A 57,671-nucleotide genomic window follows, 5' to 3' on the forward strand; every position below is an offset into this window, starting at 1 on the left:
ACCACGCCCACAAAACGGCGCTCACAACGACCGGTTCGTCGGTCAGTCACACCCGGATGCCCCTCGCTCGTGAACCCGAGTCGCTGAACCCGGAAAACGTGGGTTGTTCAACAGTGTCCTAGCTGGCCAGCGCCAGGTCCTCGGTCGGGTCCGCCCGCAGCTGCTGATCCAACTTGCGCTTGATGCGCTGGAGGGCGTTGTCGATCGACTTGACATGACGGCCCAGACGCAGGCCGATCTCTTGGTACGAGGTGCCCTCGACGTAGAGACGGAGGACCTCGACCTCGAAGCCTGACAGGGCGCCGGCGACGGTGGCCCGCATGGCGCCGAGCTGCTCGCGGGAGATCACCTCGTCGGCCGGGTCGGCGATGCGGTGATCGTCGAGGAGGTCCTCCACGGTGCGCTCCGCGGCGTCGTCCCCGCCGCGCGCCGCGCTGATCGACACGTAGCGGTTGAGCGGCTGGTGCTTCTGGCGGGTGGCCGCCTTTATGGCGCTGATCACCTGCCGGGTCACGCACAGCTCGGCGAACGCCCGGAACGACACCTGGCGATCAGCCTGGAAGTCGCGGGCCGCCTTGTACAGCCCGATCAGACCCTCCTGCTCGATGTCGTCGGCGTCGGCGCCAACCAGGAAGTAGGTCCTCGCCTTGGCCCGGGCGAAGCGGCGGTAGCGGAGGAGGAGCTCCTCGAGGGCGACCTCGTCACCTCCCTGCCAGCGAGCGACGAGCTCCTCGTCGGTCTGGTCGGTGAGCGGCTGGTAGATCGAGCGGATTGCCATGGTGACACCTCTGGGTGGTGCGATGGAGGGCTGCGACGGAGGGTGCGGGTCCGTCCGCTGTGAGGTTGAACGACTGGTCACAACGGACTAGTTACTTGTAGCTAGAGCCGCTGTCCTGTGTCAACTGTCACCACGTTGGCTGACGCGCTGTCACCGCTGGCAAACCGCTCAAAACCGGTCAAAGCTGATGACTGTCGGGTAACTTGGCCCGTGCGGGCCAGCAGATCGTCGGTGCGGGCCACCAACGGCCCGCATGGCCCGGCCCCTAGGAGGGACCGGCCGCCGGGTCTGCTGGCTCAGCCGCGAGACACGCACATGGGACTAGTCATCCCGGGGTGGCCGGGGCTGGCGGGCGCAGAGCCGGCTGAGGGGGTCGGCGTCGGGGTTGTCAGGCCGAAGCGGCGGCCCGGCGGCGGGCCACCTCGAAGCACGCCAGGGCGGCGGTCGCCGAAACGTTCAGCGAGTCGAGTGGGCCGAGCATCGGGACCCGAGCCACCACCTCGCAGCGTTCCCTCGCCAGCCGGGACAAGCCCCGGCCCTCCGCTCCGAGGACGATGGCGACCGCCTCGCTGGCGACCGGCAGCTCCCAGAGACTGGTTGGCCCGTCCGCGTCGAGGCCCACCGTCCACACGCCGGCCTCCGACAGCGTCCGGAGCGCGGCGGGGATCCCGGTCACCAACGCGACGGGCAGGTACTCAGCGGCACCGGCGGCCGCCTTCAACGCCGAGGGGGTCAAGCGGGCGGAGCGGTGCCGGCCGAGCACAACACCGGTGGCGCCGGCGCTGAGGGCGCTGCGCATGACCGCGCCGAGGTTGTGGGGATCGGTGACCTCGTCGAGCACTACCAGCATCGCCGCCGCTTCGCCCGGCGGTTGGATCAACTCGTCAAGGTCCACAGCAACGAGCGGATCGGCGTTTGCGACGACGCCCTGCGGCGCGTCGGTGGCCGCCAGAGCGTCGATCCGGCCCCGGCCGACGGCGTGCACCGGGATGGCCCGGGCCCGGGCCAGCTCCGCTAAGGCGCCGAGCGGACCGTCGTCGCTCTCCGCGACCAGCACCTGGTGGACCCGCCGGCGGCCAGCGAGCAGCAACTCCCGGACCGCCTGGCGCCCCTCGACCTGATCCCCGCCGAGACCGTCGCCGGTTCCATCCGCCGCCCGCCGGGATCGGGCGCCACCGGCGCGACCCACCCCGCCGGGAGCCGCGGTCCGCTCGCCGCGGGCCCTGCCCTGTCCCCCGTCGTGGGCCCTACCAGCGCGGCCCTGCCGGCTGTCGCTCCCAGCCCGCTCGCTCCTGGCGCCGCTACCCGCCGGACTGTCACGTCGGGCCCCAGCACGGCCCGCGCCGCCAGCCCCAGCACCGCCACGCCCAGCACCGCCACGCCCAGCACCGCCACGCCCGGCGCCGCCCCGCCCCGAAGGGGTCACCGGGGCACCACGAGGGCCACGGCCCAACACGCCACGCCCTCCCGCCGGCCGATGGTGCCAAGCCCCTCGGCCCGCTTGGCGGTGACCGCCACCGGGGCGCCCACCACGTCGCTCAAGCGACGCTGCATGTCATCGCGGTGGGGCGCCAGCCGCGGCGACTCGAGGACCACCTTGGCGTCGACGTTGGCGATGTGGAAGTGGGAGCCGACCATGAGCACGACCCGGGCCAGGATGTCCATGCTGTCGATCCCGGCCAGCGCCGGGTCCGAGGCGGGGAAGTGGGTGCCGATGTCCTGCATGCCCGCCGCGCCGAGGAGGGCGTCGGCGACCGAGTGGGCGACCACGTCGGCGTCGCTGTGGCCCGCCAGGCCGGGGCCTTCGATGGCAACGCCGCCGAGGACCAGCCGGCGGGCGGGGTCGTCGCTGAAGGGGTGGACGTCGAAGCCGAGCCCGACGCGGGGCCAGGGCCCGAGCGGCTCGCTCACCGGCGGTCGATCGGGGCCAGGGTGCCTTCGCCGAGGAGCGTGGCGGCCACCGCCAGGTCGCCGGGGTCGGTGACTTTGAGGTTGTCGGGCGCGCCGTCGACGCGCACGACGGTCCCGCCGATCGCCTCCACCAGCGCCGCGTCGTCGGTGGCGTCGCGGCCGCTGGCGTGGGCTTGGCGCAGCACCGACGCCCGGAACGCCTGTGGGGTCTGGACCGCCACCAGTCGGCTGCGGTCGAGGGTCAGGAGGCTGCCGTCGGGTTGGATCTGCTTGATGGTGTCGGTCACCTGCACGGTCGGGATCGCCGCGTCGGCTCCCCGGCGGACCGCGTCGAGAGCGGCGTGCCAGATGCTGTCGCGCGCCAGCGGCCGGGCCGCGTCGTGAACCGCGATGATCCCGGCGGAGGCGGGCACCGCCTCGAGCCCGGCGCGCACCGACGCCGAGCGGCTGGCGCCGCCGGCGACGACCAGGTCAGCCGGCCACTCCCGCCGCCCGATGTCGTCGGCCGGCACCACCAGGACTACACCGGTGCAGCAGCGGCGCGCCTGGTCCAGCGACCAGGCCAGCACCGGGCGCCCGGCCAGCGACTCGTATTGCTTGCGGGCCCCGAAGCGGGTTCCGATACCGCCGGCCACGACGACCGCCCAGGCCTCCACGACGCTCAGCTCCCTTGCGCGCCGCCTACGGCAGCGCGTCGTCCAGTTTCTTCTCCGCCTCGACCTCTGACACGCCGATGGCGAAGGTCAGCTCCGAGACCAGGATCTGCCGGGCCCGGTTGAGCATCCGCTTCTCCCCCGCCGACAGACCCTTGTCCTTGTCACGGTTGGACAGGTTCCGGACCACCTCGGCGACCTGGTAGATGTCGCCGGACTTCAGCTTCTCCACGTGGTTCTTGTAGCGCCGGGACCAGTTGGTCGGCATCCGCACGTCCTTCTTGCGCAACACGGCGAACACCTCCTCGACCTCCTCGTCGTTGATGACCTCGCGCAACCCGACCTCGTCGGTGTTGTCGGCGGGGACCATCAACACCAGGTCTCCGTAGGCCAAGCGGAGGACGAGGTATTCCTTCTTCTCGCCGAACGCTTCCTTGAACTCGCGCCGCTCCACCACGGCAGCCCCGTGGTGGGGGTAGACGACCTTGTCTCCGACGTCGAACGGCATGGTGCTCCCGGGAATGGTACGGCTGGGGGGTCGTTCCAGGGTACAGGACCCCGGGCCCGAGGGCCGTTCGCGGGTTAGTCTGCCTCCCAGCATGGACGACCTCGCGCTTCTGGCCCGCTCTGATCTGTTCTCGGCCTTCGACGAGGCGGCGCTCGAGCGGCTGCTGACCGGGGCCCGGCCGCTGCGCTGCGACCGCAACCAGGTGATCTTCTCCGAGGGGGCGTCGGCCGACGAGCTGTTCGTGGTCCGCTCCGGGCGCATCGCGGTCGGTCGCCGCTCCCCCGACGGGCGCGAGTCGCTGGTGGCGCTCATGGAGGCCGGGGACCTCTTCGGCGAGATGCCGTTGTTCGATCAAGGCGAGCGCTCCGCGTCGGCCCGGGCGCTGGAGAGTTCCGAGCTGCTCCGCCTCCCCTACCACCTGGTCCGCGAGGCGCTCGACGCCCGCCCGGAGCTGCTCTGGGACGTCGTCAGCCTCCTGGCCCAACGGCTGCGCAGCACCGACTCGGCGCTGGCCGACGCGGTGTTCTTGGACGTGACCGGCCGCACCGCCAAGCGGCTGCTGGAGCTGGCCGGGGAGGCCGACGAGTTCCAGCTGCCGATCACCCAGGAGGAGCTGGCCGGCCTGGTGGGGGCGTCGCGCGAGCGGGTCAACAAGGCGATCGCCGCGTTCATCCGCCTCGGGTGGATCGACCAGATCGACCGCCGCTACCGGATCATCGAGCGCGACCGCCTGGCGCAGCGGGCCCGCTAGCGGCCGCGGCTGGGCTCAGCTGTAGCTGTCGAGGATCGACGACTCGGTCAGGCGGGCCAGGCCGTCCTTGACGATCCGGGCGGTGGTGCCGTCGATGCCGTCGACCGCCTCGAGGTCCTCGACGGTGGCCCGCATCAGCTTCTGCAGGTTCCCGAAGCGGGCCGTCAGGGTGTCGATGGCGGCTTCTTGGAGGCGGGGCACCTTGGCCAGCAGCCGGTAGCCCCTCGGGACCAGGCTGGCGTCGACGTCGCCGCCGGCGGGCAGGTGCAGGATCCCGGCGACCGCGCCGAGGTCGAGCAGGCGCTCGGTGCTCAAGCTGGCCAGGGCGCGCAGCGCCCCCTCGGCCGCGCCCGGGTCCCCGTCGACCACGTAGTCGCGAATCACGTGACGGCGGTCGTCATCGACGCCGCCCATGAGCTCCTCGAGCTGGAGGTGCACGAGCCGGCCGTCGGTGCCCAGCTCGACGATGTAGCCCTCGACCTCGTCGGCGATGCGGCTGACCATCTCGGCTCGCTGCAAGACGGTCACCGCGTCCTTGGTGGTCACCAGGTCCTCGACTTCCAGCGCCGAGAGGCTGCTGGTCACCGCGTCGAGCCGGTTGCGGTAGCGCTCGAGGGTTTGCAGCGCCTGGTTGGCCCGCCCGAGGACCCTGGCCACCGGGTCCAGCGCCCGCTTGTGGCCGCCACGGTAGACCGTGATGACCGCCAGGTCCTCTGACACTGCGATGACCGGCACCGCGACCGCCCGCGCCACCCGCTCTGCGGTGCGGTGCCGGGTGCCGGTCTCGGTGGTGGCCAGGTTGGGGTTGGGAACCAGGTGGACGTTGGCCCGGGCGATGCGGCTGGCGTCGGGGGCCAGGATGATCGCGCCGTCCATCTTGGCCAGCTCGTAGAGGCGCTGAGGGCTGAACTCGGCGTCGAGGAGGAAGCCGCCCGAGCAGATGTCGAGGACTTCGGGGCCGTCACCGACGACGATCAACGCTCCCTTGCTGGCCTGCAAGATGCGGTCCAGGCCGGCTCGCAGCGGGCGGCCCGGGGCCACCGCCGCGAGGGCCTCGATCATGGCGGCCCGGGCCTCGTCCAGCACTGTAGGAAGGGTAGTCGGACGCCGGCGCTGCCGGCATCCGAATACCCCGGCGGTAACCGCCCGTCACCGAGCGGACAGGCCCGTCAGTCGAGCAGGGCGGCCGCTGCGGCCGCCGCGGGCGGACCACCGGCCGCGGCCCGCAAGGCGCCCCGGTGCCCGACGTCGCGGGTGGCTCCCCCGTCCCGGGCGGAGGAGCCCCTCCCCGCCCCGGCGGCCCCGGCAGGCTGGCCGGCGCCTAGGACCGTGGCCACCGCCTCGGCCAGGGAACCGACCCGGCGCAGGCGTACGCCGGGCTCATCGGGCGCCGAGGCGGGGACCACCGCCGTGGAGAACCCGAGCCGGGCCGCCTCCCGAAGCCGCCGGGAGCTGTGGGCGACCTGACGGATCTCGCCGCCGAGGCCGATCTCGCCGAGCACCACCAGGTCCGGCGGCAGGGCCACGCCCGTGCGGGCCGAGGCCAGCGCCAGCGCCACCGCCAGGTCGGCGCCGGGCTCGACGACCCGCACGCCACCGACCGCGGAGACGTACACGTCGCTCGGCAGGCAGTTGATCCCCGCCCGCTGCTGGAGGACCGCCACCAGCAACGCCAGGCGGCTGGCGTCGAGCCCCGAAACGGACCGGCGGGGCGCGGCCAGCGTGGACTCGCACACCAACGCCTGCAACTCCACCAGCAGCGGCCGGTAGCCCTCCATCGACGGGAAGACCACCGAGCCCGGCGTCCCCTGGCGGCGGTCGCCGAGGAACAAGCCGCTCGGGTCGGGCACCCCCTTCAGGCCGGCGTCGCCCATCTCGAAAAGGCCCAGCTCCCCGGTCGGTCCGAAGCGGTGCTTGACGCTGCGCAGGAGCCGCAGGGCGTGGTGACGCTCGCCGTCGAAGGTCAGCACGGTATCGACGACGTGCTCGAGGACCCTGGGGCCGGCCAGCGTCCCGTCCTTGGTGACGTGGCCGACGAGGACCACCGCCGGGCCGTCGGCCTTGGCCATGGCGGTCAGTGCCTGGGCGCAGCCTCGGACCTGGGCCACCGAGCCGGGCGCCGAGCCCAGCTCCGGGTCCCACACCGTCTGCACCGAGTCGACCACCACCACGTCGGGGGCCAGATCGGCGACTGCGGCGCGGATGCCGGGCATCGACGTCTCCGCGACCAGCCACATCCCCGGCCGGACCGCGCCCAGCCGCCCGGCTCGGCGGCGGACCTGCTGCGCGGACTCCTCGGCCGACACCAGCAGGCACTTCCAACCTCGGGAGGCCAGGCTGGCCAGGGTCTGGAGGAGGAGCGTGGACTTGCCGACCCCCGGCTCCCCGCCGACGAGGGTGACCGAGCCGCGGACCAGGCCGCCGCCGAGCACCCGATCCAGCTCGTCGATCCCGGTCGCCGACGGGGCGCCGGCGCCGCCGTCGACGTCGGCCAACGCGACGGGGGCGGCGATCGAAGCCGGCCGGCCGGCGGCGGCCCGGACCGGCTCCACCTCCTCAACCAGGCTGCCCCACGCCTCGCAACCGGGGCAGCGGCCCGCCCACCTGGGGGTGACCGCCCCGCACTCCTGGCAGCGGTGCAGGGTCCGGGCCCGGCTCACGCGCCGGCCTCGGGACCCGCATGACCACCCCGACGAGGAAAGGGAACGCACGTTCGCACGGCTCCCACCCTAGAGACCCGGTGTGACCATCCCGGGGATCAGCCCCCCCGGGACCCTGCGGGCGCCCGGGGCCGCCGGCTGTGGGCTCCCCTCGGGCGCCGGCGGCGCCGCCACAACAGCCACCCCAACCCGACCAGGACCACCAGCAGCACACCAGCGGCGACCGCCGCGGCGGTGATGGCGCCGGTGTTCCACGTGCGGGTGGTGGCGTCGAGCGCCAGACGATCCCCGAGCGGCGCGGACCACTCCAGCTGGCCGCCGCTGCGCGACGTGGCGTCGGTGGAGCGCAGCGCCCCAGGGAGCGCGACCCCGACCCGGAGGCTGAGGGCCTGGGCCGGCTGGACACCGGCTTGGGCGGCGGCCTCCGCCGGGTCGAAGCCGAGCGGCGAGCCGGTCGGGCCGGTCAGTCCCTGGTCACCGAAGCACCCGACCCCGCACGACAGGTCGATCCTGCCGGTGAGGGTGGACCGGTCCTGCCACAGGCTGTGGGTGCGCCGCAAGGCCAGCTCGACGACGTGCGTGCCCCCGCTGCCGGCGATCGACGCCACCACCTCGGAGAGCTGGGCTGGCGTCGCGAAGCGGTGGGCCGCGGCGACCGACGCGCCACCGCCGGCGGTGGCGGTGACCGGCCCCACCGCCCACCCTTGGGCTGCCAGGCCGGCGGTGTCGAGCTGGCTGGCCAGACCGCCGACCGCGGTGTTGGCGGCGGGGTCGAGGGTGACGGTCACCGTGACGGTGCCCGACCCGTCGGGCCGGACCGCTACCGACACGTGGGCGCTGGCCTGGCACGACGCGCACGCCAACGCGATCAGCAGCGCGACCGCGACAGCCGTCAGCGACCGCCGCCCTCGCCCTACAGCCCGCCGCCGCATCCGGGCGAGGCTAGCGGCAGGAAGTACGCGCCGGACCCCCGGCCGGGGCCGGGGGTCCTTGGTGCGAGCGGTATGTGCTGAGGGTGGTGTCGGGTGGGCGTTACTCGCCGGAGCCGGCGCCGGCCAGCTCGACGGGCGGGGGCTCGAGCCCCTCGACGGAGCGGAACACCACCTCGTCGCCCTCCACGTCGACGATGATCGTCTCGCCGGCGCGGAACTCCTTCCACAGGATCTTCTCCGACAGCGGGTCCTCGACCAGGCGCTGCAGGGCACGGCGCAGCGGCCGGGCCCCGAGGGTCGGGTCGTAGCCCTTGTCGACCACGTAGAACTTGGCCTCCTGGGTCAGCTCCAAGCCCAGCCCCTGGGTCTCGAGCTGCTCCCTGACCCGCTTGATCATGAGATCGATGATCTCGGTGACCTCGGGCTTGGTCAGCTCGTGGAAGACGATGACGTCGTCGATCCGGTTGAGGAACTCGGGCCGGAAGTGGGCCTTGAGCGCCTCATTGACCTTGACCTTCATCTTCTCGTAGGTGACCGCCTCGTCGTTTTTGGCGAAGCCCACCGACGCCTTGCGGAGGTCCGCGGTGCCGAGGTTGGAGGTCATGATGATGACGGTGTTCTTGAAGTCCACCGAACGCCCCTGGGAGTCGGTCAGGCGACCGTCCTCGAGGATCTGCAGGAGGGTGTTGAACACGTCGGGGTGGGCCTTTTCGATCTCGTCGAAGAGGACCACCGAGAACGGCTTGCGCCGCACCGCCTCGGTCAGCTGACCGCCCTCTTCGTAACCGACGTACCCGGGAGGAGACCCGACCAGGCGGCTGACGGTGTGCTTCTCCATGTACTCGGACATGTCGAGCATGATCAGCGAGGACTCGTCGCCGAAGAGGAACTCGGCGAGGGTTTTGGCCGTCTCGGTCTTCCCGACACCGGAGGGGCCGAGGAAGATGAACGAGCCGCTGGGGCGCTTGGGGTCCTTCAGACCGGCGCGGGTGCGGCGGATGGCCTGGGACACCGCCTTGATGGCGTTCTCCTGGCCGATCACCCGCTTGTGGAGCTCGTCCTCCATGCGCAGGAGCTTGGCGGTCTCCTCCTCGGTCAGCTTGTAGACCGGGATGCCGGTCCAGTTGGCCAGGACCTCGGCGATGACTTCCTCGTCGACGACGTCGAAGAGATCGACGCCCTCGGCCCTCCACTCCTGCTCCTTGGCGGCCTTGCGCTGAAGGAGCTCCTCTTCCTTCTCGCGGAACTTCTTGGCCTGCTCGAAGTTCTGCTTCTCGATGGAGAGCTCCTTGTCCTTGCGGACCCGGAGGATCTCGTCCTCGATCGCTTTGTAGTCGGGCGGGGTGGCCATGCGGCGGATCCGCAGGCGGCTGCCGGCCTCGTCGATCAGGTCGATGGCCTTGTCCGGGAGGTACCGGTCGGCGATGTAACGGTCGGCCAGGTTGGCGGCCGCGACCACCGCCTGGTCGGTGATGGTCACGCCGTGGTGGCTCTCGTAGCGGTCCCGGAGACCCTTGAGGATCTCGATGGTGTGGGGCAGCGACGGCTCGTCGACCTTGATCGGCTGGAAACGGCGCTCCAGGGCGGCGTCCTTCTCCAGGTGCTTGCGGTACTCGTCGAGGGTGGTGGCCCCGACGGTCTGCAGCTCGCCGCGGGCGAGCATCGGCTTGAGGATCGAGGCCGCGTCGATGGCACCCTCGGCCGCGCCCGCACCGACGAGGGTGTGCAGCTCGTCGATGAACAAGATGATGTCCCCGCGGGTGCGGATCTCCTTGAGGACCTTCTTGAGGCGCTCCTCGAAGTCGCCGCGGTAGCGGGAGCCCGCGACCAGCGCCCCGAGGTCGAGGGTGTAGAGCTGCTTGCCCTTGATGGTCTCGGGCACGTCGCCCGACACGATCTTTTGGGCCAGGCCCTCGACGATGGCGGTCTTGCCGACCCCAGGCTCGCCGATGAGGACCGGGTTGTTCTTGGTCCGTCGGGAGAGGACCTGCATGACCCGCTCGATCTCGCGGTCGCGCCCGATGACCGGGTCCAGCTTGCGGTCGCGGGCCAGCTGGGTGAGGTTGCGCCCGAACTGGTCGAGCACCGGGGAGCCGGTCGGGGTCTCCGGGCTGGTGGCGGTCCCGGCGCCGGGAGCGGCACCTTCCTTGCCACCGCTCGGCGACTGGTAGCCGGAGAGCAGCTGGATGACTTGCTGACGGACTCGGGACAGGTCGGCTCCGAGGCTGACGAGCACCTGAGCGGCGACGCCCTCCCCCTCGCGGACCAAGCCGAGGAGCATGTGCTCCGTGCCGATGTAGTTGTGCCCGAGCTGCAGGGCCTCGCGAAGCGACAGCTCGAGGACCTTCTTGGCTCGGGGCGTGAACGGCGGGGAGCCGGTCGTGGAGGACCCGGCTGGGCCGATGGTCTCCTCGACCTTCTCGCGAACGGCCTCGAGGCTGATCCCGAGAGATTCCAGGGCCTTGGCGGCGACACCCTCACCCTCGTGGATCAGACCCAGGAGGATGTGTTCGGTGCCTATGAAGTTGTGGTTGAGGAGCCGAGCTTCCTCTTGGGCCAACACCAGCACCCTGCGGGCTCGGTCAGTGAAACGTTCGAACAAGTGGACCGCCTCCCTGCGCGGCTTGTAGGTCCGTTAGCGGGTGGTGCCCACCTCTGGTCCTCCGTCCCGTAAGTGTACCCACCGCCCCCGGCTTGCGTTCGACGCCCGGGCTATCGCCGCACTTGGTGTGATCGCGGGGACCGGCGGTGGTGGGTGCAGGGTACGGCGTCGGTGAGCGGACGCGGCGGCGCGCATCGGGGAAAAAGGGCCCACCCGGGGCGCCTCGGCAGGCGGGTTTCGTCGTTGTCCCCGGGTATGCCGTATCGTCCTCGACGGTGAACCTCGTCGCCCAGTTCCGCCTCCCAGGTCTGGAGGACCGCCTCCGCCTGGTCGAAGGCGCGCTGCGCGACGCGGTGACGACCGAGGACCCGTTCTTGACCGAAGTGGCCGGTCACCTCGTCGCGGCCGGCGGGAAGCGGCTGCGGCCGGTGCTGGTCCTGGCGTCCGCCGCGGTGTGCGGCGTGGACGCCACGCCCGACGTGCTGCAGGGGGCGGTGTCGGTGGAGCTGGTCCACCTCGGATCGCTCTACCACGACGACGTCATGGACGAGGCGGAGTCCCGCCGGGGCGTGCCTAGCGTCAACTTCCGTTACGGCAACCTGGTCGCCATCCTCGCCGGCGACTTTCTCTTGGCCCGGGCGTCGGAGCTGGCGGCGGGTCTGGGCACCGAGGTCGCGGCGCTTCTGGCCCGGACGATCGGGCAGCTGTGCCAGGGTGAGGTCGCGCAGCTGGAGGCGGCGTTCAACCCGGACCGCAGCGAGGAGGCCTACGAGCGGGCCATCGCCGGCAAGACCGCGTCGCTGCTCGCGACGTCGTCGCGCATCGGTGCGCTGGCGGCGGGGGGCTCGCCGCCCGCAGTGGAGGCCCTCACCGCGTTCGGGCACGCGTTCGGCATGGCCTTCCAGATCTGGGACGACATCCGGGACCTGGTGAGCACCGACGACGTGCTCGGCAAGCCGGCGGGGCATGACATGGTGGAGGGGACCTACACCCTCCCGGTGATCCGCGCCCTGGTGGCGCCCGGGGTGGGCGATGACTTGAGGTCCCTGCTCGGCGGACCGCTGGACGGCCCGGCCCGGGACAAGGCCCGGGACCTGATCCTTGGCACCGACGCCGTCAGCCTGTCGGTGAGCGCGGCCCGGCGGTGGGCCGACCGGGCCGACGACGCCCTACGCCCGCTGGCCCGCCACGCCGACGCCGACGCGGTGGCTCAGCTCGACGGGCTGGGGCATCGCCTCCTCGACGACCTCGACCTGGCCTAGCCGGCCCGGTCCGCCTCGTCGGGGCCGCCAGCCGGCCCGTCAGGCGCCTCGGGCGCCTCCGGGCGAAGCGTCGGGAACGCGATGACGTCGCGGATGGCCTCCGCGCCGGTCAGCAGCATGACCAGGCGGTCGATGCCGAGCCCGAGGCCGCCGGTCGGCGGCAGGCCGTACTCCAGCGCCCGCAGGTAGTCGGCGTCGACGGCCATCGCCTCGTCGTCGCCGGCCGCCCGGGCCCGGGCCTGGTCCTCGAAGCGGGCCTTCTGCTCGTCGGGGTCGATCAGCTCGGAGAACGCGTTGCACAGCTCCCGGCCGGCGACGATCCCCTCGAAGCGCTCGACCATCCCCGGCTGGTCGCGGTGGTCCCGGGCGAGGGGGGAAACCTCCTTGGGGTAGTCGGTGACGAACACCGGGCCCCACAGGGCGGCTTCGGTGGTCTTCTCGTAGATCTCGAGGAGCAGCTTCCCCGGACCCCACGCGCCGCTCACGGGGATGCCGTAGCCGCCGGCCGCGGCTCGCAGCTCGTCGATGGGGGTCTCGATGGTGTAGCGCCGGCCGGTCTGCTCCTCGACCAGGTCGCTCAGCGACGCCCGCCGCCACGGGGTCGACAGGTCCAGCTCCCGGCCGGCGTACACGAGCGAGGTGGTGCCGAGCATGACCGTGGCCAGGTGGGCGACGAGCGACTCGATGAGCTCCATCATGTCGCCGTAGTCGGCGTAGGCCTGGTACAGCTCGAGCATCGTGAACTCGGGGTTGTGGCGGGGGGAGAGACCCTCGTTGCGGAAGACCCGTCCGATCTCGAACACCCGCTCGAAGCCGCCGACGACCAGCCGTTTGAGGTACAGCTCGGGGGCGATTCGCAGGTACAAGTCGACGTCGAGGGCGTTGTGGTGGGTGGTGAACGGCCGGGCCGCGGCACCACCGGGGATGGGATGGAAGATCGGGGTCTCGACCTCGACGAAGTCGCGGTCCTCGAGCCAGCGCCGGGTCGCGGAGATGATCCGGCTGCGGGCAAGGAGGGTGTCGCGGGATCCCTCGTTGGCCCACAGGTCGGCGTAGCGCTGGCGGTAGCGCAAGTCGACGTCGGTGATCCCCCGGAACTTGTCACCGAAGCTGCGCCGGGCCTCGGCGAGGCGCACCCAGGAGGTCACCTTCACCGACAGCTCGCCGGTCCTGGTGCGCACCACCTCCCCCTCCGCCCCGATCCAGTCGCCCAGGTTGAGGTGGGAAAAGGAGTCGTAGTCCGCGGTCCACTTGACGCCGGCGAAGAGCTGGATGGCCCCGGAGGAGTCCCGCAGCGTCCCGAAGGTCAACCGGCCCTGGTCCCGGCGCAGCATCAGCCGCCCGGCGACGCGCACGGTCACGCCGGTCTCCTCGCCGATCCCGAGGTCCGCGTAGTCAGCGGCCAGGCCGGCGGCGGTCGCGTTGCGGTCGAAACGGTACGGAACGTCGGTCATGGTGCCTTTCAACGCTCGTTGCGGCCGTAGATGATCCGCAGTCCGTAGAGGGTGAGCCACGGCTCGTGGTGCTCGATGGCCTCCGACACCGGGCCGATGAGACCGGCCAGGCCGCCGGTGCCCACGACGGTACAGGGGCCCAGCTCTGCCTCGAGGCGCCGGCACAGCCCGTCGACTTGCGCCGCGAAGCCGTAGATGGCGCCGGACTGGACCGATTCGACGGTGTTTTTGGCCAGGACCGAGCGGGGTTCGACCAGCTCCACCCGGGGCAGCAGCGCGGCCCGGGCGAAGAGCGCCTCGAGGGAGATCTCGATGCCGGGCAGGATGACCCCTCCCAGGTACTCGCCCTTCTCGGAGACCACCTCGAAGGTGGTGGCCGTCCCGAAGTCCACCACGATGGTCGGGCCGCCGTAGAGGTCGTAGGCGGCGACCGCGTCCGCGATCCGGTCGGCGCCGACCTCCCGAGGGTTGTCGTAGAGGATCGGCATGCCGGTTTTGATGCCCGGCTCGACGATGACCGTGTTGACCTTGAACCAGCGGTCGGTCATCTCCCGCAGCGCGGTGCGCAGCCGGGGCACCACCGACGCCACCGCCACACCGGTGATCGCCTCCCCGGGGTCGAGGTCGCGCAGCTCGAAGAGGTGGTGCATCTGCAACGCCAGCTCGTCGGCGGTGCGGTTGGCGACCGTCGAGACCCGCCAGTGGTGCAGCAGCTGATGGCTGCTGCCGCCGGGCCCGTCGCCGGGGGCGAAGAGCCCGACGACGGTCTGGGTGTTGCCGACGTCGATGGCGACGAGCATCGTGTTAACGCTCCTGCAGGAGGTCGAGGCCGATGTCGAGGACCGGCGCGGAATGGGTGAGGGCCCCGACGGCGATGAGGTCGGCGCCGGCGGCCGCGTAGGCGGCGACGGTGTCGAGGGTTACCCGGCCGGAGACCTCGACGGGGATCGTCCCCCCGACGGCGGCGACCGCCTCGGCGACCTGCGCGGGAGTCATGTTGTCGACCAGGACCATGTCGGCGCCCGCCGCGCACGCGGCGCGGACCTGCTCGATGGTGTCGCACTCGACCTCCACCGACTGGCCGGGCCAGCGGGCCCGGGCGGCGGCCACCAAGCCGGCGATCGGCAGCCCGGCGAGGTGGTTGTCCTTCACCAGGATCCCGTCGGAGAGCGACCCTCGGTGGTTGACGCCGCCGCCGGCGCGCACCGCGGCCTTCTCCAGTGCACGCAGCCCAGGCGTCGTCTTGCGGGTGTCGCGGATCTTGGTGGCCGGCCCGGCCGCGTCGGCGTAGCGCCGGGTCAGGGTGGCCACCCCGGAGAGATGGCCGAGGAGGTTGAGGGCGGTGCGCTCCGCGGTGAGGACCGAAGCCAGCGGCCCCTCCACCGAGGCCACCGCCTGGCCGGCGGTGAGGCGGTCGCCGTCGACAGCCGACCAGGAAACGTCGATGGCGGGGTCCACCGCGGCGAAGGCGTGGGCCGCCGACAACCGCCCGGCCAGCACACCGTCGGCGCGTGAGGTAACCACCGCGGTGACCGTCGCGTCGTCGGGCACCAAGGTGGCGGTCAGGTCGCCGAGGACCCCGAGGTCCTCGGCGAGGGCCCGGGCGACGACCTCTCGCACCGCGCTCACCGGCGGGTCGATCCAGCTCATGTGCAGCTCCCGTTCAATGGGTGTACCGGACCCGCTGCGCGTCGAGCGGCTCGGGGAAGTCGGAGCGGCTGTGGGCGCCTCGGCTCTCCCGGCGGGCCAACGCGGCGTCGACCAGGCAGGCGGCGACGGTGACCAGGTTGCCCAGCTCGGCCTGCGCGGCGGTGGGCACCGCCGGGTCAGGCGGGACCGGCGCGCCGGGCCCGGAGAGCGACGAGAGCTCCGAGGCGACCTCGGAGAGGGACGCCTCGGAGCGAACGACGCCGGCGCCGACGGTCATGCTGCGCTGCAGGTGCTCGCGGGCCTTGGCCGGGTCCGGGCCCCCGAGCGGGCGGAGCGCGCCGGGCGTCGCGGTGTTCACCAGCGGGACCGCCGGCAGGTGATCGGGGTGGGCGCCGGGCTCGAGGATCGACGCCATCACGCCGGTCGGCGACGGCCCCATTTTCCCCGCCCTGAGCGCATCCACGACGCGAGCGGCGAACACCATGCCTTCGAGCAGCGAGTTGGAGGCCAGCCGGTTGGCGCCGTGCACGCCGGTGCAGGCCGCTTCCCCCGCCGCCCACAGGCCCGGCAGCGTCGACGCCCCGTCGAGGTCGGTGACGATCCCGCCGGAGAGGTAGTGGGCGGCGGGAGCCACCGGCAGCCAGTCCTTCGCCGGGTCGATCCCCAAGCGGCGCAGCGGCGGCATCAGCGTCGGGAAGTGACGGGCGAAGTCGTCGATGCCGGTGGCGTCCAGCCAGGCGTGCTCGCCGCCCTCCTCCAGCATCCGGCGGGTGATGGCCCGGCTGACGACGTCGCGAGGGGCCAGTTCGTCCACGAAACGGTGGCCCGACGCGTCGCGGAGGAGCGCCCCCTCGCCGCGGAGGGCCTCCGAGAGCAGCGCCCGGGGGACGCTGCTGTCGTGGAGGGCGGTCGGGTGGAACTGCATGAACTCGACGTCGGCCACCGTCACCCCGGCCCGGCGGGCCATGGCCGGCCCGTCGCCGGTCGACTGCGGCGGGTTGGTCGTCACCGAGAACATCTGGCCGGCGCCGCCGGTCGCCAAGAGGGTGTTCGCGGCGCGCAGAGCCACGGGCCGGCCGGCCGGGTCGAGGGCCACGACGCCCCGGCAGGCACCCCGCTCGACGAGCAGGTCGAGCGCGTACCACCCCTCGTGCAGCTCGGAGGCCAGCGCCCGGGTGGCCGCGACCAGGGTGCGTTCGATCTCGGCGCCGGTGGCCGCGCCGCCGGCGTGGACCACCCGCGCCGCAGAGTGGCCGCCCTCCCGGGCCAGGGCCAGCGCCCCGTCGGGATCCCGGTCGAAGGTGGCGCCCTGGCGGACCAGGTCCCGGACGGCGTCGGGGCCGTCGGTGACGAGGAGGCGGGTGGCGGCCACGTCGCAAAGCCCCGCGCCGGCGGCGAGCGTGTCGGCGATGTGCAGGTCGATGCTGTCCTCCGGGCGGGCCGCGCCGGCGAGGACCGCGGCGACGCCACCTTGCGCCCACTGGGTGGCCGAGACCGACAGTTCGGCTTTGGACACCACCCCGACGCGGATCCCCGGCTCGAGGGTCATGGCCCGCACCGCGGCCGACAGGCCGGCGACGCCGCTGCCGACGATAAGCAGGTCCATGTCCGGGCCGCCCGGCCGTGACCCGGTCACTCGGCGCTCCCGGGCAGGCTGGCCGGGAGGTTGTCGATGAGACGGGCCCGGCCCAGGCGGGCCGCGACGAGCAGGCGGACCGGGGTTTCGATGCGCCCCGGCACGTCGAAGGTGGCGGGGTCCACCACCGCCGCGTAGTCCAGCTCGAAGCGCGGTTCGCGGCCCAGCGCCTCCTCGATCCGGTCGACGACCGCAGCCGGGTCGGTCTCGCCGTCGTCCTCGACGGCCCGCTTGCCGGCGAGCAGCGACCAGTAGAGGGCCGGGGCCACCGCCAGCTCGTCGGGGGTCAGGTACGCGTTGCGGCTGGAGAGGGCCAGCCCTTCGGTGGTCCGCACGATCGGGCAGCCGATGACGAACACGGGCAGCGACAGGTCGTCGACGAGGCGGCGGATGACGGCCAGCTGCTGGAAGTCCTTCTCCCCGAAGTACGCCCAGCACCGCCCGGCCAGCGCCAGCAGCTTGGCCACGATGGTCGCCACCCCGTCGAAGTGGCCGGGGCGGGACGCGCCGTCGAGGACCTCGGAGATGCCCCCGACGTGGATGGTGGTGCGAGGCTCCTCGGGCCACATCTCCCTGACCGACGGGGCGAACATGACGTCCGCGCCGACCGACTCGGCTGCGCGGGCGTCACCCTCCAGGTCCCGCGGGTAGGCGGCGAGGTCCTCCCCTGCGCCGAACTGCAGCGGGTTGACGTAGTTGGTCACCGCCACCACCCCGCAGTCGGCCCGGGCCCGCCGGATGAGCGACAGATGCCCGGCGTGGAGGGCGCCCATGGTCGGCACCAGGCCGACCTGGTGACCGTCGCGGCGGGCCGCGTCCATTGCGTCGCGCCAGGCGACGGGGTCGGTGATCAGCTCCACGCGGTCGGTCCTGTGGGCATGGGTCGTGGAGCGGGCACTCGGATCCTCACAGACGTTCCGGCCCCTGTCGGGGGTGCCGTTCGCTGGGTGGTGGGCCCCGCTGCGGGCGGCCGGGCCTCCCGGTCGCACCGCGGCTCGGCCGTTCGGTGCCTCACACGCTACCGGCCGCCACCACGCCGAGGGCAAGCTCGGGGGTGAGGCGGTCGCCGACCAGCCGGCGGTCGAGGTCGGCGAGGGGGACCAGCACGAAGCCGCGTTGCCACATCCTCGGATGGGGCACGGTCAGCGTCGGGGTGTCCACGACACGCTCCCCGTCCTCGCCGACGAGGAGGACGTCGACGTCGAGGGTGCGCGGCCCCCACCGCTCGAGGCGCACCCGGTGGGCGGCCGCCTCGGCCGCTTGGGCCACGTCTAGGAGTTGCATCGGCGACAAAGCGGTGCGGACCTCCACCACGCAGTTGAGGAACGGACCCTGCCCGTCGGGGCCGCCGACGGGGGCGGTCTCATACACCGGCGACACGGCGACGACATCGGGGATGAGCGACACCCCCAGGGTCAGGTTGCCCCGGCGGTCCCCCAGGTTGGACCCGAGGGCCAAAAACGCCCGCCCCGCCGGCGCGGTGGCGGCGTCGGCGTCGGCGGTCACGCGGCGCCGCCAGCAGCCGAGACCGCCGCAGCGCCGCCCGGCCCGGTCCTCTGGCCGCGGTTCACGGTCGGCGGCGGCGGACCGTCACTGCGGAGGAGCCGAGGTCGTGGGGCACGGGCGGGCGCAGCTTGCGCACGGTGACGTCGACGGCCAGTCCCCGAGGCCCCGCCGCGCCGAGCACCGCGTCGGCCACCCGTTGGGCTAGGTGCTCGAGGAGATCGGCGTGGGGACCGGCGACGGCGTCGGCGACCGCTTGGCACAAGGCGCCGTAGTCGACGGTGTCGTCGAGGTCGTCGCTGCGGCCCGCAGCGGACAGCTCGGCGTGGAGGTCGACGTCGACCTCGAAGGGTTGGGCCCGGAGCCTTTCCTCCTCGAGCACCCCGTGGGTGCCGAGGACCCGCAGCGCCCGCAGCTCGATGCGGTCGGGGGCGCCGGTCGGGACGCTCCGGACCGGCTCGGTCGCTTCTCCCATCACGCGGCCAGGCTCAGCTGCCGAGCGGCTCGGCGGCGTGACCGGGCAGCTCGGGGGCCGCGGCGACCAGCTCGCGGCCGGCGGGTCCCATCTGGCGGTGCAAGATCCGCTCGATGACCGCGATGGTCTGGGGGCTGGAGGGGACCATCCCCGACCAGCGGAGGTACCCGGCGACCACGCCCATCAGGCGGTCGTTGAGCTCCTCTTGGTGGATCAGGATCCGCTCGCCGCTGGCCAGCCACGCCCTGATCTGGCTGTAGAGGTCGGGCAGCACGAGGATCGGGTCGTCCTGGGGCCCGAAAGGCACGTGGGACCACCTCATCTCCAGCTCGTCGTAGGCGTGGAGGTTGTGCGACGACGGCAGCAGAGACACCACCCGCGTGAAGCCCTCGCCTCGCAGCCACAGGATCTCCTCCTGCCGGCGGACCTTGCGGTGGTTGCGGGCGTAGCCGCCGGGCCGTTCGCTGACCGCCAGCTGGTCCTTGATGATCCAAGCGAAGAAGCGGGGCGGGATCCCCTTGGCCCACTTGCCTTTCATCGGGCACCGACCCCGGCGAACTCGGGCGTGGACATCCGGACCAGCTGCGCCGTGGGCCGCACGTCGTGGACCCGGACCATCGCGGCTCCCTGCGTCAGCGCCCACGCGGCCGTTGCCAGGGACGGTTCCAGGCGGTCGTCGACGGGGGCCGGGAGACCGTCCGGGCCGGCGGCGAGAGCCCCGAGGAAGCTCTTGCGGCTGGTCCCGACCGCTACCGGCCAGCCCGTCGCCACGAACCGGTCGAGGTGCCGCAGCAGCGACAGGTTGTGGGCTGCGGTCTTGGCGAAGCCGATCCCCGGGTCGATCCAGATCCGTTCCACGCCGGCGGCTCTGGCCTGCTCCGCCCGCCGGACCAGGTGGTCGGCGACCTCGCTGACGACGTCGCGGTAACGGGCGTGGGCGGTCATGACCGACGGGTCGGCCGGGCAGTGCATGGCGATCCAGCCGGCGCCCCCGGCCGCCGCGACCGGCCACAGCGACGCGGAGATGTCGTTGACGATGCGCGCGCCGGCGCCCAGCGCGGCCTCCGCCACCGCTGGCTTGCGGGTGTCGATGGACACCTCAACCTCCGGGGCGAGGGCCTCCACGACGGGCAGCACCCGGCGCAACTCCTCCTCCTCGGCGACGGGTTCCGCACCGGGGCGGGTCGATTCGCCGCCGACATCGATGATGTCGGCGCCGTCGGCGATGAGCCGGCGACCATGGGCGATGGCGAGGGCGTGGTCGAACCAACGGCCCCCGTCGGAGAAGGAATCGGGGGTGACGTTCAACACGCCCATGACGAGGACCACGGGCGAAGGTTACCCGGGCGGCCGGACCGGGACCGGGGGCCGGCCGGTTTGTTCCGCCGTCGCCCGCCCTCCGGCGCCGCGCCGGGCGGTCAGCGACTGGAGCGGAGGAATCCCATGGCTTCGCTGCGGGTGGCGACGCTGTCGCGAAACACGCCCCGCACCGCGGAGGTGACCGTGGTGGTCCCGGGGGTGCGCACTCCCCGCATCGACATGCACAGGTGCTCGGCTTCGACCACAACCAGCACGCCTCTAGGGTCGAGGACCTGCTGAAGGGTGTCGGCGACCTCGGCGGTGAGCCGTTCTTGCACCTGGGGACGGTGGGCGTAGCCCTGGACCAGGCGGGCCAGCTTGGACAGGCCGGTGATGCGACCGTCGGACCCGGGGACGTACGCGACGTGGGCGTGCCCGTACCACGGAACCAGGTGGTGCTCGCACACCGAGTACAAGGGGATGTCGCGGACCATCACCATCTCGTCGTGGTTGGCCTCGAAGGTCACCGTGAGGTGACGTCCGGGGTCGTCACCGATGCCGGAGAAGATCTCCTGGTACATCCTGGCCACCCGCATCGGGGTGTCGAGGAGGCCGTCGCGGTCGGGGTCCTCCCCGATGGCGCTCAGGATCTCCCGCACCGCGCCGGCGATCCGGTCCAAGTCGACGACGTTGGGCTGGCCCTGGTCGGCGCCGTTGCGGTCCTCGACGGCCGTCACTGCTCGCCGGCCTTGCGCCGGGAGGCGGTGCTCCGGCCCCGGCGTGCGGCGGGCGCCGGGTGGGGCGCCGACGCCGGCGCCGGCCGCGACGGGCGGTCGGCTTTCAACGGGCGGCGGGTCGCTCGGAGCGGGGCGGGAGCGTCCCCCGCGTGCATGGTGCCGATGATGGCCATGAGCTCGACGGTATCGAGTGTCTCGCGCTCTACGAGTTCCCTGGCCAGTCGGTCGAGGGTGCGCCGGTGGGCGGTGAGGATCGCGGTGGCCCGGTGGTGGGCCTCGTCGATCAACGACCGGACCTCCGCGTCGATCGCTCCGGCGACCTCCTGGGAGTACGCGACGTGCTGGTTGAGGTCCCGTCCGAGGAAGACCTCAGCCCCGCCCGGCGCGGCGAGCTGCTGGGGGCCGAGGACGTCGCTCATCCCGTACTCGGTCACCATGGCCCGGGCGACGCGTGTGGCCTTCTCGATGTCGTTCTCCGCTCCCGTCGTCGGTTCTTGGAACACCAACTCCTCGGCGCTGCGACCGCCCAGGCACATGGCCATGGCGTCGCGCAGCTGCGAGCGGGAGTGGTTGAAGCGGTCCTCTGGGAGCGTGTAGGTCAGCCCGAGCGACCGGCTGCGGGCGACGATGGACACCTTGTGGATGGGGTCTGCGTGGGGAAGGGCGTGGCCGACGATGACGTGGCCGGCCTCGTGGTAGGCGGTCACCAGCTTGTCGGCGTCGCTCATCACCAGCGTCCGGCGCTCGGGGCCGGCGATGACCCGGTCTATCGCCTCCTCGCACTCCCTCATGCCGATCTGGCGCAGGTTGCGCCGAGCGGCGAGCAGAGCGGCCTCGTTGAGAAGGTTGGACAGGTCGGCGCCGGTGAACCCCGGAGTGCGCTTGGCCAGCACGTCCAAGCTGACGCCGGTGCCGAGCGGCTTGCCGTGGGCGTGCACCTCGAGGATGGCGCGCCGGCCGCTGAGGTCGGGGCGGTCGACGACGACCTGGCGGTCGAACCTCCCGGGCCGCAGGAGCGCCGGGTCGAGCACGTCGGGCCGGTTGGTGGCGGCGATGAGGATGACGCCGCCGCGGGTGTCGAAGCCGTCCATCTCCACGAGCAGCTGGTTGAGGGTCTGCTCTCGCTCGTCGTGGCCGCCGCCGAGTCCGGCGCCCCGGTGGCGGCCCACCGCGTCGATCTCGTCCATGAAGACGATGGCCGGGGCGTTGGCCTTGGCCTGCTCGAAGAGGTCCCGGACCCGGCTGGCCCCCACCCCGACGAACATCTCCACGAAGTCGGAACCCGAGATGGAGAAGAACGGCACGCCGGCCTCGCCGGCGACGGCGCGGGCCAGCAGCGTCTTGCCGGTCCCGGGCGGGCCGAACAGCAGGACCCCCTTCGGGATCCGGGCGCCGAGCGCCTGGAACCGGGCCGGCGACTCGAGGAACTCCTTGATCTCCTGCAGCTCGGCGACCGCCTCGTCGGCGCCGGCGACATCGGCGAATGTCGCCCTGGGCTGGTCTTTCGACGCGGTCTTGGCCTTGGCCTTGCCGAACGCCATCACCTTCGACCCGCCGCCTTGAACGCCGCTTAGCACGACGACCGCCAGGCCGATCACCAGCAAGATCGGGATCCCCCCGTTGACTAGGAAGTCCAGCCACGGGTTGGGGTGGGCGTGGGTGGTCTGGAAGTCGGGGACCGCCGCCGCCACCTCCGCGGTGATCTGGGCCGTGAACCGATCCGGGTAAGACACGGTGTAGGCCTGCCCGCCGACGAGGGTCCCGGTGACCCGGTCGGTGCCGTCGTGGATGACCGCGGTGGACACCTTGCCGGCGGAGAGCATCTTTTGGTAGCTGCCGGTGGCGATGGTCACCCGCGACGTGCCGCCCCGGGTAGCCACCACGACCACCACGACCACCAAGAGCACGGCGGCGACCCAGCTGTAGGGGCTGCGGAGGATGCGCCTCATGCCTGGGAGAGGGTAGCTGCGACCACGGTCATATCCCCGTGCTGTTCGGCCCCGTCCCCGCCGGCACCTGCCGGAGCGTGCTGCCGGGAGCGACTCGCGCTCGTCAGGCGCCGGCCGCGCCCTCCAGGTACGCCGCGATGTACGGCAGGTTGCGGTAGCGCTCGGCGACGTCGAGCCCGTAGCCGACCACGAACTCCGGCGGGATCCGGAACCCCTCGTAGGCCAGATCCTGCTCGACGGTCTGGAGCCCCTCTTTGATCAGCAGCGCGCACACCGCGAGCGAGGCGGGGTGGCGGGCGGCCAGGTTGCGGCGCAGGTAGGCGAGGGTGAGACCCGAATCGACGATGTCCTCCACGATGATCACGTGGCGGCCGGTCAGGTCCAAGTCGAGGTCCTTGACGATGCGGACCACCCCGCTGGTGCGCGTCGCGCTCCCGTAGCTCGACACGGCCATGAAATCCAGCTCCACGGGAAGGCTGATCGCCCGGGCCAGGTCGGAGAGGAACAGGCACGCCCCCTTCAGTACGCCGACGAGCAGCGGCGCCCGACCGGCGTAGTCATCGGTGATGCGAGCGCCCAGCTCCCGGACCCGGGCCTGGAGCGTCTCCTCGTCGACGATCACCCGGCCGATGGCCGGGCCCTCCCAGCCGTCCGGTCGGGACGTCGCGTTCGCATCGGCCACAGGCCCGACCCTACCGTCGGTTCTCGCTGCCGGCCGGCGCCTCGTCGAGGTAAAGCCGCCCGGAGGACCGCCGCACCCGCCGGCCGCCGGCTACCTGGCAGGCGACGACCGAGCCGGCCGCCACCTCCAGCACCCGGGCCACGTCGGCTGCCGAGGGAGGGTGGAGCTCCGCCTGGCCGGCGCGCAGCCAGCGCCGCACCGCCCGTCGGGCGAGGGGGTCCGGGGCGTCGCGCAGGGCGGCGGTGTCGGTCGGGTCGATCGCCGCGGCGAGCTCCTCGAGCAGGGCCGCGTCGTCGCCGAGGAGCGCGGCCTGGCGGGCGAGCACCGGTACCGGGTCCCGGCCGGCGACCTCCCCGAGAAGGGGCAGCAGCTGGCGCCGGACCCGGTTGCGCCGGAACCGGAGGTCGTCGTTGCTCGGGTCGCGCACCGGGCGCAGGCCGGCCGACGCGCACAGCTGCTCGGTCTCGGCCCGGCGCAGCGCCAGGAGCGGCCGGCGCACCGGGGGCCCGGGCCGGGAGGCGCCCCCTGCGGCGACCGCCATCGGAGCCAGCCCGTCGATGCCGGCGCCCCAGCACACGTTGAGCAGGACCGTCTCGGCCAGGTCGTCGGCGGTATGCCCGGTGAGCACACCGGCGGGCAGCGCGTCGTAGCGGGCCCGCCGGGCCCGCGCCTCGAGGTCGGCGCCGGGGGGCACCGAGACACGGCGGCACTCGAAGCGCGCTCCCCATCGGGCCGCCGCGGCGGCCACCACCGCCGCCTCGCTGTCACCGCCGGGGCGTATGCCGTGGTCGACGTGGATGGCGAGCACGTCGAGGCCGGCGGCCCGGGCCAAGACGAGAAGGGCGAGCGAGTCCGCGCCCCCGGAGACCGCGGCGACCACCTGCTCGCCGGCGGCCGGGAACCGGCAGCGGGCCAGGAGACCGGCGGCCTGGGACGGCAAGGCCACCAGCGGCGGCAGTCCCGAGGGGGGACGCGGGACCGTCACCGCCCGGTCAACCCCGGCTGGCGCCCGAGTCGCGCAGGGCTCGGGCCAGCTCCGGCCCGTTGCGCAGCCCGAGCTTCTCGGCCATCCGGCGCAGGCTGGCGTAGATGTGGGTGCGGCTCACGCCGAGCTCTCCGGCCGCCGCCGGCAGGCTGGCCGCCGCGGCCACGACCAGCGCGATCTCCCGCTGCCGGGGGGAGAGGAGGCCCAAGTCGATGGGGCTCTCGACCGGGGGAGGCCGGTATGCCGGGCCCTGCGGCTCCAGGCGGGTCAGCCGGGGACGGGGCTGCCCGTCGGCCGCGGCGGTCCCCGCCTCCACCCGGGCCAGGTCGGCCAGCGCCGCCCGCTGCGCCCGCAGGCGCAACTCCGGCTCGGGCTCTCCTCGGAGGACCTCGTAGATCTGACGGCGTAGCGCGGCTACCGAGAACGGCTTGGTCACATACACCACCGCCCCCTCGATCCCACCCCGGATCCGGTCGAGGCGGTCGCTGCGGGCGGTCAGGAGGATCACCGGCATCTCGGCCAGGCCCTGCGTGTCGGCCTTGATGGCTTCGAGGACGCTGAAGCCGTCCCGTCCCGGCATCATCACGTCGAGGACCAGCAGGTCGGGGCGGAGGGTGGTCGCTTTGGCCAGGGCCTGCTCCCCGTCGCCGGCGGTGTCGACATGGTGGCCGTCGATGCGCAGGTTGAGCGCCACCAGCTCCCGGATGTCGGGGTCGTCGTCCGCGACCAGGATGCGGGCCATCAGCGCCGCTCGGTCATCCGGCGGCGGGGGCCGCGGCGCGGCAGCGCTCGACCCAGATCGCCGGGTCGCGGATCTCCGGCCAGCTCGGCAGCCATTCCGGCCCGTCCCACACCCGACGCAACAGTTGCTCGCCGCCGACCGCCTCGACTGCCTCGATGAACGCCTCTCCCTGCTCGTACTGGCGCAGCTTGGCGTCGAGACCGATCAGGGTTGTCACCACCTTGCTCACCCCGCGCTGGCGGCGACGTTCCCGGAGGGTCTGCGCGAAGCGGGCGGCGTTGGGGATCCGTTCGGCGGCGGCGCGGTCCATGGTGATGTCGCCGTGGCCCTCGAGGAGGCTCATCAACCCGCCGACCTCTTGGATCGTGGCGTGCTGTTCGGGGGTGGCCAGCAGGGTCAGCAGCCCTCCCTCGTCGAGAGGGTTCCGGCCGGCCTTCAGCTCGGAGGCGCTGCGGCGCAGCGCGTCGAGCAGCCGCCGGGGATCAGGGTCGACCCCGTCGAGGGTCCGCTGCACCAGGCCGAGGAAGTGGCCTCTCATCCACGGGACGCCGGTGAACTGGGCCCGGTGGGTGACCTCGTGAAGGGCCAACCACAGCCGGAACTCCCGCGGTGGGAACCCGAATCGACGTTCCAGGCCGAGGATGTTGGGGCCGACGTAGTAGACGATGTCTTGGTCTTCGGTGTCCTCGTCCTCGATGAGCAGCTGGTCGTACTGGCCGAGCACCCGGCTCGACATCCACCCGAGCAGCATGCCGACCTGGGTGCCGCTGACCCGACGGCTGGCCCCGACTGGAAGCGAGAACGGTCGAGCCGAGCTGCGCTCCAGTGACTCGCCGAGCTTGGCGGTTACCGGGCCGAGCAGGCGCTGGAACGAGGCGACGTTGGCCTCCACCCATCCGGCTCGGTCGGTGACCCGGGCTCGGGCCGGCCCGGCCAGTGACCTCAGGCCGGTCTCTTCGGCGACCAGGCCTTCCGCTTCCGCGGTGAGCTCGGCGAAGTCGGCTTCGAGAGCTCTGATCTCGAACGCGGGGTACGGGGCGTGACGTCCCGCTACCCGGGCCGCGACTTGCGCGGCGACGCCCCAGTCGACCGGGTCAACCACGAGGACCTTGCCAGCGCTCCGCTGTCGTCACGACCGTTGTCGTCATGCCATCAGGCTAGACCCGTGCCCGGGTTACTCCCGGGGCCGACCTCCACCTCCGGCCGGCCGAAACGGAGCCGTCGGTGCTTCAGGCGATCTTCTTGCCCCGGGTCCGGGGCACCGCCATCGGCTCGTGCTGATAGCAGTATTTGCCGTTGTTGTAGATGGACAGCTTCGTGGTGCACCCCGGTTCACGGCACGTCCGGTCCTTGGCGAATGCCTTGGACGGCCGCTCGCTGCCACTCAGGGTGTGACCTCCGAGAGAACGCTCGCTCATGATCTCCCACTAACGGTGAGTAAAAGTTGGTCCGTACTATCCCCTCATACGGGGCCGTCAAACGTCTTGGATGCCTCAACTAGAGCTTGGGCCACCCGGCTGCGGAGGTGGTCGGGGACCTGGTCCCGGCACCGTCGGGCAATGACGATCTTCAGTTCTGCCTCGAAGTCGAACGCCTCTAGGCAAGGAGAGCAGCGGTTGAGGTGGGCCTGGATCGCACTTCGGCGGTCCTCGGTGAGCTCGCCGTCGAGGAAGCGGTAAAGGGTGTCGAGGGCCTCTTGGCACTCGCCGCCGGTCCCGATCTCCGGTCCGACGCCGTGTTGGTCGCTAGACATGGCTCAAGGTGGCTTCCGTGGCTCGGTGGTGGCTCGATGATGTGGTCATGGTGGATGGCTCAACTGGGGAGGTCGGCCGCTTTGACCAGACCTCTCCGCTCTCCGAGATGGTGCAACGTCTTCTGCAGCGCCTTTCTTCCACGGTGCAGCCGACTCATCACCGTTCCGATCGGTACGTCGAGGATCTCGGCGATCTCCTTGTAGGAAAATCCCTCGACGTCGGCGAGGAGCACCGCCATGCGGAACCCCTCCGGGAGGGCCTCGACGGCCGCCTTCACGTCGGAGTCGGTGAAGTGGTCGAGCACCTCTTCTTCTGCGCTGCGGCTGGCCGCTACCGCCTCCAGGCCGCCGAGCCGCCGGTACAGGTAGAGGTCCTCGACGTCGTCGAGCTCGGTCTGCTCCGGGCGGCGCTTCTTCGAGCGGTACGAGTTGATGAAGGTGTTGGTCAGGATCTTGTACAGCCAGGCCTTCAGGTTGGTGCCTTCCTGGAACCCGCCGAAGGCTCGGTAGGCCTTCAGGTAGGTCTCTTGCACCAGGTCCTCCGCGTCGGCGGGGTTGCGGGTCATGCGCAGGGCCGCGCTGTAGAGCGACCCCATGTACTCCATGGCCTGATCGGCGAAGGTTGCAGGGTCGGCCACCCTCCGACCCTACCCCCGGGTCCGGTCGGTGACGCCCCGGCCGAGCTGGGCCGCCCGAGGGTTCACGATCCCCGCCCGCTCTTTTGGTCCCGGATGAACTGCTCCCCCATCTCGGCCTGGATCCGCCGCTCCATGGCCCGGGCCAGTTCGGCGTCGACCACCGACTTGGCCAGCGGGCGCATCTGGCGGACCAGTTCGGCCAGCCGGCGGATGTCGGAGGAGGGGATCGGGCTTTCCAGAGGCTCGAACACGTTGCGGACGATCAGCCCCACGAACGCGGTGGCGATCTGCTCGGTGGCTTCGGTCACCGACTTGGCGACCACCAGCAGTTCAGCGAGCGGCATCCCGTGCTGCACGAGGATGGCCGCGGCCTCGAGCAGCTTCGGGTTGGGCATCCGCATCTCGCCGTCGACGACCTCGATCAGGCCGGCGGTCACGGCCTCGTCCACCACCCGAGGGTCGTCGATCTCGCCGAAGAGCTGCGATAGCTGCTCGGCGTCGACCGGCGCGGCCCGGTCGTCGGTCCACGGGCCGATCAGCGCCGACTCGAGGCCGAGCAGCTCGCTCAGGTCCTGGCCCCGCTCCCAGCTGCCGACCATCTCGCCGATGTTGCTCAAGGTGTAGCCGCGGCCGAGCAGCTCGCCGATGAGACGGAGGCGGGCCAGGTGGGCCGCGGAGTACAACCCGACGCGCCCCGCCCGCCGCGGCGGCGGCAGCAGCCCGCGGTCTTGGTAGGCCCGCACGTTGCGCACCGTGGTGCCGGCCTCGCGGGCCAGCTCGTCGATGCGGTAGTCCTGCCCGTCCTCCGTCGGGGTGGCATCGACCATGCCCCGATCGTACCGCTCGCACTGTGCCAGTCAGCAGTGGCGCGGGCGGTCGGCGGGCGCCCTAATGTGACGTCAACGGCAACCGGGGGTGCGACGACATGAACGTGACGGTGCTCGGCGGCGGCTCCTGGGGTACCACGGTGGCGTCGCTCACCACGGCCCGCAACCCGACGGTCCTGTGGGCTCGCGACGGCGACGTCGCCCGGGAGGTCAACGACGAGCACACCAACAGCAAGTACCTCCCGGATCACCGCCTGCCCCGCAGGCTGCGGGCCACCGACGACTTGGAGAAGGCGGTGGCCGACGCCGACCTTTTGATCGTCGGGGTCCCGTCCAAGGGGTTCCGCTCGGTCCTGGAGGAGGTCCAGCGGTGGGTGCGCCCGTGGATCCCGGTGGTCAGCTTGACCAAGGGCATCGAGCGGGGGTCGTTGCTGCGGATGACCCAGATCGTCGAGGAGCTGCTGCCCGGCCATCCGGCCGCCGCGCTGACGGGCCCCAACCTGGCGCGGGAGATCATGGCCGGGCAGGCGGCCGCCAGCGTCATCGCCACCGGCGACTTGAGCGTCGCGGTGGCCCTGCAGTCGGTGCTTCGCCACAAGCTGTTCCGGGTGTACACCAACCACGACGTGATCGGCTGTGAGGTCGGCGGGGCGTTGAAGAACGTCATCGCCATCGCGGCGGGCATCGCGGAGGGCCTCGGTGTCGGCGACAACACCCGGGCGGCGGTCATCACCCGGGGCCTGGCGGAGCTGACCCGGCTCGGGGTGGCGATGGGAGCGGAGGCCCAGACCCTCTCCGGCCTGGCCGGGATGGGCGACTTGATCGCCACGTGCATCAGCCCCCAGAGCCGGAACCGCACCGTCGGGGAGCAGCTGGGCAAGGGGCGAAGCCTCGAGGAGATCCTCTCCGAGATGCACATGGTCGCCGAGGGCGTCGGCACTGCAGTGACGACGCTCGAGCTGGCGGAGCGCTACGGCGTCGAGCTGCCGATCTGCCAGGAGATATACAAGGTGGTCATGGGCGAGGAGCGCCCGATCGACGCCTACCGAGGTCTGGCCCAGCCCGGCCACGAGGCCGAACCGGGCTAAGCGCCGGCGCTTTCACTCCCCGAGGAACGGCAGCACCAGCTGGCAGGGCACCGGGACCGGGTGGGCCGGGTCGAGGGCGTTGAGGATGTCGGCGCCGGTCGTGGGGTCGGTGATCACCGAGAGGTGCTCGCTCAAGTCCAGCGGGCACTGGTCCTGGACGGTGATGTTGGTGGCCTCGGGGAAGAATCCGCTGTCGTAGGGCTGGACCAGCTCGTCGTAGCGGGTGGCGATCATCGTGTAGCGGACGCCGGGCGCAGCCAGGCCCCCCGCGTCGAGCGTCCGGATGAAGTTGGAACCGGTCAGGAACTCGCCGCACGAAGCGCACACCGGGCCGAGCAGCGCGGCCACGCTTTGGCCGGTCAGGGCCACGCCGATCTGGTTGAGGGCGGCCAGTCCGTCGACCGACGTGCCGTGCAGGACGCCGGCGACTCCGACGTAGTGGTCGACCTTCGCCGCTCCGCCTAGGAACTTCACGTAGTACTCCGGCATCGTGGCCCCTTCGGAGTGCCCGACCAGGTCGACCTTCCGAGCGCCGGTCGCGGCCAGCACCCGGTCGACGAACGCCGACAGCTGCTGCGCGCTCTGCTCCATCGGGATCAGCCCGCCGGTCTGGTTGAGCGGGAAGGGCACGTTGTCGGCGCCGTAGGTGAGCGAGAAGACGCAGTAGCCGGCGTCGGCGAGGAGGGGGGACACCGTTGGCCAGTTGTCGGTCTGGTCGGCCAGCAGCCCGTGCACGAGGACCACCGGTTCGGGGTGGGACGCGCTCGGCTTGCAGGAGAAGTCGTCCGAGCCCGGCGGGGGTGTCCCCGGCGCGGTGGCCTCCTGGAGGACACCCGGTGCCAACGTGTAGGGCACCGGGTAGCTGGGTACGGCACTGGCGCTCCCGCCGGTCCCGAGCAGCAGCGTGGCGGCGGCGGACGCGACGGCGACCGCGGTCTTGATCCCCCGATGAAGGTGCACGGCCTGGCATTCGCCGCCGGGACCGCCGGGACCTGCCTACGCTGCGCTGTGGTGCCTGTTCGCTTCGAGTTCCTCGACCACCCGGCGCCGATCCCTTTCGCCCACCGGGGAGGTGCGGCGGAGTCCCCGGAGAACAGCCGGGCCGCTTTTTCCCACGCCATCGACCTCGGCTACCGGTACTTGGAGACCGACGTCCACGCCACCGCCGACGGCGTGGTGGTGATCATCCACGACCCGGACCTGGCCCGCACCGCCGACCGCCCCGGGCGCGTCGGGGAGCTTGCGTGGTCGGAGGTGAACGCCGCCCGGCTGCCCGGCGATCAGCACATCCTGCGCCTTGACGACGTGCTCGACGAGTGGCCCGACGCCCGCTGGAACCTCGACGCCAAGCACGACGCCGTAGTCGAACCTCTCGCTGGCGTGCTGCGCCGGGCGGGGGCGGTGGGGCGGGTGTGCGTCACGTCGTTCTCGGACCGCCGGGTGGCCCGGCTGCGCCGGCTGCTCGGGTCGTCGCTTTGCACCGCCACCGGCCCGGCGGCCATCGCCGCGCTGCGCGTGGCCAGCCTGTCCCCGCTGCCCGGGGTGGCCCGGAAGGTCGGTGGCCGGGCCTGGGGCCCGGCGGCCGCCACTCAGGTACCGGTCCGCCAAGGCCGGGTGCCGGTCATCGACCGCCGCTACGTCAGGTTCGCTCACCGTTGCGGCCTGCCCGTTCACGCGTGGACCATCGACGAGGAAGCGGTCATGGACCAGCTGCTCGATCTCGGCGTGGACGGGATAATGACCGACCGGCCGACCGTCCTCAGAGACGTCCTGATCCGCCGGGGGCAGTGGGTCGGGGGGAGCTGACGGAGCGGGTCAGCGCAGCGGCCGGAAGAACTCCCGGATCTCGCCGAGCAGCAGCTCCGGCTGCTCCATGGCGGCGAAGTGGCCGCCCCTCGGCATGTACTCCCATCGCCGGATGTCGTGGTAGACCCGCTCGGCCCACCGCCGGGAAGCGCTGAAGATCTCCTTCGGGAAGAGGGCTGCGCCGGTCGGCACCTCGACGGCGCCGGGCCGGCTACGCCGGAAGCTCTCCCAGTACAGGCGGGCGGAGGAGGCCCCGGTGGCCGGCAGCCAGTACAGCATGACGTTGTCGAGGACCCGGTCGGCGCCCAGCGCCCCGACCGGGTCGTTGCCGGTGTCGGACCACGCCGCGAACTTCTCGACGATCCATGCGCACTGGCCCACCGGGGAGTCGACCAGCCCGTAGCCGAGGGTCTGGGGGCGGGTGGCCTGCTGCGTCGAGTAGCCGGATTCGTGGCGCTGGTAGGCGGCGAGAGCGGCCAGCGCGGCCTCCTCCTCGAGGGTCAGCTCGCCGGGGTCATCCGGCGGCCCGACGGAGACCATGTTGAGGTGGATCCCCACCAGCCGTTCCGGGTGGCGGGCGCCGAGCGCGGTGGTAACACCCGACCCCCAGTCGCCGCCCTGCGCCCCGAAGCGGTCGTAGCCGAGTCGGGCCATGAGCGCAGCCCACGCGTCGGCGATGCGGGGGATTCCCCACCCGGGCCTCGTCGGCCGGTCGCTCCACCCGTAGCCCGGCAGCGACGGGCACACCACGTGGAAGGCGTCGGCGGGATCGCCGCCGTGGGCGGCGGGGTCGCTCAGCGGGCCGACCAGCTCGGCGAACTCGACGATCGATCCCGGCCACCCGTGGGTCAGAACCAGCGGCAGGGCATCGGGCACCGGGGAGGGCACGTGCAGGAAGTGGATGCCGAGCCCGTCGATGGTGGTGCGGTACTGCGCCAGGCGGTTGAGCCGGGCCTCCCGGTCCCGCCAGTCGTAGCGACCGGCCCAGTAGCCGACCAGGTCCTGGAGGTACGCCAGCGGGATGCCCTGGGACCAGTCGCCGACCGTCTCCTCCTCGGGCCAGCGGACAGCGGCCAGCCGGCGGTCCAGGTCGTCGAGGTCCTCTTGAGCGACGTCGATGCGGAACGGGACGATGTCGTCATCGGGCATGCCCGAACGGTATTCGCCAGACCATCGGGGCGCGACAGTCCCCCACGCCAGCGGGACCTCAGTAAATCTGCCAGAGCTCCTCGAGACGCTCGTTGACCAGCGCCATCTCGAAGTCTTCCGGCCGGAAGGAGTCGCCGTAGAGCTCGACCATCTCCTCGTGCTCGGAGTCGTCGGGGTCGGAGAGGGCGTCGAGGAGGTGCTCGTAGCCGAACGCCCCGCCGATGTCCTCGGGGGGGCACGCCCGGGCGCCGTCCAGGCAGGCCAAGGGGACGACCGTGGCGTCGTAGGGCGTGACCGCGACGACCTCGACCAGGTGCTCCCACCCGTCGGCCATGTCGTAGAGGTAGTGGAAGGCAGCGTCCGGCGGCCCGACGTCGGCGAGGGTGACCGAGGACTCGTCGAGCGCCCCCTCGCCCCAGTCCTCCTCGTCGGGAGGCACGTAGAGCCGGTCCTCTACTCGCCACTCGTGGAGGTGGCGGTCCTCCCAGCCCATGGCGATCTGGATCACCGCGTGGAGGAGCTGGAGGCCGACCACGCTCGGCACTCGCAGCTCCCGCCAGATCGGCGGGGTGACGTCGAGCAGGGTGACCCGGAGGCGGTGGACGGTGAGCTGCGTGGGGCGGTCGGCTCCGAGGTCGGTCACTGGCCAGCGCCGATCCGGCTGCGGGCGGGCAGCCGGCGGGTCAGGACCTCGAACTCGAGGTCGGGCCGGGTGGGGCGCCCGAAGCGGTCGTCGCCGTAGGGGAACGGCTCGCGCTGGCCGGTGCGGGCGTAGCCGAGCCGCTCGTACCAGGCGATGAGATCGCCGCGCTGGCGGATCACGGTCATGCGCATCGTCGTCGCGTCGAGCTCGTCGCGGGCCAGCCTCTCGGCCTCCTCGATGAGGGCCCGCCCGATGCCCCGGCCCTGCAGGCCGGGCCGCACGGCGAACATCCCGAAGTAGGCGACGTCGCCGGGGCGGGACTCGAGCTGGCAGCATGCCACCGCCGCTCCGGTGCCGTCTTCGGCCACGACCAGCCGGCCGGCGGCGGAGGTGATCACCGCGGCCAGGGCGTCGCGGTCGGTGCGCTGCCCCTCGAGGAGGTCCGCTTCGGTCGTCCAGCCCTCGCGGCTGGCGTCGCCGCGGTAGGCGGACTCGACCAACGCCACCAGCTCGTCGGTGTCGGCCAGGGTCGCGGTCCGGAAAGTCAGTTCGTCAGCGGGCACGGTCCCAGTGTGCGCGCGCCGGGGGCGGAGGCGCACGCCTCGGCTGCGCCGCCGGCGTGGGTGCGCGACGGAGGGTTACCCCTCCGCCAGGGGGGTTACAAACGAGGAGACGCCGGAGGACGGCGCCGGCTCCGCAGAGGAGCGTGCACCAAAGCGGTGACCTGCCGTGCGGCTCCGGGCCACCGGAAGGACGGCTATGGCTGACATCATCGACCTGCCCGACACCACCCGACGCGACGGCGGAGGAGGCACCAGCCGGGCGGTGGTTGTCGCGTCCGCGGTGACCGCGCTCGGCGGCCTGCTGTTCGGTTACGACACCGGGGTGGTCTCCGGAGCGCTGCTGTTCTTGCAGAAGTCCTTCGGTCACCTCTCGGCGTTCGACCGGGAGCTGGTCACCAGCCTCCTGCTCGTCGGCGCCGCAGTGGGCGCATTGGGAGCGGGCCGGCTGGCGGACCGGATCGGGCGGCGCACCACCGTGATCCTCACCGCCGCCGTCTTCGTCGTGGGGGTGCTGGCCGCGGCGCTCTCACCGGTGTTTCCGTTCTTGGTGGCCACCCGCTTCGTGATCGGCGTGGCGGTGGGGTCGGCGTCGATGGTGGTGCCGATGTACATCGGCGAGGTCGCCCCGCCCCGGTACCGGGGGGCGCTGGTCTCGTTCAACCAGCTGGCCATCACATCGGGGATCCTGGTCTCCTACCTGGTGGACTACGGCCTGTCGTCGTCGCAGAACTGGCGGCTCATGTTCGGCCTAGCGGCCATCCCCGCCGCCCTGCTCGGGGCGGGCATGCTGACCCAGTCGGAGAGCCCGCAGTGGCTGGTCGCCCAGGGCCGCGACGGCGAGGCCCGGGACGTCTTGGCTCGCCTGCGCCGCCCGGAGGAGGTCGAGCGCGAGATCGAGGTCCTCGACCGCAACACCAAGGCCGCCGAGGAGGAGCTCGGAAGTCGGGCGCTGCTCGCCCCGAAGCTGCGGGGCCTGCTCACCGTCGGCGTGCTGATGGCGGTCTTCCAACAGGTCACCGGGATCAACACCGTGATCTACTACGCGCCGACGCTGCTCTCCAACGCCGGGTTCGGGAGTTCGTCTGCGCTGCTCGCGAACGTGGTCAACGGCGGGGTCAACGTCGGCATGACCATCGTCGCCATCTGGCTGCTCGACCGCGTCGGCCGGCGGGTGCTGCTGCTAAGCGGCACATCGGGGATGGTGGTGGGGCTGACCACCGTCGGGTTGACCTTCCTGATCGGCGGCGACCACCTCCACGGGGGTGGGGCGGTGGTGGCCATCGCCGGGCTGCTCGTCTACACCGGCTCGTTCGCGGTCGGTCTAGGCCCGGTGTTCTGGCTGATGATCAGCGAGATCTACCCGTCCAACGTCCGGGCGTCGGCGATGAGCATCGCGACCATCGCCAACTGGGCTGCCAACTTCGCGGTGACGGTGTCGTTTTTGACGCTGCTCAACGCCATCACCAACGCAGGGACGTTCTTCCTCTTCGCCGGGTTGACGGTTGTCGCGTTGGCGTACTTCGCCGTGCGGGTGCCCGAGACGAAGGGGCGCACCCTCGGGGACGTGGAGGAGCGCGGCGCGAAGGCTGCGGGCCGCGCCGCGTGACGATCCTGGCCCGGCGCCCGCCCCGACCGGCCCGGCCTCAGCGGCGGGCGGCCGCGGTCTGGCGCCGGTTGGCGCGTTTGATGGCATCGACCAGCTGGTCTTTGGTCATCCGGGTCCGGCCCCGGACCTCTAGGCGGGCGGCCACGTCGAGGAGATGGGCCTTGCTGGCGTTGGCGTCGACCCCCTCCGCGGTCGGCAGGGGCCGGTCACGCTTGGCCCGACCCGACGGTCGGGCCGACTGGGCGTCGCTCGGACCTTTGCGGTCCTTGGCCTCCCAGTGGTCGCCGGTCTTCTCGTAGGAGTGCTTCACCGCGCCCCAAGCCACCCGGTGGGCTCGGGCCTCGTCGCCGTACTGGTCCTCGGCCGACTCCAGCGTCTCCTCGTAGGTCCGCTGCGCCTTGGCCGGGGAGCGACGAAGCGTCGAGGGGACGTCAGGGGTCGCCTTCTTGTTGGGTGAGTTCTTGGCCATGCCCCGCGACTACCCCGCCGGTGAGGCCCCGAACCGGGTCGAGCTACCCGGCGACGGGGGCGTGGCGCCGGGTCGGGACCGCCACGGCCCTCCAGGTCACCCGGAAGCGGGCCCCCCCGAGGGGAGCGTCGCCGATGAACCATTCCCCGCCGGTGGTGCGCACTACCGAGTCGGCGATCGCCAGGCCCAAGCCGGTGCCTCCCGGGACGTCCGAGACCCGGTGGAAGCGGTCGAACACCCGGGCCCGCTCCTCGGCGGGGACGCCCGGCCCGTCGTCGTCGACGGTGAGCACGACGTGACCGGCGGTGGTGACCACCTGCACCAGAACGGACCCGCCGGGAGGGCTGTAGCGGCACGCGTTGTCGACCAGGACCCCGAGGAGTCGGTCGACCCAGCCGGCCGGGGCCATGATGACGGCCACGTCGGCGGCCGCGACGTCCAGGCTCAGGCCCCGGCCGGCGGCCACCGCGGCGAAGCGGGTGACCGCAGCGTCGGCGGCGCCGGCCACGTCGACGGGCACGGCCGGGGGAACCTCGCTGCCCGAGTCGCTACGGGCCAGCCACAGCAGGTCGTCGACGATCTCCCGCAGCCGGTACCCCTCGTCGGAGACCCGCCTCAGCGTGTCGCGGTAGTACTCACCGTCACGGGGGCGGTCGAGGGCCAGACCGACTTCCGCCTGAATGACGCTGAGCGGGGTCCGCAGCTCGTGGGACGCGTCCGCGGTGAACGCCGCCTGCCGGCGGCGGACTTCCTCGACCGGGGCGGAGGCGCGCAGCCCGATAAGCAGGGCGGCGGCGTAGACGACGACGAGCAGGCCGGCGCCGAGCAGCAGCTCGGTCACGACCAGTTCGCCTCGGACCCGGTCGATCTGGCCGACGCTCTCTGCCACCACGACCCATCCGTCAAGGACGCTTTGCGCCCGGGCCCGCAGCGACAGGGTCCCGATGTGAAGCGACACCACCGCCCCGCTGCGCCACGGGCGCACCGGGAGCGCCGGCGCGCCGCGGATGAGGGCGGTGGAGTGCCCGTCGGCGGTGACCAGCCACACGAGGGCCGGCGCGTCGTCGAAGTCACCGTCGCCGTCGGTCGTCCCGGTCAAGGGGCGGGGGGAAGCGGCGTCGAGGGGGCCTTTGGCCAGGATGCTTTGCACCCGGTCAGCCAGGCGGCTGTCGGCCTCGGCCCGGAGATGGCGAAGCACGATGACGTCGAGAGCGGCACCGATCACGACCGCGAGCAGCGCGGTGAGGGCGGTGGCGACCAGGGCGACCTTGATGGCGTGGCGGCGGTGGCCGCGGTTGAGGGCGTGGCGCAGCCGCCCCTGGGCTGGTCTCACTGCTGCTCCAGCCGGTAGCCGAGGCCCCGGACGGTGGTGATGACCGCACCGGTGTCGCGCAGCTTGTTGCGCAGCCGGCCGATGTGGACGTCGATGGTGTTGGACCCGACCGCGTCGGCCTCGTCGTCCCATACCTGGCTGGCGATGCTGAGGCGGGTGACCACGCTCGGACTGCGCCGCAGGAGCACCTCGAGGATGCCCATCTCGGTGCTGGTCAAGTCGATCGGCTCGCCCCGGTAGGACACGATCCGGGTCGCCGGGTCGAAGTGCACTTCGCCGACGTGCAGCGAGTGGGCCGGGGCCTGCGCGGGGCGCCGCTGCAGCGCCCGGAGGCGAGCCAGCAGTTCGCTGAAGTCGAACGGTTTGACCAGGTAGTCGTCAGCGCCCGCGTCGAGACCGGCGACCCGGTCGGCGTGGGTGTCGCGGGCGGTCAGCATCAGGATCGGGGTGCGCGTACCGCGGGCCCGGAGCCGGGCCAGCACGTCCATGCCGTCCGCCTTGGGCATCCGCCAGTCGAGCACGATGACCTCGTACTCGTAGGTCAGCGCGTAGGCCACTGCGTCGGCCCCGTCACCGACCGCGTCGACGACATAGCCGTGCTCTCGAAGGCCTCGGGCCAGCACCGATCGCAGTCCCGGGTCGTCCTCGGCGACGAGGACCCTCACCTGCGGGCCTGGCCAAGTGACCGCACCGCGGTGTCTACCGGCCGGCCGATACCATCCGGCGCGCGCCGGAGCGGGCCGGGGCCAAGCGGACCAGCGCCTGGTAGGTGACCACCGCGATGGCCAGGTGCATGAACACGAGCACCAGTACGGCCTGAGCCGAATCGCCCCGGACCAACAGCGCGGCGTCGGGAAGGAGGAGGACCGCCGACACCACGACTGCTAGGCGGACGAACAGCCACCGCGGCTGGGATGTGATGCGGGTCACGACAGGCCATGCGATGCAGGCGATGATGACACCAATGACGGTCAGCTTGGAGTAGTCACCGAACCGGTAGTGCTGGTAGCCCTTGGTGGCGGGGAACACGGCTTTGCCGGCGGCGACGAGCACCGCGTCGGCGAGCAGCGAACCGATGATGGCGACCGCGGTAGCGACGAGGACCGAGCGCGCCCCAGGCTGGCTGGGGGCCGGCTCGAAATCGACTCGGCACAGCTCGAGGGCACGGTCCAGCGGAGGGGGGAAGGTCGGCACGGTCAGACTCCAGCGAGGCGATGGGGGGATCGAAGCGATGGTACGGGTCGGTCCTGACAAGTTCATGAAGCCCGGCCGGTGGCGGACGCCACACGCGCCTGGCGTCCATCTGACCACTGTCGGTAACGCCACGTTCATCCGCGTCGGCTAGAACGTAAGGGACAAACCGCCCAGGCACGCAGCCGGCCGGCGGGCCCGGGTGGGGCCAGCCACAGCCTCTGGGCAAGAGGAGGACCGATGCCAGGACCAGACGACATCCTCGCAGTCGACCCGTTCGGGCGCCCCAACCACCGCTTGGTCGTGGCCGCGGCACGCGCCGGTGCCACCGGCGTGCTGGACCTGGCCGGCGCCGGCCGGCCCGGCTGCCCCGACCGTCTCTGGGCGGAGGCCGTCGACAAGGTCGCAGCGCGGGTCGCGGGCGCTTGGGCCGTCCGAGTGGCGCCCGGCCAGACCGTCGAGCTGCCTGAGACCGCCCAGACGGTGGTCCTGGCCGGCCGGTCCCCGACGCCCGACGAGGTGGCGATCTGGTCGGGCCGACGGGTCCTGGTCGAGGTGACGTCGCTGGAGGAGGGACGCGAGGCGCTGGCCGCCGGCGCCGAAGGCTTGTGGGCCAAAGGCTGCGAGGCCGGTGGCCGTGCGGGAAAAAGCGAAGGGTTCGTCCTGGCTCAGCAGATCGCCCGCCTGGGCGCCCCGTGGTGGCTGGCGAGCGGGGTCGGCCCCCACACTGCGGGCGTGGCTCGCGCCGCGGGGGCGACCGGCTTCGTGCTCTCCGACGCGCTGGCGCTGCTCGAAGAGGTCCGCCCGCCGGCGGCCACCGCGGCCGCCATCGCCGCGATGGACGGCAGCGAGACCGCCACGCTGGGCGGGTGGCAGGTGTGGGCCCGGCCCGGTTCGCCCGCCGCGCTGCTGCGCCGGGGACCCGGGGAGCTTTCGGAAGGCGAGGTCGTGGCCCGGATCGGCACGGACGTGCGCCGGGACCTGGTGCCGGCCGGGCCCGACACCGCTCTCGCCGCCCGGATGGCCGAGCAGTGGCGCACCGTCGCCGGCGTGGTTGCCGCCATGCGGGACTGCACCGAGCGCAGCCTCGCCGCGGCCCGCCACCACCGTCCTTTGGCCCCCGGTAACGCCCTGGCCGGCCGTCACGGCCTGCGCTACGGGGTGGCGCAGGGGCCGATGACCAGGGTCAGCGACCGGGCGGCGTTCGCCGCCGCCGTCGCCGACGACGGCGGCCTGCCCTTCGTCGCTCTCGCCCTGCTGAGCGGCGGGGACACCCGCAGCCTGCTGACCGAGACCGCCGCGGCGCTCGGCGGGCGCCCATGGGGCGTCGGCATCCTCGGATTCGTCCCCCCTGAGGTTCGCGCCGCGCAGCTGGAGGTGGTCCGGGAGCTGCGCCCGCCGCTGGCCCTGATCGCCGGGGGGCGGCCGGCCCAGGCCCGCAGCCTCGAGGACGACGGCATCGCCACGTTCATCCATGTTCCCTCGCCGGGGCTGCTCGAGCAGTTCCTGGCCCAGGGCGCCCGGCGCTTCGTGTTCGAAGGACGCGAGTGCGGTGGGCACGTCGGTCCCCGCACCAGCCTGTCGCTTTGGGAGGCGCAGGCGGAGGTCCTTCGCCGCCACGGTGACCTGGCCGAGGTGGAGGTCCTCCTCGCGGGGGGCATCCACGACGCGACCTCCTCCGCCATGGCCGCGACCGTCCTCGGGCCCCTCGCCGGCGCCGGCGCCGCGGTCGGGGTGCTGATGGGGAGCGCCTACCTGTTCACGGCGGAGGCCGTCGAGGGGGGCGCGATCACCAGCGGCTACCAGCAAGCCGCGCTCGGCTGTCGCGACACGGTCCTGCTCGAGACGTCGCCCGGGCACGCGACCCGCTGCGTCGACAGCCCCTACGTGGCGACCTTCCAGCGCCGCAAGGAGGAGCTCATCGCGGCGGGGACCGACGCCGCCGCCATGTGGGCCGAGCTGGAGGAGCTCAACTTGGGCCGGCTCCGGCTGGCCAGCAAGGGGCTCGCCCGGACCGCTGGCGGGACGACCGCGGTCGACGACGCGACGGCCGCCGCGGAAGGCATGTTCATGATCGGCCAGGTCGCCGCGCTGCGAAGCGAACCCACGACGATCGCCGCGCTCCACGAAGAGGTGACCTCCGGGGGGGCCGAGCTGGTTGAGCGGGTCGCGGCGGCGCCGGTCCCGGCCGTCGCCCGCCGGGGGCCTTCCCCCCTCGACATCGCCATCGTCGGCATGGCCGGGGTGTTTCCCCAAGCCTCGGATGTCGAGACGTTCTGGGCCGATGTCGTCGCCGGGCGCGACGCGGTCAGCGAGGTCCCCGCGGCCCGGTGGGACACCGGGCGGTACTTCGATCCCGACCCGGCGCTCGCAGGCCGGCGGACGCCGTCGCGCTGGGGCGGCTTCATCCCCGCGGTCGACTTCGATCCCCTCGCCTACGGGATCCCGCCGTCGTCGCTAAACGCGATCGAGCCGGTGCAGCTGCTGGCCCTCAAAGTCGCCGACGCGGCGCTGGCCGACGCCGGCTACGCCCACCGCCCCTTCCCCCGGGAGCGGACGTCGGTCATCTTCGGGGGGGAAGGAGGCACCGACCTGCAATGCGCCTACAACTTCCGGGTGCTCGCCGACCAGTACCTCGGGGTCCTGCCCCCCGAGCTGGAGGAGCACCTCCCCGTCTACAGCGAGGACTCGTTCCCCGGCGTCTTGACCAACGTGATCGCCGGGCGGATCGCCAACCGCCTGGATCTGGGCGGCGTCAACTACACCGTCGACGCCGCCTGCGCGTCGGCGCTCGCCGCGCTCGACGCCGCCTGCAAGGAGCTGGCGGCCGGCGGCAGTGACATGGTCCTCTGCGGCGGAGCCGACCTCCACAACGGCATCAACGACTACCTCCTGTTCTCCTCGGTGCGGGCGCTGTCCCCCACCGGTCGGTCCCGCCCGTTCGACGCCAGCTCCGACGGCATCGCGCTCGGCGAGGCGGTGGCCTGCGTGGTCCTCAAACGACGGGCGGACGCGGAGCGCGACGGCGACCGGGTCTACGCGGTCATCGACGCCGTCGGCGGGTCGAGCGACGGCCGCCACCTGGGACTGACCGCCCCTCGCAAGGAAGGCCAGCAGCTGGCCGTGCGGCGAGCGTACGCCCAGGCCGGTTACGGCCCCGATCAGGTCGGGCTGGTCGAGGCCCACGGCACCGGCACCGCGGTCGGTGACCGCACCGAGTTGGCGACCCTCACCGAGACCTTCGGCGACCACGGGGCGGCTCCGTCGGGAGTGGTGCTCGGCTCGGTCAAGTCCCAAGTAGGTCACACCAAGTGCGCCGCCGGCCTGGTCGGGCTGGTCAAGGTGGCCCGTTCCGTCTACCACGGGGTGCTGCCCCCGACGCTGCACATCGCGGCGCCGCACGCCGCCTACGACCCGGAGCGAAGCCCGTTCCGCTTCCTGGCCGCCGCCCAGCCGTGGCCGCAAGCGGAGCGCCACGCCGCGGTCAGCGCCTTCGGGTTCGGCGGGACCAACTTCCACGCGGTGATCTCGGCGGCTCCCGACGCCGACCGACCCGCGCACGGCGTCGGACCGTGGCCTTGTGAGCTGGTGATCATCCGGGCCGCGACCATGGCGGACGCCAAGGCCCGGGCCGGGCGCCTGGCCGACCTGGCGGAGCGTGTTGGCGCCGCCGACCCCGCCGGCGCCCGCCACCGCCTGAGGGACCTGGCCTACACGGTCTGCGCTGGTGCGGACGAGCCAGGCGCCGGCCTCCAGCCGGCGCAGCTGGCCGTGGTCGCTCGGGACTGGTCCGATCTGGCCGAGCGGCTGCGCGCCGCCGCCGCGGGCCGCGCCGACCCGGGCGGCGTGTACGTCGCCGACGAGCAGGCCGGCGGCGGGGTGGCGTTCTTGTTCCCGGGGCAGGGCAGCCAGCGGCCCAACATGCTCGCTGACGTGCTGGTCGCCTTCCCGTGGTTGGCGCCGATCCTCGCCGCCGGGGCTCCGTGGCAGGAAGTCATGTTCCCGCCTGGCGCCTACACCGACGAGCAGCGGGCTGCGCAGATCGCCAGGATCACCGCCACCGACAACGCCCAGCCGTCCCTCGGCATCGCCGCCGCCGCGATGACCGCGATCTGGGACCGGTTGGGGGTGCGGCCCGACGCGGTCGCCGGCCACAGCTACGGCGAGCTGCCGGCGCTGGCCGCCGCCGGCTGCTTCGACCTGGCCGCGCTCGTGCAGCTCAGCGCGGCCAGGGCCGCGGCGATGACCGCGGCTGCCGCCGCCCTCGGCGACGACCCGGGGACGATGGCGGCGGTGAGCTTGGGCGCCGACGAGGTGCGGGAGATGCTCGGCGACAGCGACGTCGTGGTGGCCAACCACAACAGCCCCCGCCAGTCGGTCATCTCCGGGCCGACCGCCGCGGTGGGCGCCGCCGTCGAGGCCCTCTCGGCCCGCAAGGTCGGGGTCCGCCCCTTGGCCGTGGCGTGCGCCTTCCACAGCCCGCTGGTGTCGGGGGGCGCCGCCCAGTTCCTCTGCGACCTGCGCGACGTGCCCTTCTCCTCGCCGGCGCTGCCGGTGATCGCCGGGTCGTCCGCGGCGCCGTACCCGCCCGATCCCGACGCCAGCCGGACGCTCCTAGCCGAGGGCATCGCCTCACCGGTGCGCTGGGTCGAGCAGGTCGAGGCCCTCTACGCCAGCGGGATCCGAACTTTCGTCGAGGTCGGACCGGGGCGGGTCCTCAGCCACCTCGTCGGGGCCATCCTCGGCGAGCGGCCCCATGTGGTGGTCGCCAGCGACGTCGCCGGCGAGAACGGGATCACCCGGCTGCTGCTGGCCTGCGCCCGGATGGCGACCACCGGCGTGGAGCTCGACACCGAAGCGCTCTTCGCCGGGCGGGCGGCCCCGGTCGACCTGGCCTCGCTGCCGCTGCCCGCCGCGGGGTGGAGCGTCGACGGCCACCTGGTCCGCGGCGGTGACGGGACGGTCGTGGCCGGCGGACTGCAGCCGGCGGACACGGTGCCCTCGGTGGCAGCGCCGGGCGGCGCTGCCACGGCGGCTCCCGACCAGCGCGACGCCGCCGTCCTCGGGTACCTGAAGTCGATGCAGGACGCGATCGCCGCCCAGCGAGACGTCATGCTCCGCTACCTGGGGGAGACGGCGCCGGTGACCGACGTGCCAGCGACGGCTGAAGCGGCAGGGCCCGGCGGCGGAGGTCTCGCCGTGCCGCTGGCCGGCGGCGCCGCTCCCGGTGAGCCGGTCGGGAGCGCGGCGCCTGGCGCCTCGGCGGGGCCGGTCCCGGTCGCCGGCGCTGGAGCCGGCGCGGCCCCACCCGATGGAGGCGCCGACCCGGCCGGGCTGCTCACCCGGATCGTCAGCGAGCGGACCGGCTACCCGCCCGCCATGCTCGACCTCGACGCCGACCTCGAGGCGGACCTGTCGATCGACTCGATCAAGCGCCTCGAGATCCTCTCCGAGGTGATGGACCGCGCTGGCATCGCGGCCGCCGACGATGACACCCTCGTCGAAGAGGTGGCCCGCATCACCACCCTCCGCGGCGTCGCCCAGTGGCTTACCGATCATCGCCCCCCGGAGACCGAGCCCGGAGCCGCCGACCGTGCGGCCGAGCCCGGTGCCGCCGACCGGGCCGAAGGCGCTCAAGATGGCAACCCGAGCGCAGCCGCCGGTCGTTTCGTGGTGGAGAGGGAGGACCTCCCGCCGGCCTCGACGGAACTGGAAGTGGCGGGGCAAGAGGTGGTGATCGTCGTTCGCGACGGCTTCCCGCTGGCCGACGCGACCGAGGCGGAGCTGCGCGAGGCCGGCACGTCGGTGAGCACGGTGAGATGCCACCCGCCCCACCAGCCCCTCGACCCGGAACTGCGCGACGCGCTGGCCGGCGCCGACATCGTGGTCTACCTGGCCGCGGCGGAGCCCGGCGCCGGAGGCGACGCGCTTTGGTCGTTCCCGTTGTGGCAGGCCGCGCTGGGCGGGACCGCGAGCCGGTGGTTGGCGGTCACCGTCGACGGAGGGATGGTCGCCGAGGAACGCCCGGGATCCGATGCCCGCGTCTCGGAGGTCCGCCATCCGGCCGGCCTGGCCGGAGTGGTGAAGGTCGCGGCCATCGAGCGGGCGGGACTGCGCGCCCGCGTCCTCGACCTCGACGGCGAGCTCGTCTCCGCCGATCCGGCGGCCGCGGCGCGGCTGGTGCTCGAGGAGCTGCGCGACGGCCACCCCGCGGTGGACGTGGGGCGTCGGGGTGCCCGCCGCATCGGTGTGCGGATCGCCGCGGTGCCGGCCCCGGCCGGGAGCGAGCAGCGAGAGGCCCTCGGGCCGGACTCGGTCGTGCTGCTAACCGGCGGCGCCCGGGGCATCACCGCCGCCGTGGCCCGGGCCCTACATTCCCGCTTCGGCAGCCGCATCGAGCTGGCCGGCCGCACCCGCCTCGACGGGGACGAGGATCCCCGACTGGCCGGCGCCGACGACCTGAACGCGCTGCGCCGCCGCATCGCCGAACTCGGCCACCACTCCCAGCCCGCGCACATCGACGCGGCGGCCCGGGCGGTCCTCGCCTCCCGGGAAGCCCGCCAGACCGTTCGCGACCTGACGGCGGCAGGCGCCGCGGTCAGGTACCACGCGCTCGACGTCACCGACGAGCTCGCCCTCGCGGCCGTGGTGGACGACGTCTACGCCCGGCACGGGCGCATCGACGCGGTCGTCCACGGCGCGGGGATCATCGACGACCGCCTGATCGCCGACAAGACCGCGGAGAGCTTCGCCTCGGTATGGGCGACCAAGGTCGGCGCGGCCCGGGCACTGCTGCGCTGCTTGCGGCCAGGGCCCGGGGTGCTGGTGCTGTTCGGCTCGGTCAGCGGGGTGTGGGGCAACCGCGGTCAGGTCGACTACGCGGCCGCCAACCACGCCCTCGACACCTTGGCGTGGGCCTACGACGGCGTCGAGGACCGCCGCGTCGTGTCCATCGACTGGGGACCGTGGCGAGACGCCGGCATGGTGACAGGACCCCTCGCCCGGGAGTACGCCCGGCGGGGCATCGACCTGCTCGGCGTCGACGAAGGCGTCTCGGTGGTGCTCGACGTGATGGCCGACCCTGACGCCGCGCCCTGCCAGATGATCGCCATGGCCGGCCCGCTGCCGTCCCAGGCGTCGGGCGCAGCGCCTCCGGCGGGCGCATCCGAGGGACCCGGCGGCCACCTGCAGGCTGCTCGCCTTGGCTGACCCGGCTCTCCCCGCCGAGGCGGTCGCCATCGTCGGCATGGCCTGTGTCCTGCCCGGCGCCCCGGACCTCGATACGTTCGCCGGCAACTTGTTCGCGGGCGTCGACGCGATCAGCGACGTGCCGCCCGGACGGTGGGACCCGCTCTTCTACGACCCGGATCGAAGCGGGCCGGACCGCTTCTACTGCCGGCGGGGCGGCTTCGTCGACGACGTCGCCGACTTCGACCCCGCGGCGTTCGGCATCATGCCGACGGCGGTGGAGGGGGCCGAACCCGACCAGCTGCTGGCGTTGGCCGTCGCCGCCCGAGCGCTCGCCGACGCCGGCGACCCGCACCGCCGGGTCGCCCCCGAACGCGTCGGCGTGATCGTCGGGCGCGGCGGGTACACCGGCAGCGGCGTGCGCCGCCTGGAGCAGCGGGTCCACACCGCCGAGCAGCTCGTCGTTTCGCTGAGGTCGCTGCTCCCGGCCCTCGGCGACGACCAGCTGAACGCGGTCAAGGCCGAGTTCGTGGCCCGTCTGGGCCCCGACCGCCCTGAGTCGGCGATCGACCTGGTACCCAACCTCACGGCTTCGCGCATCTCGAACCGGTTGGACCTGCGAGGGCCGTCCCACACCGTTGACGCGGCGTGCGCCAGCTCGCTGATCGCAGTGGACCAGGCAATGGACCAGCTCGCGTCGCGTCGCTGTGACGTGGTCATCGCCGGCGGGGTGCACCACTGCCACGACCTGACGCTTTGGAGCGTGTTCACCCAGCTCGGCGCCATCTCCCGTCAGGCGCAGGTGCGGGCGTTCGACCGGCGCGCCGACGGCCTGCTGATCGGGGAGGGCACCGCCTTGCTGGTCCTCAAGCGACTGGCCGACGCGGAAGCCGAAGGGGACCGGGTGTACGCGGTGATCCGGGGGGCCGGGGTGGCCAGCGACGGGAAGGCCACCAGCTTGATGAGCCCGAGCTCCGACGGTCAGGTCCTGGCGGTGGAGCGGGCCTGGCGGCGCGCCGGGCTGGACCCGGCGAGCGTCGGTCTGATCGAGGCCCACGGCACGGGCACCCCGACCGGCGACAGCGTGGAGCTACGCACCCTGCAACGGGTGTTCGGGGGCCCCGACGGCGAGCGGGCCGGGCTCGGGTCGGTCAAGTCGATGATCGGCCACGCCATGCCGGCCGCCGGCGCGGCTGGGATCGTCAAGGCCGCCCTGGCGGTGTGGTCCGGTCGGCTGCCACCGACCCTGCACGCCGAGCAGCCGAGCCCTCTCGTCGACGAGACCCGTTTCCGTTTGGTCGGCTCCGCCGAGCCGTGGACGGCCGTATCCCCGCTGGTGGCTGGTGTCGACGCGTTCGGCTTCGGGGGGATCAACGCCCACGTCGTGCTGGAGGAGCACCTGCCTTCCACCGGCCGGGTGCCGTCCCGGCGGCGCCCGCCGCGGAGAAGCGGGCAGGCCGACGAGCAGGTGCTGCTGGCGTCGGGAAGCGACGCCTCGCACGTTGCCGCCCGCCTGAGCCGGCTCGCGGCGTCCGACCTCCTGAGCTTCGACGCCGCGCCGGCCGGCCCACGGATCCTCTCCGAGCCCACGGACGACCTGAACGGCCCGTGCCGGCTGGCGATCGTGGCCCCCACCCCGAAACGTTTGGCGCTGGCCGGGAGCATCGCGTCGGGGGGCCGCCCCTTCGCGGGTCGCAACGACGTGTGGTTCCAGCCGGAGCCGCTGGCCGGGAGCGGCGGCGGACAGGTGGCTTTCCTCTTCCCCGGCCTCGAGCCCGACTTCGCTCCCCGCCTCGATGACGTGGCGTCGGCCCTGGACTTCGACGGCCGGCGGATCGTCGGCGGATCCGACCGTATCGAGGTGCTCGGGCCGGCGGTCATCGACGCCGGCAGGCTGCTGCATCTGGCCCTCGACCGCCTCGGCGTACGCCCCGACCTCGTCGCCGGTCACAGCGTCGGCGAGTGGACGGCGCAGATCGCCGCCGGGATGACGCCGATCGAGGCCCTCGAACCTCTGCTCGACCAGCTCACCCCGGGACGCCTGCGCCATCCCGACGTCGCCTTCCTGGCCCTCGGCTGCCCGGCGGAGACCGCCGCCGAGCTCATCGCCGGGGTCGCCGACGTGGTCGTGTCGCACGACAACTGCCCCCACCAGTCGGTGGTGTGCGGCACCGACACCGCGGTGGCCGAGGTCACGGCGCGAGCCGGCAGCCAGCGGGTACTGGCCCAGCAGCTCCCGTTCCGCTCCGGGTTCCACACGCCGATGTTCGAGCCGTACCTGGACGGGATGCGTGAGCTGTTCGGCGGCCTCCCGATCCGGCCCCCGTCGGTGCCGGTGTGGTCGGCCACGACCGGCGCTCCCTACCCGACCGACCCCGCCGCGGTGCGGGCGTTGACCATCGAGCACATGACCAAGCCGGTCGGCTGGCGGTCGCTGGTGGAACGCCTCCACGACCACGGCACCCGGGTCTTCGTCGAGGTCGGCGTCGGCAGCCTGGTCGGCTTCGTGGGTGACATCCTGGGCGACCGCCCGCACCTCGCGGTGGCCGCCCACAGCCCTAAACGCGACGGGCTGGCGCAGCTGCGCCGGGCCGCCGCCGCGCTGTGGTCCGCCGGCGTCGACGTGCGCCCCGACGCGGTGCAACGCCTGGCCCCCGAAGCGAGCAGCGCGATCGGCCAGGTCCGGGCCCCTCACCCGGCCGGGACCGGGCAGGCGGCGACCGGGACCCGGCGAAGGTTGCGCCTGGGCCGGGGCCTGGTCCACGACCTGACACCGCTGCCAGGCGGCGCCGCCCTCCCCACGGCGATCCCCGCCGGGAGGACGGGGTCGCCCGGCGCCAAGCCGGCTGCCGGAGCAGCCGGCGAGCCGGTTGCAAGAGCAGCCGCTGCTCCGCCGATCCTCGCCGCGTTCCACGCCACCGTCCAGGAGGCCGCCGCAGCGGCGAGCACCGTCGTGGAGCAGTGGGATCGGCGGCCGGCCCGACGGCCCGCGCCGGCGCCCCGACCGCCAAGAGGCCACGCCGCGACGGGAGACCCGGTCGCGGCGGCGCCTGCGGAAAGCCGGGCTGCGGCCTGGCCAGCCGCGGGCGGGCGGCGGGAGCTGGCCTACGCCGAGCGCTACGACCTAGGAGCCCAGCCGGCGTGGGCCGACCACGCCATCTTCAACCAGCCCGACGGGTGGCCCGACCAGAGCGACCGCTTCCCCATCGTCCCGCTGACCGCCATGATCGAGCGGTTCGTCGACCTGGCCGCGGAGCTGCGACCAGAGCTGACGCCCGTCGGCCTCGAGGACGTGCGGGCCATGCGCTGGCTGGTCGTGGCCCCGGCCACCGAGACCACGGTAAGAGCCAGCGTGGTCGCCGACGACCGAGGCGACGGGGTGGTCCGGGTCCGCACGGCCATCGACGGCCACGCCCGAGCCACGGTTCTGATGGCTCCGGCCTACCCGCCGGCCGTTCCGCCCGACCCGAGGCCCTCGCGCCGCGGCGCCCTCCCGTGGCCGCCCGCCGCGATCTACGCCGAGCGCTGGCTGTTCCACGGCCCCGCCTACCAGGGCATCGAGGACATCCCCGGATGGGATCCCACCGGCATCGACGGGACCGTGCGCGCCCTTCGCGCTCCCGGCGCCCTGCTCGACAACGCCGGCCAGGTGCTCGGACTGTGGGTGGCGCTGGCCCTCGACGAACGCCGGACGGTCCTGCCCACCACCATCGACCGGATCGCCTTCTACTCGCCGCGGCCGCCGACCGGCGCCGCGGTCCGCTGCCGGGCCCACGTCACCGCCGTCGAGGACGACCGGGTCGTCGCCGACCTGGAGCTGATCGGCCCCGACGGCCTGTGGGCCCGCATCGCCGGGTGGGCCGAGCGGCGCTTCGACACCACCAACCCGGTGTTCGAGCTGATCCGCTCACCGCAGGACCACCTAGTCGCCGAGATCACCACCGACGGTTGGGCGTGGGCCCAGGAAAGCTGGCTCGACCCGGCCAGCCGCGAGATGATCATGCGCCGCTACCTCAACGCGCCAGAGCGAGCGGCCTACGCCCGGCGCAACCCGAGGTCGCAGCGAGCGACGCTCCTCGGGCGGGTGGCGCTCAAAGACCTGCTCCGCCACCAGCGGTGGCGGCGGGGGGCAGGCCCGATCTTCCCGGCCGAGATCACGGTGTCCAACGACCAGTCCGGTCGCCCCTTCGCCCTCGGAGCCGTCGACGCCGACACCACGGTGTCGGTCGCCCACAGCGACGGGGTCGGCGTCGCTCTCGCCGGGAAGGGGACCCACGTCGGCATCGACGTGGAAGCGGTCGCGACCCGCTCCGACCACTTCGCCGACCAGCTCCTCGGCCCAGGCGAGCGGGCCGTCCTCGACGCGATGAGCGGGACCCGCGACGAGCGACTGACCACGCTGTGGACCGTCAAGGAAGCCGCGGCGAAGGCGGCGGGCAGCGGCCTGGCCGGGCGGCCCAGATCCTGGGCTGTCGAGGAGCGCCGCGGCGACCGCTACCGCGTCGGAGCGCAGTGGGTCGCCACCCGCCGCCTCCGACTCGAACCCCAGAGCCCGGCCGGCGACCGAGCCGGCGACCCCAACCCGACAAAGGAGTACGTCGTTGCCTGGACCGTCAACCACCCCTGACGCCGCCGCCCGCCCGGCCGGCACCCCTGACCGCGCCAGCGTCCAGAGCCGGACCGGCGAGCGGGACCGAGTCCTCTCTGACGTGGTCGCGATGATCACCGAGGTCATCGGCCCCGACGAGCTGGTCGGGATCGACATCGGCGACGACACATCGTTCCAGGAGGACCTCGAGGTGGAGAGCATCGAGTTCGTGGCCCTCTCCGAGCAGCTCATGGCCCGCTACGGAGCGGAAGTCGACTTCGTGGGCTGGATGGCGTCGATGGAACTCGACGAGATCATCGCCCTCACCGTCGGGGATCTGGTGGACTTCGTGGTGGCACCGGCGTGACGCCGCTGGCCGTCCCCGTTGCCGCCGACCACCACCTCCAGGTCAACGGCCAGCGGCTGCACGTGCTGCGCCTCGGCTCGGGCGCCTCCGGACGGCCCAAGGTGGTGATGATCCACGGGCTGGTCGTGGACAACCTGTCGAGCTTCTACTTCACCATCGCCAACGCGGTGGCAGTGCACGCCGACGTGTACCTCTACGACCTTCGAGGCCACGGCCTCTCCAGCATCCCGCAGCGCTCCTACCACCTCGGCGACCACATCGCCGACCTGCTCGGGCTGCTCGAGGCGTGGGAGATCGACGAGCCGGTGCACCTCGTGGGCAGCAGCTACGGCGGTCTGATCGCCCTGGAGACCGCCCGCCTACGCCCCGAGCTGGTCGCGTCGATGCTCCTGCTCGAGGCTCACTTCCCCGTCGAGGGATGGGCGACGCAGATGGCCGGAACCGTCAGTCTGGCCACCTACGGACTAGACGACGACAGCACCCGCAAGTGGCTGGCCGACAACGGCATGGACGGCACTGTGGGGCGCAAATTGAAGCGGATGGCCGCGCGGGCGAACCTTCTCGCCCGGAGCACGTCCATCATCGAGGACCTGCAAGCGGAGCAGCCGTTCCCGCTGGCCGCCCTCACTGCGATGTCCTGCCCGGTCACCGCGGTGTACGGGGAGCGCTCCGACATCGTGGAGCGAGGCCACGACCTGGAGCGCCTGCTCCCCGACGCCCGCCTGCACCTAGTCGCCGGCGCCGAGCACCGCCTGCTCCAAGACGTCCCGGCCCAGGTCCGCGACATCGCCGTCGAGTGGGTCACCGCTGCGGCACTGGGGGGATGAACCGCCGATGGCCCGCGTCCTCATCGTCGTGCCACCGCTCGCCGGCCACGTCTACCCGACTGTCACCCTCGGCGCGGAGCTGGCCCGGCGAGGCCACCACGTGGCGTGGGCCGGGCCGGCGGCCGGCGTGGCCCCCCGGCTGGCGCCCGGCCAGGCGCTGTATGACACCAACCCCGAGATCGACCGCAACAGCCTCGACGCCGGGCTGCGCCGAGGCGCCGGCCAGCGCGGCGTCGTAGCCCTCAAATCGCTGTGGGAGGACGTCCTTCTCCCCCTAGCCCGGGCCATGCTCCCGGGCGTCACCCGCGCCATCGAGGGGCACGACCCCGACGTGGTGATCGCCGACCAGCAGGCACTCGCCGGGGCGCTGGGCGCGCTGCGCGCCGGTCTGCCGTGGGTCACCTCCGCCACCACGTCGGCGGAGATGGCCGACCCCTTCGCCAGCGTCCCGCTGGTCGGGCGTTGGATCGCCGACGAGCTGACCGCCCTGCAGGTCGGCGCCGGTGTCGCCGCCGACGTGGCCGCCGACACCGACCTGCGCCGCTCCCCGCTGCTCACCGTGGCCTACACCACGCCGGAGCTGGTCGGACCCCGCTTCACGTGGCCGGCCCCGGTGTGCTTCGCCGGTCCGGTGATCGAGGACCGGGTCGAGACCGATGAGTTCCCGTGGGATTGGCTCGACCCGGCCCGGCGCCGCGTCCTTTTGACCCTCGGGACGCTCAACGCCGCCGCCGGCGGCCGGTTCTTCCAGGCGGCCGCCGACGCGCTGGACCGGCCGGATGTCCAAGTCGTGTGCGCCGCCCCGCCCGAGCTGGTCCCCGCCGCCCCGAGCAACTGGCTGGTCCGAAGCCCCGTCCCGCAACTGGACCTGCTGCGCCGCGGCGTCGACGCAGTGGTCTGCCACGCCGGGCACAACACCGTGTGCGAGACCCTGGCTCGGGGCGTCCCCTTGGTGCTGGCGCCCATCCGCGACGACCAGCCGATCGTCGCCGACCAGGTCGTACGAGCCGGCGCGGGCGTCCGGGTCCGCTTCGGCCGGGTCCGTGCCGACGGCCTGGCCGCCGCGGTGCGCGCCGTCTTGGACGAGCCCTCGTACCGGCGGTCGGCCCGGGCGCTGGCGTCGTCGTTCGCCGCTGCCGGCGGGGCCCGCGAAGCGGCGGTGCGCGTCGAAGCGATCGTGCCGGCCCGCAGCGGCCGATGACAGTCCGCCACCAGCTGTCGGGCACCGACTCGGGGCTGCTGTCACTCGAGTTGCCGTCCCAGCCGATGCACTCCGTGGCGTTGATGGTGCTGGGCTGCCCGGAACCGGGAGGCCACCCGATGGGGATCGATGAGCTGCGCGGCCACGTCACGGCGCGCCTCGCGGCCCTGCCCGCGTTGCGGTGGCGCCTGGCGGCGGTGCCGTTGGGGCTGGGGCGGCCGGTGCTGGTCGATGACACCGGGTTCGACGTGTCGGCCCACGTCCGCGCCGAACGCCTCCCGGCGCCAGGGACCGCGAAGGCACTGGATCGCTACGTCGCCGCCGGCGCCGAGCGCCGCCTGCCGAGGGACCGGCCCCTGTGGGACCTGACCCTCGTCGACGGCCTCGAGGACGGTCGCCAGGCGCTGGCCTTCCGTTTCCACCACTGCCTCATGGACGGCCGGGCGCTGCTGGCCACCCTGGCCGAGCTGCTCCCGCACGCGCCGGCCGCGCCCGCGCCCGGGATACCCGGTCGGTGGGAGCCGCTCCCCTTCCCCAGCCGGCGGCGCCTCCTGCTCACCGCGGCACGCCAGCACGCCGGCGCAGTCGGCCGGCTGCCGGCGCTGGTCGCCAGGACCCGGCGGACCGTCGCCGAGATCCGCGCGGAGCGCCTGGCGTCGCCTGCCCCGCCGCCCACCAAGCAGGACGCCCCGTGGACGCCGCTCAACGTCGGGCTCGGCGCTTCCCGGAGCGTCGCTCGAGTCGCCCTGCCCCTCGAGGAGGTGCGCCGGATCCGGTCTCGCGCTGCGGTGACGGTCAACGACGTCGTGTTGGCCGCGGTCGCCGGCGCGCTGCGGGCCTACCTCCTCGACGCGGGAGCGCTACCCGACCGGCCGCTGGTCGCCCGAGTACCGGTGGTCATCGACCCGGCGGGGCCCGTCCGCACCTACGGGAACCGCTTCGCGGCCCTGTCGACGTCGCTGCGCACCGACATCTCCGACCCCGCGGCGCGCCTGGCCGCGATCGCCGCCGCCGCCGGCGAGGCCAAACGGCTCCACGCCATGGCCGACCCGATGCTCATGTCGTGGTGGCTGGAGCAGATCCCCCCCGCCCTGGCAGAACGGGCGGTGCGCCGCGGCGTCCGCCTCCGGCGCGACCACCCCGAGCGGATCGAATGGAACGTGGTCGTCTCCAACGTGCGCTCCTACCGCGAGGCGCGCCACCTCGGATCCCAGCAGCTCGAGGAGCTGTACCTGACCGGACCGCCCAACGGAGGCGTCGGGGTCAACATCAGCGTCACCGACTACTGCGACCGGCTCTTCGTCGGCGTGCTGGCCTTCTCCGACTCCCTCGACCGTCCCGGTGACCTGGCCGCCCATCTGCGCGCCGCTGTCGACGAGCTGGGCGCCACCGTCGAGGAGGCAGCGGGCTCCCTGCCGGCCTGAACGGCCGGCGGGTCGACCAGACCATCCGCTGGTGGCAGACTGTCAACGGGATGACACCGCGTCATCCCCACCGTCCGGGGGGATGTTCGAGATGGCGAACGCAGCGAACGGCAACACGGCCGAGCAGGTCGACGTCGTGGTGGTCGGCGCCGGATTTTCCGGCTTGTACCTCCTCCACCGCTTGCGGGCTTTAGGCATGACCGCAGTGGCGTTCGACGTCGCCGACGACGTCGGGGGCACCTGGTACTGGAACCGCTACCCCGGCGCCCGTTGCGACATCCCGACCACCGACTACACCTTCGCTTTCGACCCGGAGCTGGAGAAGGAGTGGACCTGGTCGGAGAAGTACGCCACCCAGCCGGAGATCCTCGCCTATCTCCGCTTCGTCGCCGACCGCTACGACCTGCGGCGCGACATCCGCTTCTCGACCAAGGTCGACTCGGCGGCGTGGGACGAGGAAGCCTCGTCGTGGCGGGTCCGCACCGACCGGGGCGGTGAGGTCACGTGCCGGTTCTATGTGATGGCCACCGGGTGCCTGTCGCTGCCGAAGGCCCCCGACATCGAGGGCGCCGCCCGGTTCACCGGCCCGTCGTACTACACGAGCCGCTGGCCCCACGAAGGCGTCGACTTCACCGGCAAGCGGGTCGCGGTGATCGGGACCGGTTCGTCGGGCATCCAGTCCATCCCTCTCATCGCCGCCCAAGCCGCGCAGCTGACCGTATTCCAGCGCACCGCAAACTTCTCGATCCCGGCCCGCAACGGGGCGCCGCGAGCCGAGCGCCTAGAGGCCATCGCCGCCGACCGGGACGCCTACCGGGAGGCGGCCCGGTGGTCGAAGGGCGGCGTCCCGCAAGACGTCGTCGAGATCATGGGTGTGAGCGCCCCCGAGGAGGTGCGACGCCAGCGGTTCGAGGAGGCGTGGGAGGCGGGCGAGCTGTTCGCCATCCTCAACGTGTTCGCTGACCAGGGCGTCAACCCGGAGTCCAACCAGATCATCGCCGACATGCTCCGGGACAAGATCCGGGCCACGGTCAAGGACCCGGAGACCGCCGAGGCCCTCTGCCCGAAGGACCATCCTTTCGGCACGAAACGCCCGTGCCTGGACACCAACTACTTCGAGACCTACAACCTGCCCCACGTCCGCCTGGTCGACCTGCGCAAGCACCCGATCTCGACGGTCACCGAGTCCGGGATCGACACCGTCGACGAGTCCTTCGAGTTCGACGCCATCGTGTACGCGACCGGCTTCGACGCCATGACCGGCCCGATCGTCGCGGTCGACATCACCGGCCGCGACGGCCTGACCCTCCGCGAGAAGTGGGCCGATGGCCCCTCCACCTACTTGGGGCTCACCAGCGTGGGGTTTCCCAACTTCTTCACCATCACCGGCCCCGGCAGCCCGTCGGTGCTGTCCAACATGGCTGTCTCCATCGAGCAGCACGTCGAGTGGGTTACCGCCTGCCTCGACGACATGCGCCGGCAGGGTTACACCACCATCGAGGCGACCCCTCTGGCCGAGTCCGGCTGGGACCAGCACGTGGCCGACTGCGCGGCGATCACCCTCTACCCCCTGGCCAACTCCTGGTACATGGGGGCCAACGTCCCGGGCAAGCCCCGCGTGTTCCTGCCCTACATCCTCGGCGTGGACGCCTACCGCGCCGCTTGCGACGAGGTCGTCGAGCGCGGATACCTCGGCTTCCACCTGCAGGGGCCGGGAGTCGAGCAGTGTAACGACGGGGTGATCCGCCAGATCCAGCCCGACGTCGGGATGGTGCTCGAGGTGATGGCGTCGATGGAGCTGCCGCCGCTCGAGTCGCTGCCGGTGCCCGACGCCCGGGCTTTCATGGACGCCACCGCGGCCGAACGGCCGCCGGGGCCCGAAGTCGGCGAGATCACCGACGGGCTGCTCCCCACCCCGGCCGGGTCGCTCCCCTACCGGCTGTACCGGCCGGCGACTCCGGGCCCCCATCCGGTCGTCGCCTACTTCCACGGCGGCGGCTGGGTCCTCGGCAGCTTGGACTCCGACGACCCGCTGTGCCGGGACCTGTGCGCCCGCAGCGGGGCCATCGTCGTGTCGGTCAACTACCGCCACGCCCCTGAGGATCGGTTCCCGGCCGCCGCCAACGACGCCTTCGACGCGGTCCGTTGGATCGCGGCCAACGCCACCGAGTTGGGCGGGATCCCCGGCCAGCTCGCCGTCGCCGGGTGGAGCGCCGGCGGCAACGTCGCCGCGGTCGCCTGCCAGCTGGCCCGCCACGCCGGCGGCCCGGAGATCTCCGGCCAGCTGCTGCTCACGCCGGTCACCGACTCCGACATGTCCCGACCGTCATATGGAGAAAATGGGGAAGGGTATGTGTTGACCGCGTCGTTGATGCAGTGGTTCTGGGACCACTACGCCGACCCCGCGGATCGAAGCTCCGCAAAAGCGTCGCCGTTGCGCGGTGAGCTGGCCGGCCTTCCGCCGGCGGTGATCGTCACCGCCCAGTTCGATCCGCTCCGCGACGAGGGGACCGCCTACGCGGAGGCGCTGGCCGCGGCCGGCGTCGAGGTTCACCACATCCGCGCCCGTGGCCACATCCACACGTCGCTCACGATGGTCGACGTGGTCCTCTCCGGCGCGGACGTGCGGGCGGAGATGTCCGCCGGGCTGCGCAGCTTCTTCCCGGCCCCGGTGCGGGCGTAGCCGGGGCGGCAGGCGTCAGGTGTTCTGGGCCAGCATGCCGCCGTCCACCACCAGCACCGCGCCGTTGCAGTAGGACGCGGCCGGCAGGCAGAGCGACACGGTCATGTGGGCCACCTCCTCGGCTTCGCCGTACCGGCGCAGAGGGACGCGCCGGCGCGCGTAGCGCTCCTTGGCGTCGTCGGGGATCGGCTCGGTCATGCCCGTGTGGATCGGCCCCGGGCACACGCAGTTGACGGTGACGCCGGTGGCGCCGAGCTCCACCGCCATGCTCTTGGTCAGGCCGATGACACCGTGCTTGGAGGCGGTGTAGGGCGACATCCCGGCGGTGGCACCTAGCCCCTCGGTGCTGGCGATGTTGACCACCCGTCCCTCGCCGTGGGCCTGGAGGTGGGGGAGGCAGGCCCGGATCATGCGGGCTTCCCCGCTCAGGTTGACGGCGAGGGTCCGAGCCCACGCCGCCTCCCACCCTTCGTCCCCGATCGGGGCGGGAGTCGACACGCCGGCGTTGTTGACGAGGATGTCGATCCGCCCGAGGCTCCCGGCGATGGCCGCGACGACGTCGACGACAGCCTGCGGGTCCGCCACATCGAGCGCCCATCCCTCCGCTTCGCCGCCCGCAGCCCGGATGTCGTCCACGACCTCCGCCGGGCGGTGCAGGTCGGTCGCGGCGACCGTCGCCCCTTCGTCGGCCAGGAGGAAGGCGGTGGCCCGGCCCATCCCGCTGGCGGCTCCGGTCACCACCGCCACTCTGCCGGCCACCGAACGCGACAGGCTGGTCAGGCGGGGCACGCCGGGAACGATATCCCCGGGGGCGCTCCGGTGGGCCTTCGCCGCCGACGGCACCTAGCGGCGGGGGTGCCGTACCCTTGTGGCCACGAGGACGGCCTCGGGCAGCCAGCGAGGCCCGCACCCGGCCGTGGGACAACACATGGCATTGACACGTTCACACGCGAGCGCAGGGGGCGGCGGCAGCTTCTGGCTGTTGCGGCGACTGGCGTGCCTGGTCGCGGGGCACGGAGACGGCCTCGTCGCCGTCCGAACCGACGGCCGCCTCGTGCGGCTGTGCGGTCGCTGCGGCGATCCTGTCGGCTAGCCCCCGCCAGACGACCCGGGGCCGGATCCGGAAACCAGCGAGATTCTCTGCAGTTAGGGCCCGAG

The 57,671-nt window shown here is 72.8% G+C and carries 49 protein-coding genes; 12 read left to right on the plus strand and 37 right to left on the minus strand.

Annotated elements, in window-relative coordinates:
* Positions 1 to 118: 118 nt before the first annotated feature.
* The 5 genes from sigH to K6U06_RS21545 all read right to left on the minus strand — a co-directional run bounded on the left by sigH (position 119) and on the right by K6U06_RS21545 (position 3,850).
* Complete coding sequence (sigH, locus tag K6U06_RS21525) at positions 119 to 778, minus strand: RNA polymerase sporulation sigma factor SigH (RefSeq protein ID WP_262324040.1); 660 nt, start codon at positions 776 to 778, stop codon at positions 119 to 121.
* 388 nt (positions 779 to 1,166) lie between these two features.
* The gene (gene rlmB / locus K6U06_RS21530; protein ID WP_262324041.1) at positions 1,167 to 1,967 is read right to left on the minus strand and encodes a 23S rRNA (guanosine(2251)-2'-O)-methyltransferase RlmB; all 801 of its coding nucleotides are present in this window, start codon (positions 1,965 to 1,967) and stop codon (positions 1,167 to 1,169) included.
* 233 nt (positions 1,968 to 2,200) lie between these two features.
* A complete protein-coding gene (gene ispF / locus K6U06_RS21535) occupies positions 2,201 to 2,689 on the minus strand; it encodes a 2-C-methyl-D-erythritol 2,4-cyclodiphosphate synthase (RefSeq protein WP_262324042.1) in 489 nt (162 codons plus the stop codon).
* Entirely contained in the window at positions 2,686 to 3,345 is a 660-nt protein-coding gene (gene ispD / locus K6U06_RS21540; RefSeq protein WP_262324043.1) for a 2-C-methyl-D-erythritol 4-phosphate cytidylyltransferase, read from the minus strand. The genes ispF and ispD overlap by 4 nt, the downstream gene beginning before the upstream one ends.
* 25 nt (positions 3,346 to 3,370) lie before the next feature.
* Positions 3,371 to 3,850, minus strand: coding sequence for a CarD family transcriptional regulator (locus K6U06_RS21545; RefSeq protein ID WP_262324044.1), 480 nt, complete (start codon positions 3,848 to 3,850; stop codon positions 3,371 to 3,373).
* Between the two features lie 91 nt (positions 3,851 to 3,941).
* Between K6U06_RS21545 and K6U06_RS21550 the strand changes: the two genes are divergently transcribed.
* Positions 3,942 to 4,601: a Crp/Fnr family transcriptional regulator gene (locus K6U06_RS21550; RefSeq protein ID WP_262324045.1), complete on the plus strand. Its 660-nt coding sequence runs from the start codon at positions 3,942 to 3,944 to the stop codon at positions 4,599 to 4,601.
* A 15-nt stretch (positions 4,602 to 4,616) separates the two neighbouring features.
* Here K6U06_RS21550 and disA read toward each other — a convergent pair whose 3' ends face one another.
* The 4 genes from disA to K6U06_RS21570 form a co-directional block, all read right to left on the minus strand.
* The gene (gene disA, locus K6U06_RS21555; protein WP_410051121.1) at positions 4,617 to 5,663 is read right to left on the minus strand and encodes a DNA integrity scanning diadenylate cyclase DisA; all 1,047 of its coding nucleotides are present in this window, start codon (positions 5,661 to 5,663) and stop codon (positions 4,617 to 4,619) included.
* A 107-nt stretch (positions 5,664 to 5,770) separates the two neighbouring features.
* Positions 5,771 to 7,261 (minus strand): DNA repair protein RadA, encoded by a 1,491-nt coding sequence (gene radA, locus K6U06_RS21560; protein WP_262324047.1) that lies wholly within the window; start codon positions 7,259 to 7,261, stop codon positions 5,771 to 5,773.
* A 98-nt stretch (positions 7,262 to 7,359) separates the two neighbouring features.
* Entirely contained in the window at positions 7,360 to 8,193 is an 834-nt protein-coding gene (locus tag K6U06_RS21565; RefSeq protein ID WP_262324048.1) for an LppM family (lipo)protein, read from the minus strand.
* Positions 8,194 to 8,293: 100 nt separating this feature from the next.
* A complete protein-coding gene (locus K6U06_RS21570; RefSeq protein ID WP_262324049.1) occupies positions 8,294 to 10,795 on the minus strand; it encodes an ATP-dependent Clp protease ATP-binding subunit in 2,502 nt (833 codons plus the stop codon).
* A gap of 275 nt (positions 10,796 to 11,070) precedes the next feature.
* Here K6U06_RS21570 and K6U06_RS21575 point away from each other — a divergent pair, with 275 nt between their 5' ends.
* Positions 11,071 to 12,057 (plus strand): polyprenyl synthetase family protein, encoded by a 987-nt coding sequence (locus K6U06_RS21575; RefSeq protein WP_262324050.1) that lies wholly within the window; start codon positions 11,071 to 11,073, stop codon positions 12,055 to 12,057.
* Here K6U06_RS21575 and lysS read toward each other — a convergent pair.
* The 19 genes from lysS to K6U06_RS21670 form a co-directional block, all read right to left on the minus strand.
* Positions 12,054 to 13,511, minus strand: a complete 1,458-nt coding sequence (gene lysS, locus K6U06_RS21580) for a lysine--tRNA ligase (protein ID WP_262324051.1) — start codon at positions 13,509 to 13,511, stop codon at positions 12,054 to 12,056. The two genes, K6U06_RS21575 and lysS, sit on opposite strands and share 4 nt — an antisense overlap.
* A gap of 8 nt (positions 13,512 to 13,519) precedes the next feature.
* Positions 13,520 to 14,311 carry a type III pantothenate kinase gene (locus K6U06_RS21585; RefSeq protein WP_262324052.1) on the minus strand — a complete coding sequence of 264 codons (792 nt, stop codon included), beginning with the start codon at positions 14,309 to 14,311 and terminating at the stop codon, positions 13,520 to 13,522.
* A gap of 4 nt (positions 14,312 to 14,315) precedes the next feature.
* Positions 14,316 to 15,161 (minus strand): carboxylating nicotinate-nucleotide diphosphorylase, encoded by an 846-nt coding sequence (gene nadC / locus K6U06_RS21590; protein WP_262324053.1) that lies wholly within the window; start codon positions 15,159 to 15,161, stop codon positions 14,316 to 14,318.
* Positions 15,162 to 15,174: 13 nt separating this feature from the next.
* Complete coding sequence (locus K6U06_RS21595) at positions 15,175 to 16,797, minus strand: L-aspartate oxidase (RefSeq protein WP_262324054.1); 1,623 nt, start codon at positions 16,795 to 16,797, stop codon at positions 15,175 to 15,177.
* Complete coding sequence (panC, locus tag K6U06_RS21600) at positions 16,794 to 17,657, minus strand: pantoate--beta-alanine ligase (protein WP_262324055.1); 864 nt, start codon at positions 17,655 to 17,657, stop codon at positions 16,794 to 16,796. Before panC ends, K6U06_RS21595 begins: the two co-directional genes overlap by 4 nt.
* A 151-nt stretch (positions 17,658 to 17,808) precedes the next feature.
* Entirely contained in the window at positions 17,809 to 18,303 is a 495-nt protein-coding gene (gene folK, locus K6U06_RS21605; protein ID WP_262324056.1) for a 2-amino-4-hydroxy-6-hydroxymethyldihydropteridine diphosphokinase, read from the minus strand.
* A gap of 61 nt (positions 18,304 to 18,364) precedes the next feature.
* Positions 18,365 to 18,775, minus strand: a complete 411-nt coding sequence (folB, locus tag K6U06_RS21610; RefSeq protein ID WP_262324106.1) for a dihydroneopterin aldolase — start codon at positions 18,773 to 18,775, stop codon at positions 18,365 to 18,367.
* Between the two features lie 13 nt (positions 18,776 to 18,788).
* Positions 18,789 to 19,313 (minus strand): hypothetical protein, encoded by a 525-nt coding sequence (locus K6U06_RS21615; protein WP_262324057.1) that lies wholly within the window; start codon positions 19,311 to 19,313, stop codon positions 18,789 to 18,791.
* On the minus strand, positions 19,310 to 20,104 hold the full coding sequence (gene folP, locus K6U06_RS21620) for a dihydropteroate synthase (protein ID WP_262324058.1): 795 nt from the start codon (positions 20,102 to 20,104) through the stop codon (positions 19,310 to 19,312). Before folP ends, K6U06_RS21615 begins: the two co-directional genes overlap by 4 nt.
* 89 nt (positions 20,105 to 20,193) lie before the next feature.
* Positions 20,194 to 20,811 (minus strand): GTP cyclohydrolase I FolE, encoded by a 618-nt coding sequence (folE, locus tag K6U06_RS21625; protein WP_262324059.1) that lies wholly within the window; start codon positions 20,809 to 20,811, stop codon positions 20,194 to 20,196.
* Positions 20,808 to 22,760 (minus strand): ATP-dependent zinc metalloprotease FtsH, encoded by a 1,953-nt coding sequence (gene ftsH / locus K6U06_RS21630; RefSeq protein WP_316044741.1) that lies wholly within the window; start codon positions 22,758 to 22,760, stop codon positions 20,808 to 20,810. The genes folE and ftsH overlap by 4 nt, the downstream gene beginning before the upstream one ends.
* A gap of 103 nt (positions 22,761 to 22,863) precedes the next feature.
* A complete protein-coding gene (hpt, locus tag K6U06_RS21635; RefSeq protein ID WP_262324060.1) occupies positions 22,864 to 23,442 on the minus strand; it encodes a hypoxanthine phosphoribosyltransferase in 579 nt (192 codons plus the stop codon).
* 10 nt (positions 23,443 to 23,452) lie between these two features.
* Complete coding sequence (gene tilS, locus K6U06_RS21640) at positions 23,453 to 24,427, minus strand: tRNA lysidine(34) synthetase TilS (protein WP_262324061.1); 975 nt, start codon at positions 24,425 to 24,427, stop codon at positions 23,453 to 23,455.
* Between the two features lie 7 nt (positions 24,428 to 24,434).
* Positions 24,435 to 25,169 (minus strand): response regulator transcription factor, encoded by a 735-nt coding sequence (locus K6U06_RS21645; RefSeq protein WP_262324062.1) that lies wholly within the window; start codon positions 25,167 to 25,169, stop codon positions 24,435 to 24,437.
* Positions 25,170 to 25,182: 13 nt separating this feature from the next.
* Complete coding sequence (locus K6U06_RS21650; RefSeq protein ID WP_262324063.1) at positions 25,183 to 26,271, minus strand: zinc-dependent metalloprotease; 1,089 nt, start codon at positions 26,269 to 26,271, stop codon at positions 25,183 to 25,185.
* 127 nt (positions 26,272 to 26,398) lie between these two features.
* Positions 26,399 to 26,587: a hypothetical protein gene (locus K6U06_RS21655; RefSeq protein WP_262324064.1), complete on the minus strand. Its 189-nt coding sequence runs from the start codon at positions 26,585 to 26,587 to the stop codon at positions 26,399 to 26,401.
* A gap of 44 nt (positions 26,588 to 26,631) precedes the next feature.
* On the minus strand, positions 26,632 to 26,922 hold the full coding sequence (gene rsrA, locus K6U06_RS21660) for a mycothiol system anti-sigma-R factor (protein WP_262324065.1): 291 nt from the start codon (positions 26,920 to 26,922) through the stop codon (positions 26,632 to 26,634).
* Between the two features lie 59 nt (positions 26,923 to 26,981).
* Positions 26,982 to 27,560, minus strand: coding sequence for a sigma-70 family RNA polymerase sigma factor (locus K6U06_RS21665; protein ID WP_316044742.1), 579 nt, complete (start codon positions 27,558 to 27,560; stop codon positions 26,982 to 26,984).
* Between the two features lie 62 nt (positions 27,561 to 27,622).
* Positions 27,623 to 28,387, minus strand: a complete 765-nt coding sequence (locus tag K6U06_RS21670) for a MerR family transcriptional regulator (protein ID WP_262324066.1) — start codon at positions 28,385 to 28,387, stop codon at positions 27,623 to 27,625.
* 98 nt (positions 28,388 to 28,485) lie between these two features.
* On the opposite strand from K6U06_RS21670, the gene K6U06_RS21675 reads away from it, so the two are divergent.
* Positions 28,486 to 29,475, plus strand: coding sequence for an NAD(P)H-dependent glycerol-3-phosphate dehydrogenase (locus K6U06_RS21675; RefSeq protein ID WP_262324067.1), 990 nt, complete (start codon positions 28,486 to 28,488; stop codon positions 29,473 to 29,475).
* 12 nt (positions 29,476 to 29,487) lie between these two features.
* Here K6U06_RS21675 and K6U06_RS21680 read toward each other — a convergent pair whose 3' ends face one another.
* Positions 29,488 to 30,435 carry an esterase/lipase family protein gene (locus K6U06_RS21680; RefSeq protein WP_262324068.1) on the minus strand — a complete coding sequence of 316 codons (948 nt, stop codon included), beginning with the start codon at positions 30,433 to 30,435 and terminating at the stop codon, positions 29,488 to 29,490.
* Positions 30,436 to 30,486: 51 nt separating this feature from the next.
* Here K6U06_RS21680 and K6U06_RS21685 point away from each other — a divergent pair, with 51 nt between their 5' ends.
* On the plus strand, positions 30,487 to 31,281 hold the full coding sequence (locus tag K6U06_RS21685) for a glycerophosphodiester phosphodiesterase family protein (protein WP_262324069.1): 795 nt from the start codon (positions 30,487 to 30,489) through the stop codon (positions 31,279 to 31,281).
* A gap of 9 nt (positions 31,282 to 31,290) precedes the next feature.
* Here the strand turns inward: K6U06_RS21685 and K6U06_RS21690 are convergent, their stop codons facing one another.
* The 3 genes from K6U06_RS21690 to K6U06_RS21700 are packed head-to-tail and all read right to left on the minus strand — an operon-like array spanning position 31,291 to position 33,636.
* A complete protein-coding gene (locus K6U06_RS21690; RefSeq protein ID WP_262324070.1) occupies positions 31,291 to 32,430 on the minus strand; it encodes an epoxide hydrolase family protein in 1,140 nt (379 codons plus the stop codon).
* A gap of 58 nt (positions 32,431 to 32,488) precedes the next feature.
* Complete coding sequence (locus K6U06_RS21695; RefSeq protein WP_262324071.1) at positions 32,489 to 33,073, minus strand: plasmid pRiA4b ORF-3 family protein; 585 nt, start codon at positions 33,071 to 33,073, stop codon at positions 32,489 to 32,491.
* Positions 33,070 to 33,636, minus strand: coding sequence for a GNAT family N-acetyltransferase (locus K6U06_RS21700; RefSeq protein ID WP_262324072.1), 567 nt, complete (start codon positions 33,634 to 33,636; stop codon positions 33,070 to 33,072). The genes K6U06_RS21695 and K6U06_RS21700 overlap by 4 nt, the downstream gene beginning before the upstream one ends.
* Positions 33,637 to 33,832: 196 nt before the next feature.
* Here K6U06_RS21700 and K6U06_RS21705 point away from each other — a divergent pair, with 196 nt between their 5' ends.
* Positions 33,833 to 35,242 carry a sugar porter family MFS transporter gene (locus K6U06_RS21705; protein ID WP_262324073.1) on the plus strand — a complete coding sequence of 470 codons (1,410 nt, stop codon included), beginning with the start codon at positions 33,833 to 33,835 and terminating at the stop codon, positions 35,240 to 35,242.
* 37 nt (positions 35,243 to 35,279) lie between these two features.
* Here K6U06_RS21705 and K6U06_RS21710 read toward each other — a convergent pair whose 3' ends face one another.
* The 4 genes from K6U06_RS21710 to K6U06_RS21725 are packed head-to-tail and all read right to left on the minus strand — an operon-like array spanning position 35,280 to position 38,238.
* Complete coding sequence (locus K6U06_RS21710; protein ID WP_262324074.1) at positions 35,280 to 35,711, minus strand: ChaB family protein; 432 nt, start codon at positions 35,709 to 35,711, stop codon at positions 35,280 to 35,282.
* A 43-nt stretch (positions 35,712 to 35,754) separates the two neighbouring features.
* A complete protein-coding gene (locus K6U06_RS21715; protein WP_262324075.1) occupies positions 35,755 to 37,044 on the minus strand; it encodes a sensor histidine kinase in 1,290 nt (429 codons plus the stop codon).
* Positions 37,041 to 37,709 carry a response regulator transcription factor gene (locus K6U06_RS21720; RefSeq protein WP_262324076.1) on the minus strand — a complete coding sequence of 223 codons (669 nt, stop codon included), beginning with the start codon at positions 37,707 to 37,709 and terminating at the stop codon, positions 37,041 to 37,043. Before K6U06_RS21720 ends, K6U06_RS21715 begins: the two co-directional genes overlap by 4 nt.
* Before the next feature lie 34 nt (positions 37,710 to 37,743).
* Entirely contained in the window at positions 37,744 to 38,238 is a 495-nt protein-coding gene (locus K6U06_RS21725; protein ID WP_262324077.1) for a DUF6069 family protein, read from the minus strand.
* 237 nt (positions 38,239 to 38,475) lie between these two features.
* Between K6U06_RS21725 and K6U06_RS21730 the strand changes: the two genes are divergently transcribed.
* The 7 genes from K6U06_RS21730 (at position 38,476) to K6U06_RS21760 (ending at position 56,513) form a co-directional block, all read left to right on the plus strand.
* Positions 38,476 to 45,444 carry a type I polyketide synthase gene (locus tag K6U06_RS21730; RefSeq protein WP_262324078.1) on the plus strand — a complete coding sequence of 2,323 codons (6,969 nt, stop codon included), beginning with the start codon at positions 38,476 to 38,478 and terminating at the stop codon, positions 45,442 to 45,444.
* Positions 45,437 to 50,050 carry a type I polyketide synthase gene (locus K6U06_RS21735; protein WP_262324079.1) on the plus strand — a complete coding sequence of 1,538 codons (4,614 nt, stop codon included), beginning with the start codon at positions 45,437 to 45,439 and terminating at the stop codon, positions 50,048 to 50,050. Before K6U06_RS21730 ends, K6U06_RS21735 begins: the two co-directional genes overlap by 8 nt.
* Positions 50,025 to 50,378 (plus strand): acyl carrier protein, encoded by a 354-nt coding sequence (locus tag K6U06_RS21740; protein WP_262324080.1) that lies wholly within the window; start codon positions 50,025 to 50,027, stop codon positions 50,376 to 50,378. The genes K6U06_RS21735 and K6U06_RS21740 overlap by 26 nt, the downstream gene beginning before the upstream one ends.
* On the plus strand, positions 50,375 to 51,205 hold the full coding sequence (locus K6U06_RS21745) for an alpha/beta fold hydrolase (protein ID WP_262324081.1): 831 nt from the start codon (positions 50,375 to 50,377) through the stop codon (positions 51,203 to 51,205). The genes K6U06_RS21740 and K6U06_RS21745 overlap by 4 nt, the downstream gene beginning before the upstream one ends.
* A gap of 7 nt (positions 51,206 to 51,212) precedes the next feature.
* Positions 51,213 to 52,406 (plus strand): glycosyltransferase, encoded by a 1,194-nt coding sequence (locus K6U06_RS21750; RefSeq protein ID WP_262324082.1) that lies wholly within the window; start codon positions 51,213 to 51,215, stop codon positions 52,404 to 52,406.
* Positions 52,403 to 53,830, plus strand: a complete 1,428-nt coding sequence (locus K6U06_RS21755; protein ID WP_262324083.1) for a wax ester/triacylglycerol synthase family O-acyltransferase — start codon at positions 52,403 to 52,405, stop codon at positions 53,828 to 53,830. Before K6U06_RS21750 ends, K6U06_RS21755 begins: the two co-directional genes overlap by 4 nt.
* A gap of 91 nt (positions 53,831 to 53,921) precedes the next feature.
* Positions 53,922 to 56,513, plus strand: coding sequence for a flavin-containing monooxygenase (locus tag K6U06_RS21760; RefSeq protein WP_262324084.1), 2,592 nt, complete (start codon positions 53,922 to 53,924; stop codon positions 56,511 to 56,513).
* A 15-nt stretch (positions 56,514 to 56,528) separates the two neighbouring features.
* On the opposite strand, the gene K6U06_RS21765 is transcribed toward K6U06_RS21760, so the two are convergent.
* Complete coding sequence (locus K6U06_RS21765; protein ID WP_262324085.1) at positions 56,529 to 57,302, minus strand: SDR family NAD(P)-dependent oxidoreductase; 774 nt, start codon at positions 57,300 to 57,302, stop codon at positions 56,529 to 56,531.
* Positions 57,303 to 57,671 lie beyond the last annotated feature (369 nt).

This window comes from Acidiferrimicrobium sp. IK, from assembly GCF_025499425.1.
Taxonomy (GTDB): Bacteria; Actinomycetota; Acidimicrobiia; order Acidimicrobiales; family Palsa-688; genus Acidiferrimicrobium.

What these genes read in the sequence shown, in the direction of transcription:
- nadC (WP_262324053.1), bottom strand. Translation starts at nt 15,161, where the DNA reads ATGAGCTGGATCGACCCGCCGGTGAGCGCGGTGCGAGAGGTCGTCGCC.
- ftsH (WP_316044741.1), bottom strand. Translation starts at nt 22,760, where the DNA reads ATGAGGCGCATCCTCCGCAGCCCCTACAGCTGGGTCGCCGCCGTGCTC.
- rsrA (WP_262324065.1), bottom strand. Translation starts at nt 26,922, where the DNA reads ATGTCTAGCGACCAACACGGCGTCGGACCGGAGATCGGGACCGGCGGC.
- K6U06_RS21645 (WP_262324062.1), bottom strand. Translation starts at nt 25,169, where the DNA reads ATGGCCCGCATCCTGGTCGCGGACGACGACCCCGACATCCGGGAGCTG.
- K6U06_RS21550 (WP_262324045.1), top strand. Translation starts at nt 3,942, where the DNA reads ATGGACGACCTCGCGCTTCTGGCCCGCTCTGATCTGTTCTCGGCCTTC.
- K6U06_RS21675 (WP_262324067.1), top strand. Translation starts at nt 28,486, where the DNA reads ATGAACGTGACGGTGCTCGGCGGCGGCTCCTGGGGTACCACGGTGGCG.
- K6U06_RS21615 (WP_262324057.1), bottom strand. Translation starts at nt 19,313, where the DNA reads ATGAAAGGCAAGTGGGCCAAGGGGATCCCGCCCCGCTTCTTCGCTTGG.
- K6U06_RS21565 (WP_262324048.1), bottom strand. Translation starts at nt 8,193, where the DNA reads ATGCGGCGGCGGGCTGTAGGGCGAGGGCGGCGGTCGCTGACGGCTGTC.
- disA (WP_410051121.1), bottom strand. Translation starts at nt 5,663, where the DNA reads ATGATCGAGGCCCTCGCGGCGGTGGCCCCGGGCCGCCCGCTGCGAGCC.
- lysS (WP_262324051.1), bottom strand. Translation starts at nt 13,511, where the DNA reads ATGACCGACGTTCCGTACCGTTTCGACCGCAACGCGACCGCCGCCGGC.
- K6U06_RS21710 (WP_262324074.1), bottom strand. Translation starts at nt 35,711, where the DNA reads ATGGCCAAGAACTCACCCAACAAGAAGGCGACCCCTGACGTCCCCTCG.
- folB (WP_262324106.1), bottom strand. Translation starts at nt 18,775, where the DNA reads ATGGGAGAAGCGACCGAGCCGGTCCGGAGCGTCCCGACCGGCGCCCCC.
- K6U06_RS21705 (WP_262324073.1), top strand. Translation starts at nt 33,833, where the DNA reads ATGGCTGACATCATCGACCTGCCCGACACCACCCGACGCGACGGCGGA.
- K6U06_RS21655 (WP_262324064.1), bottom strand. Translation starts at nt 26,587, where the DNA reads ATGAGCGAGCGTTCTCTCGGAGGTCACACCCTGAGTGGCAGCGAGCGG.
- K6U06_RS21585 (WP_262324052.1), bottom strand. Translation starts at nt 14,311, where the DNA reads ATGCTCGTCGCCATCGACGTCGGCAACACCCAGACCGTCGTCGGGCTC.
- K6U06_RS21750 (WP_262324082.1), top strand. Translation starts at nt 51,213, where the DNA reads ATGGCCCGCGTCCTCATCGTCGTGCCACCGCTCGCCGGCCACGTCTAC.
- K6U06_RS21755 (WP_262324083.1), top strand. Translation starts at nt 52,403, where the DNA reads ATGACAGTCCGCCACCAGCTGTCGGGCACCGACTCGGGGCTGCTGTCA.
- K6U06_RS21545 (WP_262324044.1), bottom strand. Translation starts at nt 3,850, where the DNA reads ATGCCGTTCGACGTCGGAGACAAGGTCGTCTACCCCCACCACGGGGCT.
- K6U06_RS21670 (WP_262324066.1), bottom strand. Translation starts at nt 28,387, where the DNA reads ATGGTCGATGCCACCCCGACGGAGGACGGGCAGGACTACCGCATCGAC.
- K6U06_RS21760 (WP_262324084.1), top strand. Translation starts at nt 53,922, where the DNA reads ATGGCGAACGCAGCGAACGGCAACACGGCCGAGCAGGTCGACGTCGTG.
- sigH (WP_262324040.1), bottom strand. Translation starts at nt 778, where the DNA reads ATGGCAATCCGCTCGATCTACCAGCCGCTCACCGACCAGACCGACGAG.
- K6U06_RS21690 (WP_262324070.1), bottom strand. Translation starts at nt 32,430, where the DNA reads ATGCCCGATGACGACATCGTCCCGTTCCGCATCGACGTCGCTCAAGAG.
- K6U06_RS21730 (WP_262324078.1), top strand. Translation starts at nt 38,476, where the DNA reads ATGCCAGGACCAGACGACATCCTCGCAGTCGACCCGTTCGGGCGCCCC.